Here is a 57671-nt window from a genome sequence, read left to right as displayed (position 1 = left end):
CTTTACCATTGAATAATTCACCTTCAAAACTTTTAACAAGCTGAACACCCCCGTTATTATACGACAACTCAGCAATAAGTAAATGTAAAACAACATTAATAAAATATGCCAATATTACCATCCAAACAACGTCTTTAAGACTGTTTTTAGTTGCTAAATAAGGTACAGCGATGATTCCCGTACCAATACTATGTCCAACAATCATACTAGTTGCTTCAAACACAGTAAACTTAGCTTCACTTTGTATTCTCATTTATATCCCCCCATTTGATTTTGAAAATTCTATATATGAGTGTTATTTATACTTATTTTATATTTTAACACAATTACCTCAATTTCCCTATTATTCTTTATATTTTTGATATTTTTCTCAAAATCAAATGGTCATAATTCTTCATATCTATCTTTGAAAATATTAAACGTATGCGATTAATAATTTGTCACATTTACTGTATTAAATACCATCACATCTTTACCTTTTAGTGAATGACTCATACCTAAATTAAATATGAAAGTTAACATATAATGATCTGTTTTGCCTTCTTTATCAGTTCCACCTAATATAATTTTATTAACCACACTCTCAAAAATCTTTTCATCTATGCTTCTTCTATTATTATTTTAGATATTTCTTCTATAGATTCTATTGGTTCTAATTTATCTTTTTTTATATTCTTTAGAAACACCATAAAAAAGATTGTTGTAAGTGCAAATGATAATATATCCGAAATGGGTTGTGCTAATAAAAATCCTGTAAAACCGAATAACTTAGGCATTAATATAAATAATGGAATTGCAAATATTCCTTGTCTTGTTAAAGATAGAATTAACGTAGGCAAACCTTTCCCCGCTGCCTGAAATGTAATAGACATAATTATTTGAGCACCTATAATAGGTAAACTTAAGCTCATATATCTTAGTATGCTAGAACCATAATAAACAGTATCTACATCTTTTATAAATATCCTAATTATTGAATTAGAATATAGCAAAAATATCACTGCTGATATACATGAAATTATTGAACATAGCATAATAGCTTTCTTTATTATTATTCTAAATCTATTATAATTTTCAGCCCCGTAATTATATCCAGCTAGTGGCTGATAACCAGCCGATACTCCAATTAAAATCATAAATACAACTGAAATTATTTTCATAACAATACCTTCTGCTGCAACTACTGAATCCCCAAATCTCACAGCTACAGCATTTAAAAATGCCATAAACAAACTCATCATAAACTGACTTAACGAAGCTGGAATTCCAATTTTAAAAATTTCCTTATATATTTTGGAATCAAATGAAAAATCCTTAAGATTAATATCTACAATACTTTTCTTTCTTAAATAGTAGGATAAATAATATATACATGATAATATTTTTCCGATTACGGTTGCAATAGCTGCTCCCACAACTCCCCAGTTAAGTAATATTATAAAAATAGGATCCATAATGATATTAGCAATAGTTCCTATCATTAAACCGTTCATTGATTCTTTAGTAGAACCTTCTGCCCTAAGTAGTCCACTAAAACAAGCATTTACCAAGGTGAATATATTAAATCCTACAATTATTTGACTATATTTCAAAGCATAACCTATAGTTTGTTCACTTGTACCACACATCATAAGGATAGGTTCTAAAAAAATATATACAATAATACTTATAACTATTGAAACAGTAAAACATGATACAAAAGTTATAACTGCAACTTTACTAGCTTTTTTATAGTTTTTACTTCCCAAAACCCTTGATAAGAGTGATGCTCCCCCTGTACTAAAAATAATACCAACTGCTGACAACAACGTAAATATTGGAAATGTTACTGCTATTGCGGCAACTTGTGAGCTATCATTTAGTTGTCCAATAAAAAATGTATCTGTTAAATTGTACACTGTATTGACTAACATTGCTATAACAGCGGGCAATGATAATATTAACAATGCCTTCATAGGCTTTTCTTTTTCCATCAAATACAATTTGTTTTCATTCATATATAGTTCTCCTTCAATTAAGTATTAGATTTATCCATTTAAGTTAAAAAGAATTATTTAATATTGAGTTGGGTCTAGACTATTCGCTTTTATAATAGTAATCTACCAAAATTAAAGCGTATCATTTCGATAACGCTATCGAATTCGCCTGTGAAGAACGAAACTCCGATAAAAATCAAACCTACAATTGCCAAAACCGCTGCTGCAATTGCAGCTATCTTAAAAAACTTTTTCATTTCGCACCTTCTTTCTTATCAACAATCCATTCGTAGATTGCTCTCAATTGATAGTTAAAACCGGGAAAAGCACAACGTACAATAAAGATTGTTGCAATCAAACACAACAGCGAGATGGCCAGTGCCAGCATACTGCTTCCAATCAATCCGACCCCTGTAAATGCTTCGGTGGCAAAATATCCGATACTGCTTGCAAAAGCATATATAGAGGCTCCTACAAAGAGAATTGCTGAGGCCCCACAAAATATTGTTGCTCCACCTAAGGATATAAAGCCTACGCCTACGATTCCCGCTGTAAAAATGATTGGCAAAATCAAAGAACAGCACAGTAGTGCCCTGTATATCTTTTTGGCAAAATCACTTTCTTCGTTTTTTTTCTGATTCATTGTAGCTTCAGGCGCTTCTGTTTCGGCATGGTACGCATAGCTATAAGAAGTTTTATCAACTTCTATGTTTTTCGTTTCTTCCATAGCAAACATCCTTTCGTTTTAGTTTTTTTAAAGATAGATAGGTCCTCATTGCACTGTATCTTTCCAGAAATGCCTCCCGTTAATTTATTCCGCTAAATTATCATCCACAAATCGAGCACACAAACGGTTTATAAAACAGGAAGAACAGTTTTGATTAAGCCTTTTTTTCAAGACCCAGTTTTTAAGCTTCTTGCCCCAAATACAGCTTGTGCCATTTATTGAAATACCTACAAACATAACACTGTTGTAAATCATCACGTTTTGCATTTGGTCAGGTGTAGCATAATCTTCAATATGAATAAGGGTAATCATGATGATGGTCAGATACACGGCCGTGTAAATCAGGCGAAATATTTTTCGGGTAAAATATAGAACGTTCCTTAAATCCACGTTCCTGCGAAAGAACAGAAGAACAATAATCTCTGTTACGAAAACCACGATATACGCGTTCAAAAAAGCATAGATGACACGGTACATATCCGAATGTTCTTGATTTCGTAGGTACAACAGAATAAAACTGTTCAATCCGATAATGCAGATGATTAGGATATCCCACAGAGCCAAAAGAACGCTCCAAAGCCACTTTGATTTTATTATTGCCATTTGTATTTGGTGTGAAACTCCTTACCCAAAACAAAACCGATCACAGCCAATCCACCAAAACCTAAACCAACCCATTTAAAGACTTTCATTTGCAGTACCTCCTTTCTAGAATGTGTCCATTGTTTTATTGAACATACTTATTATCCAATTGTGGTGTTTTTGCGGTTTTAAACTAATGTTAAAGATATGTTAAAGCGACCAACTCCTTTCAGTATAGTGTACTGAGAAAAATCTCCTTTGACTTTACTTCAAAGGAGATTTTTCTCATGTTCTGGATGCTTTGACGAAAACTGCATTTATTTGTTCTTCTTGTTTTTCACAGCAAGGAAAGAACCGCCGACCACACAAACAGCAGCAATAATGATAACTTTAAGCATTTCAGGAATCCTCCATTCTTAGATATTGTTTAGATCATATGGGTTTGTCCCATCTGATGTATATATTTTACAAATGGAATGTTTGTGAGATACTAAACTTTTGTTAAAGAAATGTTAAAGCGAAAATTGTGTAAAAAACCTCCTTCAGCATCAAAGCCAAAGGAGGTAAAGGTCTATTGATTCATTAAATTTTCAGACGAACTGTAAATTGGGTTCCTTTACCCAAGCGGCTTTCTACGGATATATCGCCGCTTACTACATCAATAACTTTTTTAACCAGCGCAAGGCCAAGTCCATTCCCTTCCCTGGAATGGGATGTATCACCCTGATAAAACTTATCGAAGATATGAGCACCGTTTTTCTCGTTCATACCGCAGCCTGTGTCCTTAACAGTTACGATAGCATAGCTGACACCAGCCTTCAGGGAAACTTCAATGGTTCCGCCTTCATCAGTAAATTTGATTGCATTTGAAATCAGATTGTTCCAAACAAGCTCCAACAGGTTTTCATCATAACACACGGATACATCATCAATATCTGCACGAAAATCTATGTTTTTCTTTTCCCATAATTCTTCAAATGAAAGTGAACAGTAACGCAGTTGTTCTCCAAGTTCATAGGGGTCCGAAGCTGGAAATATTTCTTGATTCTCAAGCTTGTTCAGTTTAAGAATGTTTGATACCAAATCAGATAGTTTTCGAGAAGCTGTTACTATGGTCTCAGAGTATTCTCGGCGCACATCTGTGGGCAGATTATCGTTTTGCAACGCCATGGCATAGCTTTGAATTACGGAAAGTGGAGATTTTATTTCATGAGATACATTTGCAATAAAGTCACCTTTCATGGTTTCAATGCTGGACAGTTCATCTGCCATCTTGTTGAAGTCCTCAATCATGACTTCAATCTCGTCTTTTTTCCCGTCCTTACGCAAAGGTTCGATCCTCACGTAGAAATCACCCTCTGCGATTCTTCGGGCCGCATCCCCAATGTGCTTCATAGGTCTGCCGAAATAGTATTTCCGAAAGAAGGCGAATATGATGCATACCGCGAAACAGGTGAAAATCAGATTACCAAACATGGCTGCCGCAACAATAAGATTATTGTTCGCCTCGCCGGCTTCCCGATATAAAAAATAAACACTGTTGTAGCTGCAGCACACGACCAGTAGAATCACAAAGAATATCACATATTCTTTGAAAGATAAAAAACTGGCATTGATTCGTTTATCTTTTGTGGGCGTCATTTTACCACCGCCTTATAACCTAGTCCGTGGACAGTAACGATTTCAAAATCCTTGCAGGCAGAGAATTTGTCCCTTAGCTTTGTAATATAAACATCCACTGTTCGAAGCCCCGATTCACTCTCCAATCCCCAAAACTCGTTAATCAATTGGCTTCGAGTGAAAGTGTGCTTGGAATATGACAGCAGCTTGTAAAGGATGTTGAATTCTCTCACAGTCAGGGGGACTTCCTCGTCGCCTACATAAGCAGTCATTTCGTCAGCATTCATGAGAAGTCTGCCAATGGTCAACTTCTTTTCGTTGGCAATATTCGCCCGACGCAGCAATGCGCCCACGCGCAGAACCATTTCGTCCATGTCTAATGGCTTGACCATATAGTCATCGATGCCAATTCGAAAACCCTTTTGCTTAGAAGAAATATCATCACGGGCGGTGATAAATAGAATGGGAATCCTCTTATTCAGTTCCCTAACAGTCTTCGCAAATTCAAACCCGTCAATTTCCGGCATCATAATGTCCGATATAATCAAATCATAGACCGAAGTGAACATTAGGTCATAGGCCACTGTGGGATTTTCACAGCCCGTTGCACAGTAGCCGTTATTGTTCAAATATGTGCAGACGATCTGGTTAAGTTTCAAATCGTCTTCAACAACAAGTATGTTTATCATGATATCAACTCCTTGGTTATTCTATAAGTAGTTTGTTGAACGCATAAAAACTTTTTATTCTATATTGTAAATTACTTTTGTTAAAGTAATGTTAAACTAATAATCGTTTATATAAAAATATAAATTCTAATTCCATCAAACTCAACCTCATAAAATCATTTCTTTACCTCTCTTTCTATGGATATTATCAAATTATCCATACCTTCTAAATGCATGACTGGATACCCTAAAAATTCATTAATCCTTTAGTCAAAACAGACTTTCCTGCTCTAGGCATCCTATTATTAATATTCTCATTGAATTATTCTCTTTATACATAAATTAGCTTTTATTTAGCTAATAAACTAAATATTAACATATTACCATAATTAACCGTTCAACTCAAATAGTTGCTATTTCACTGCCAACTTGTTCAATAAAACCTGGGACACATGGAGAATAGTAATCATTTCCCCATATCAATGAAATAACTATTATAATAATATAGCCTATTAAAACTCCTCGTGGAAACCCAGATCCTGCACGCTTAAAAAAGATAAATTAGATTTTAATGAGTTACAAAGTTTACTTCGAGAAAAAATATATTCTTCAATTGAAATTTCGGTTTAAATTTATTTTTTATGCAAAATTTATACATAGAGGTGATTGTTTTGAAAACTTTCTTAATTACAGGCTGTGGTTCTGGACTCGGTTATGCAGCTGCTTTTGCTCTAGCTAAAAGAGGACATTTTGTGTATGCAACAACCCACACTTATGAACAAGCTGAAAATATAAATAGACTTAATAAAGTGTGGAGTCTACCTTTGCATAGTTTTAAATTAGATATATTACATACTGAAGATAGACTCTTAATAAAAGACTTACATATAGATGTTTTGATTAACAATGCGGCTATTGGGGATTCCGGGTCTGTTTGTGAACTTCCTATAGATAAATTTAGAGAAACCTTTGAAACAAATGTATTTTCAACATTAGAACTTACTCAACTTGCTCTTCAGAATATGATTTTAAAAAAATCCGGAAGAATTATATTCATCTCCTCTTTATCTGGTATATCTCCAGTTCCTTTTTTATCACCTTATAGTTCTACAAAGTTTGCCTTAGAGTGCATAGCCTCATGTTTGAACAAAGAACTTAAAATATTAAAAAAAGTGAATATACCTATTGTCTTAATTGAACCTGGTGCATATGCTACTGGATTTAATCAGAAGAATATTAGTAAGCAATTTGTCTGGATGGATAAATCTTCATACTTCAAGAAAAAAGTACGGTTAATAAAGTTTAGACAATTCTCATATTTTAAATTAGTAGAATCATCAAATTTTGATTCAATTATTAACAAGTACATTAGCGCTGTTGAAGATGTTAATCCTAAAGATAGATATAGTACTCCAATGTTACAAAACAAATACATAAGACTTAAAAATACGCTTCTTAAGTGAGTTTGTTAATAAAGTTACAATTATATTGTTTTTCACTCTGTTTTCTGTCTTAAGAATTTTAGGCGTCGAAAAAGCCCAAGGTCAAGGAACAAGAAGAGCGAGCAGCAGGGTGTACAAGTAGTACTCGCGCAGCACAGCGATTCTTAGTGACGATGAAATTGGGCTTTTTCAACAGCCTGACGACTCTAATTTAAATTAAAGTCGTTAAACTTATTTATTTTGACCTCTAACAAAGTTTGAAACAACTGTTGTAAGTGGAACTGGATCTACCTTAAATAAACCATCATTATTTATAGTTATTAAAGTTCCACCTCTTTGGGTATATTTTTTACCAATACCTGAATATCCTAAAAAGTCAATTGACATACCATATGTCATCATGATGTCCTTATAAGTTAGTGAAAAAGTATTTAAATGATCATGACCACAGAAAATCCCTTTAATTATCCCACTTTCTACTGCCTTTTCAAAGAAGTCAGGTTTATATTTTGATATTCCAAAATAATCATTACTTTCTCCAATACTCCCAAAATTATATTCAACACTTTTATCTCCAAGTTTCATTTTCTCATAAGCTTGCTTGAATTCTGGTAAGGGCATATGAAAAAAAGCTAGAGCTTTTTAAATCATGATTTTGTTTTTTGAGCTTGGATATTTCTTCCGTACACCATGCTGTTTGTTCTTCACGAATGCAATCAAATCCACTGTAGAACCATCCATCCCTGTACATATTTGAATCTAACATAACAAGTGCCATTAGTAATTGCTCTTTGCAATCATGTAACTTTATTATGTAATTACCTAGACCGGTGAGGTTTTTATCACCTTTAGCAAAAATACTATATTGACCATCTGAAATTATCTCTGAAATTTGATTTTTATCACCTTTGGATCCCATTTCAATATCATGATTACCAAATAAAAAGGCATAAGGAATCTTAAAGCAATCCATAAATTCAACTAGTTTTTTAGCCTGTTTGATATTGTTTCTTGTGCCTGCTTTTAATATGAAAGGAAAGATACTATCTCCTGTTAGAATAATTAAATCGGGTTTTGTTTCTTTTACTAATTTTGTTACAGCATCCATCCCTAATTTATCTTGCTTTTGGATAGCATTCCATACATTTCAGTATTTGTATTTTTTTAGCGACACCATAAACCCTTAATTTACTTTTTTACTAAGTTATTGACACTATATATTTAATTTGTCGTATACATATATTCTTGAACTATGTGGGAAAATAAGTCTAATAACAAAGGAGGTTTAATATGTCTGAAGTAACTCCAAATAAAAACTCTTTAAATGAAAAATTCAAGTTAACTCCTTGTTTGAAAGATAACATTGACTTATTTAAATATATATTCAAAAATGACAACACTGTTATATATAGATATTTTGAAAATAAAACATCCACAATAAATTATTGTCTAATTTTCATTAATGGCATGGTTAGTAGAGATGTTATTAATGAAAATGTTATATTGCCTTTAATTAATTATGATATTAAATCAAAGTTAGAAAATACCAATACTATTGATATTTTAATGAAAAAAGTGTTGCTTGTAGATGAACTTATAAAACTATCTGATATTGATGAAATAATAACCAAATTAGTATACGGTGATTCACTACTTTTGGTTGAAGGATACAGTGAAGCTTTGATTTTGAACACAAAAGGCTGGGAAAAAAAATCAATATTTGAGCCAAAATCTGAAGCAGTAGTTAGAGGACCTAGAGAAGCATTTACTGAATCCATAATAACAAATATATCTCTCATAAGAAGACGAATCAAATCACATGAGTTAAAGGTAAAGTTTAGAGAAATAGGATATACAACTAAAACTAGCGTTTGTATATGCTATGTAGAAGGAATTGCTCAAGATAATATAATAAATGAACTTGAAAAAAGATTGGATGAAATAGATATTGATGGTGTATTGGACTCTGGGTATATTGAAGAATTTGTAAGTGATGAACCCTTTTCACCTTTTAAAACTATTGGATCAACTGAAAGACCTGATACTGCTGCTGGTAAACTTTTAGAAGGTAGAATAGTAATAATATGTGATGGAACCCCAATCGTTTTGACTCTTCCTTTTTTATTTGTTGAATATTTTCAGATAAATGAAGATTATTATAATAATTTTATATATGCTTCATTTAATAGATTAATTAGAATTATAGGTTTTTTTCTAGCTACAAGTGTTCCTGCCATATATGTAGCTCTAACCACATATCACCAAGAATTAATTCCAACTCCACTTTTATTAAGTATTTATAACTCAAGAGAAGGGGTCCCTTTTCCTACTTTTTTAGAAGCCTTATTAATGCTATTAACTTTCGAAATACTAAGAGAAGCAGGTATTAGATTACCCAAACATATAGGTCAGGCAGTAAGTATTGTAGGAGCATTGGTATTAGGTGAAGCAGCAGTAGCTGCAAGTCTTATTAGCGCTCCTATGGTAATAGTAACAGCAATAACAGGAATATCGAGCTTTTTACTACCTAAAATGCTTGGAGGATTGATAATTGTCAGAGTAATCTTTTTATTTCTATCCTCATTTTTAGGGTTATACGGCTATATCTTTGGTCTCATTGGTCTTTTTATTCATTTATTGTCCATGAAGTCTTTTGGAGTATATTATATGTTATATTTAGATTCATTTACAAAAGAGAATATTCAAGATATTGGAATTAGAGTACCCTGGTGGTATATGAAATACAGAACAAAGATAGTAGCAAAAAATCCATTTCGCTCTACAAAGAATTATGACATTAGTAAAAGAATAAAAACTAAGGAATAATGAAAATGTTAAATATGAATAAAATAAAAGCAACAAGTTTAATAACAATTTTTATACTAATAAGTTTTTTATTAACCTCCTGTTGGAGTTATAAAGAAGTAAATGATGTTGATATTGTTATGGGAGCAGGTATAGATTGGGATAATTTTAAAAATGAGTATATTATTACATTTGAACTCTTCTCCTCATCAATAGGAGAAAAAGGTGAAAAAACTGCGAAATTGCTTCAACATAAAGGAAAGACATTATTTAAAGCCATAAGAAATATTGTTGAGAAAAATGGTAAACCAGCTTATTGGCCACATACAAAAGTAATTATTATAGGAAAAGATATGGCTGAACATGGTATTATTCCATTAATTGATTATACTATGAGAGATGCTGAATTCAGACCAGATATGAAAATACTGGTGTCTGATGAAAGTACTGCTGAAGATATTTTTTTAAAGAAAAACGATAGCAAAGAAATAATAAGTACTAAGCTTGAAGAAAGTTTAAATTATCAAGGTAAAGTAGGAACCTACAAAAGAGTATTCTTCTGGGATTTAACTCAAAAAATGTATCAAGAAGGTTATGAATCAATAATTCCCTTAGTTTATAACGATAACACTGATAAGTCGTCTATCACCAGAATTTCTGGTCTTGCAGTATTCAAAAAAGATAAATTAATAGGTACCCTTAATAATCATGAAGCTATGTATTATTTATTTATCGATAATGATATTACAAATCAAGCGTTTGTTGTTGAACAAGAAGTTGATGATGAAACCTTCAATATATGCTTAGAAATTTTAAAAAGCAAAACTAAGATAACTCCAATAAAAAAAGATAACAATATAACTATAAAAATTGATATTAAAACAGAATTTTCTATAGTGGAAATTGATGGAACAATAGATGTAATTAAAGAAAATGCAAGAAAGAAACTAGAAAGACATACCGAAAAAAAAATTGAAGAAAATATTAAGGATTTAATAAGCAAAGTTCAAACAAATTATAATAGCGATATCTTTGGTTTTGGTAATAGCATAAAAAAAGATATGCCTTATGAATGGGAAAAAATAGGCAAGGACTGGGATAAAAATTTTCCAAATTTAGATGTTGAAGTAAATTCACACGTTAAGATTACCAAAAGTTCTTTACTGTCTAAACCACATAAAATAGCAGAATAATCAAAAGGATATGAGTGTATGTTTATAATTGTTATGATTTTATTTATTTATTTAATAATTGGTGTAATTGAAATTACACCTTTATATAAAAATAAGGAGAAAAGAAAACTAGTTCTATACTCCATATTTTTTTCAATTGCCTTTGTAATAAGTTTATTGCTTAGTATGGGAGTAAAAATTCCTAATCCAACAGATGGATTTAAATTTATTGTTGAATCTATAATACAAAAATAGAGGTATACTAATATTTGCTTCTTAGTGTACCTCTACTTATTAGTTAAACTTCTTTTTTTCTTTATTTCAACACCAATCCATATTATAACTGGGAAAATTATTTCAAAAACAAGTGCATAATATCTCCAAATTTTAAAAGCCCACTCTCCTATTTCCATTATGCTATCATGTACTATAAAAGCATAGCAAAGCATCATTATTGCCACTGGAGTTACAATAAAACTATAATCATCAAAATTAAACATTTTAACAACACCTTTACAAGTTCCAAAAAGACATACACATATTTTTATGAATCCACTTCCTAGAAAAGTGATAGCAACTAGTATTTCCATCCTCTGAATTGCATCTCCTATACTTATCCTACTAGCCATTATGTGTGCTGGAAAATAATGTGCAACATACCCAAATTCACCCAAAATTAAAATTTCACTAAAGATTAAGGAGAATAGCACAAAACCGCCTATTAATAATCCCATTTTATAGATTTTATATGGAGATTTATTCGTTTTTAAATTTGAGAAAACAAGACAAAATATAACTGTTTCAGCAAAAGGAAAAGAAAAAACAGAAAAAGCTCCTCCAAGAACTGGTTTCATTCCTTTATAAAAAACAGGCTTAATGTTGTTCAGCTGCATATTTGGTATGGATAATATTATTGTAAAAAAAACGAAAAATATAATTGCTATTACACCCAGTTCTGCCCATCTACCTAACAATTTGCATCCTTTTTTCACAGCCCAAACACACAAAAATATCATAGCTGACATAAATACAACCATTGGAGTTTCAATTGCTGAAACAGTAGTAATAAATTCACCAAAATCTCTTATAATCAATGAGCCTAGGTGAAAAGGAAACCATATATACAGTATAGACATTATTTTTCCAAATAACTTACCAAAAACTATTTCAAGTATATCAAATAAATCATTTCCTCTATAAAGGGAAAGAATCCTTGCATAAATAATAATCATCGGCAAAGAAAAAACTAATCCTAAAATAACAGCAAAATAAGAATCTCTTCCCGCTTCTGTTCCTATCCCTATTACAAGAGTACTTCCCAGTATGAACAATGTTACTAAACTAATACCTTGTTTATCTGAAATAACTTCATTAGACATTCTTTACCTCCAAGGATAAAATAAACAACTTATGATTATTATTAGGATAAACTGAGTTTTTAATACTACTACATGAATATGAATATAAGGCAAGCGAGTCCAACAAATCCCGTCCTAACCAAAGTGATAGTCACCAGTAGAAAATGAAAAAACTCCCCACAACTTAATGTAGGAAGTTCCTTATTTTTATTCTATTAGTTAATTTTCAACTGCTTCGTCAATCTTAAATATATTCATCTTCTCTTGTAAATCCATAGAATCTCCTTGTACATTTTCAGCCATTCTCAACACTTCCTCAGTAGATGCCAACATTTCTTCTGAAGATGCTGATATTTGCTCTGCTGAAGCTGATACTTCTTGCGCTACAGATGTTACGTTTTCAACTTTATTTAATATAACATCTTTTATTTCCACTACTTGATTAACTGAAGAACTTGTTTCTTTCATACTCTGTGGAATTTTATTTACAGAAGATAATATATCTTTAAATGCTGTCATACTTATCTCTGCTACACTTTGCTGCTCTTCCATTAGTTCATTTACACTATTAGTATTTTCATTCACTTTTTTTGTATCTTCTATAATAGCTTTTATTAAAGACATTATTCTCTCAGAAGATTTTTTTGACTCCTCAGCAAGCTTTCTTACTTCTTCAGCAACAACAGAGAAACCTTTCCCATTTTCTCCTGCTCTTGCGGCTTCTATAGCGGCATTTAAAGCTAACATATTGGTTTGTTCAGAAATGTCATTTATAGTATCTGTAATCTTTTCAATTTGAGATATCGCTAAAGATAAATCATTAATTTTAACCATAGTAATATCAAATTTTTCTTTAATATTGTTGATAGAGACAATTAATTCATTTATCTTATGTGTTCCATTTTGTGCTTTATCTTCTGTATCCTTTGAATTTTCAGTTACATTAATTATTTGGTGTTCTACCTTTTTTATTTCTTCATCAAAGTTAGATATAAGATTGACAATTTCCATAAGTTCTTCTGCTTGAGAATATGCTCCTTTTGCAACTTCCTGTATTGAATTTGCAACCTCTTCAGAAGTCTGCACCATTTGATCTGATGTACATTTTAATGTATCTGATGAATTTGCAACACTTTTAGATGTGTTTTTAACTTTACCTATGGATTCTTTTATTTTATTTAATGTACTATTTATACCTTTTGACATAATACCTATTTCATCATTACTTCCCTCTTCAATTTTAATAGTAAAATCACCCTCTGCAACCTTTTCCATTTTTGTTGATATCTTTTCTAAAGGTGTTGATATTCTTCTTGCAATAATCACTGAAGTAATACATGCTGCTACAGCAATTAATATAGTACTTAAAGCTAATATCTTTGTTATTAAATTACCTACTGCCTTTGTTTCACTAGTAGGTATACTGGCTGTAATTACCCATCCTAAATTTTCATTATATGTATAAACTGATTCATACTTAATATTTTCATAAGTATAGCTTGAAGTACCTAGTTTATCAGTAAATGAAATGTTACTCTCATTAATTTGCACCATATTATCCTTTTGTAGTATCTGTTTTTTGTTAGGACTAGCTATTATAGTTCCATCCTTTTCTGCTATATAAACATAGCCTTCACTACCAATTTTAATATTTTCTATATATTCTTGAGAAAGCTTCTCAAGGTTTATAACTTGTACATATGCTCCTAAAAATTGATTTTCTTTTGACATTATAGGTTCTGCTATGTATATTACTGGATTCCCGCTAAAAGAATACTTTTGAGCATTAGATTTATATGTAACTTTATTTTCTTTAATGTTAATAAAATAATCTGCATTTCCAAATTCCTCATTATCTCCTTGGCCATTAGCAGTCATTATTACTTTACCATTCTTATCTAAGATCATAATTTCTTCATGATATTTACTCTCATGGAACATTGATTCTAATTTATACTTAAACATTTCTGTGAAGTTTTGATAATTCCCTTGTTGCACTGATGGTAAATTATTATTAAGTAAAACTTTATCATTTAACTTCTTTTCTGTATTATTAACTTGATTTACCTTTCCATTAGGTGTATTAATAACAGGATCATAAACTTCAAATAGTTTATTTATTATTCCTTCATGCGCAACCTGATATCCCTCCTTCTGTATAAATTCAATTGCCTGGACTATTGATATTTCCGCTGCTTTTTGCTGATTTTCTAGGTTTTCATAGCTACTGTTTAATGTAAGCTTTGACGATTGTACATAAACCAAAGTCCCTACTGTAATAGTTGGAATTATGGCAAAAGATATGAAAAGTGCTATTAGTTTATATTTTAGTTTCATTTTGATACCCAGCCTCCTGTTATTGAACTAGAATTAATAATTTGCATACTATCAAGGTTAATATTAATTTCATACTTAGTTAATATGAACTATTATTGTTATAAATTATATGATACATTTTTTATGTTACAGTTTGATGTCAAATTTAATAATATTTGGGGAAATAATTAATTAAACTAAGAATTTTAATTTTTGCTTGTTATATTTACCATTAAAGCAAAAAGATATTTATATCTTAATTAATATTTAAGATTGTACTTTAATTTTACGATATACAATTCATAAAACACAAAAAGACTATGAAGTTTTTGAGCCATAGCTTTCTTCATAGTCTTTCTCTACTTTATGTTAAATTTTGAATAACGTATTCCCTGTGTAAATTGCCTTAAATAAATTCAATTATATCCTTTTGAAGTTTGTTTATTCTTGCTAATGAATATACATCATATCCCTTTTCATCTAACATTTTTCTACCTGGTTGAAATGACTTTTCTATTACAATTCCAATCCCTCCAACAGTAGCTCCTGCTTCTTCCACTAGTCTTATAGCTCCTAAGGCAGCTTCACCATTTGCTAGAAAATCATCAATAATAAGAATTTTATCATCCTTTGAAATGTAATCCTTAGATAAGGTAAGTTCATAATCTAACCCCTTAGTAAATGAATGTACTGTTGTTTGGTAAACTCCACCATTTAAGATTTTAGATTTTTGCTTTTTTAATGTAACCATGTTTAAATCCATTTGCATTGCAGTCATTACCGCCGGAGCAATTCCCGAACTTTCTATAGTGAATATTTTTGTAATTCCATGTTTTTCGAAATATTTTTTAAAATATTCACCCATATCATACATTAATTTAGGGTCAACACCATGATTTAAAAATGAATCAACCTTTAATACAGTTTCATTTAAAGCTTTTCCTTCTTTTAATATACGTTCTTTTAAACTTTCCATTATATAGCCTCTCCTAATTCCTTAATATTTTCTTCTGTTTTTATGTTCTTTTCTTTTAATACTAAGTTTAAAACTAAAGCTGTTATTGTTCCCGTTGATATTCCTGATGCAAATATCATTTTTAGTCCTTCCGGTAGTTGTGCAATTACATCTGGTCTAAATGTTACACCTAATCCTAATCCTATAGATGTAGCAATTATCAAAAGATTTCTTTCTGTTAATTTTACTCTACTTAATGTTTTGATACCTGCTGCTGCTACGGTTCCAAACATTACTATACCTACTCCCCCTAATACTGGTTGAGGAATTCCACTTATTAAAGCTGCAAGCTTAGGCAAAAAACCTAATGTAACCATTAATATACCTGCCATTACAGCTACATGACGACTTGCAACCTTTGTTAATGAGATAACACCTACATTTTGACTAAATGAAGTATTTGGAAATGCACCAACTGCTCCTCCTATTATACTACCAACTCCGTCTGCAAGTACACCTGATCCTATCCTTTTATCATCCATGTTAGTATGAGAAGCTTCTCCTACCGCCTTCAAACATCCAACTGTTTCAATCGTTGTTACAAAGTATGCTGGAATAAAAGCTAAAAGAGCCTTAAAATCAAATACTACACCATATTCAAATATGTTTGGAACAGATAGCCAACTTGCTTCTTGTACCGCCGTAAAATCAACTAATCCCAAAGGTATACATACTATATATCCTACTATCATTCCAATTAATATTGAAGCACTACTTACCATACCTTTTCCATAGTTATTTAATACTAAGGTTAAAATTAAAACTAACATTGTAATTGAAATATTCTTCATACTTCCATAATCAGCTGCACCATAACCACCTGCTGCCCAATCTATAGAAACTGGTAATAAGGTAAGTCCTATTAAACATACAACTGTTCCGGTAACTATTGGTGGAAACACTTTCATTAAGGGTCTTATAAAATAACTCAAAACAATTTCAAAAATTGCCCCTAAAATTGTGGCCCCGATTATTCCTGGTAATCCTAAAACGGAACCTACTGATATAGCTGGGGATACAAAAGTAAAGTCTGTCCCCATTATACATGCTGTCTTAGAACCCACAGGTCCAACACCTCTAGCTTGTACTATAGTGGCTAAACCCGCTGCCAATATTGATGCACTTATAACTGCAGTAGTAGTTTTTCCATCAAACCCCAAAGCACTTGATAATACAAGTGGTACAACTACTATTCCTCCAAAAGCAGCAAAAATATGCTGAAATCCAAACAATATCTTTTTAAACAATGATGGATTATCTTCTACTTCATAAGTTAAGTTAATTTCGCTTTGGCACATTTCTTCTTTTTTCATGTCCTTAATCTCCTTCTGTCATAATTTCTTTATTAATAAAGAATAAAAAACAGCAACACCTCAAAAAAGTTCGAGGTGTTGCTGTAAAAAATATACCATAAAGTCTGGTTAATACTCTCCAATACTCTATAAAGTAAATTTTTAGTATCTATGATACTAACAACTCCTCGTAGTCCGCTATTTTACGGTAGCGGGTAGAAACGCTTGGACCAATTACCAAGTATATACGAGTTTAAATTATATTAATATTTGACTATTATAACACTACTACTCTGATATTTAAAGTATTTTCTTGTCGATTTTTATTATTAATGATTAAAGAGATGAACTATTCTTGAATTCGCAAATTTTTCTTTAACATTATTAATATCAGAAAGAGTTATAATTCATAAATCCTAGAAAACATAGTACATCTATCTATTGTGTAGCATCCTTCGCATAAAGATCGCAAAGGGTATTTTCAAAGTGATCGGAATGTCCTTTTACCCACTGAAACTCAATGTATTTTCCGTCTGTAAGCTTATCGAATTTAACCCAGTTATCTACGTCCTTAACCTTTTCACCATTAGCAGTAAGCCATCCATTTATCTTCCAGCACATAATCCACTCCGTTAGCCCTTTTCTAACATATTGACTATCAGTAACTATTCTAATCTTTTCAACCTCTTTAAGTAACTCTAATCCCTTCATAGCTGCCATAAGCTCCGTTTGACTGCTACCACTTCCAAAAACCTTCTCAGAATGAATTTTATAATTTCCTTCTAAATCCTCTATTATAAGAGCAAAGGCTCCTTTATTCTGTTTCTCTAAAAAACTACCATCAGTATAGATTTTATAAATCGTATCTTCTCCCTTATCCATAACATAGCTATCTACCTCATACCCTCTTTTATCTAAAACCACTATCTTAGTCCTATCATTAAAACCAGCTACATCCTTTTTATCCCTAAAGGAAAAAATCAGTTTAAATCCTACATAGTAGCTTCTAGGTCTTTTATTATGGAGTAACTTTCTAAATTGATACTCGTTTTCCTTTAAATAATCTGTTAAAGAATTTTCCTCTAAAAATCTAAGTTCCTTACTCCTAGGAGAAAACTCAACATAAGTTTTTTTGTTATTAATTCCTATATTGGATTGGACATATCCTTGTATATTTTCTTCATCTTTATGCTCTATTCTTATCTTGTAAACTTCACCATGCTGCTCTACTATCTCCATAGAGAAAATAACCATTTTCATGTACTCATCCCCTTAATCTAAAACAAAATACAAAATTTAGATATATTCATTATCTCAAATTCATACCACTTTTCTATAATTTGTTTACATACTCTTTATACATATTTCCTCTAACCTCAAAATCCTTAAATTGATCCCAAGAAGCACATGCAGGACTTAGAAGAACAACATAACCTTCACTAGACGAACTGTAAGCTATCTCTGTAGCATCTTCTAATGAATCAACAACTTTACAAGGAATACCATACTCCATAGCGAAATCGTTTATCCTAAATTTTGATTCACCATATGCTACAATTAGTTTTACATTTATTAAATAATCCTTCAACTCAGCAAAGCTGTGTCCTCTGTCTAAACCGCCTAACAATAATATTGTTGGTTTTGCAAATGAGGATAAAGCTTTTTGGGTTGACGTTATATTAGTTGCTTTAGAATCATTATAAAAATCAATATTGTTTATGGTTTTAACATATTCTATTCGATGTTCTACCCCACCAAAGGTTTTTAAAACACTAACGATAACATTATTATCTACACCTAGTTCTTTAACAACTGCAATAGCTGCCATAGCATTTTCATAGTTATGCCTTCCTTTAATTTTCACTTCATCCAAAGCTATTATTTTATCGTTATTATAACAAATATATCCATCGATTATAGAACAGCTTAATTTATTTGAGGAACTAGATGAAAAATATTTTTTAGTAGATTCTATATTATCTGTCAAGCTAAGCAATTCTTTATCATCTAAATTAAGAATTGCTATATCACTTTTAGTGTGATGATTGAAAATCCTCTTTTTCATGTTTTTGTATATATCGTATGAACCATGAAAATCAAGGTGGGCTTCAGATAAATTGGTTAAAACAGATATATTTGTTTTAAAGTCTATTACGTTACATAGCTGATGATCTGACACTTCCATAACAGCAATATCTTTATCTTTTAATTGAGACACAAAAGAACATACTGGATATCCGATATTACCCATAAAAAAAACACTCTTTGATGCCTTTTTTAAAATGTCATAAATTATTGATGTAGTAGTTGTTTTACCGTTACTTCCTGTAACTCCAATAATTGTGACCCCTATGGGAAAATAGCGAAAAGCTAATTCCATTTCATTGATAACAGGCACATTAAATTCACGAGCCTTTTCCACATACTTGTGATTATTTGAAATACCTGGATTTTTAACTATCATCTCAAAAGTATTATCAAATAAATCATCAGGGTGACTTCCTAAAACAATTTTGATACCTAACGATTGTAACTCTTTCACTTGTTCTACGTTTTGTTCAGTCTTAGCATCATTGACAATAACATTATAGCCTTTGCTAGCCAGTAACTTTGCTGCCTCGTAACCACTTCTAGCCATACCTAAAACAAAGACTTTCTTAGTATCACTCATTTTATCAACTCCTTTTTCATACCTATTATACTATCTAATGAATAATTCAAGTAATTGCATATTGTGCTTATATAATTAAATATCTATATCTTAACCGTCATAATACTCAAACATAATTCTTTCTCTTAATACGTAGGGCACTCCATCTCTCCCCTCATTGGGTCTTTATAAAGTGACTCACAAATGGCCATACATCCACCACATACTTTTTTGTATTTACATGTATTACACAAACTGTCTATGTGATATGTTTTACTCTTTAGAGACTGTATAAACTTGCTTTTTGTATAATATTCATAAATCGAATTAGCTTTTTCTTTCACTTTAAGATGACTACATGGTTTAAAAGATCCATCGGAAGAAATTGCTATAAAACTTTTACCTGCCATACAACCCGCTCGTTCTTTATTAACACGACCATTATTAAGGTAAATAAGCAGATTAGAATAGGCTGAATCCACTTTGATCTTAATTCCTTTAACTTGCTTTATCCATTTGGCTAATTGATAAAACTCTTCACTAGATAGCACATAATCTCTATAATTTTCTGTAGGCGATGGTTTGTACCGTAAAATATTTATATTTTTTGCACCCTTTTTTTTAGCATACTCAACTGTTTCTAGGAAAGTACTTAGGCTATCTTTACGAATAACTATATTAATACCAAAAGATAAATCTGTATTACTTAGAATTTTAATTGCATGAATAGCATCATGAAACCCATCTCTAGACCTTTCATTTACTATTTTAATAATTGAATTAAGAGACACCTGCATATGGTTTAATCCTGCTTTAATAAGTTTATCTAATAGTTTCTGTGTTAATCCATAACCACTTGTCGTCATTGTAACGGACATTTCTGTCTTTGAAACATACTCCACAAAGTCTACAATTTGAGAATGAACTAATGGTTCCCCACCCCCAATTGCAATTTGAAAAAGCTTAAGCCTCTGTGCTTCATCAATATACGACCTAAAAACTTGTATTGGCATCTGAATTGAATTAGTATCCTCTTTATAACATTGTGGACAGTTTAATGGACATGTGTTTGTTATATCAATATGCAGGGCATCAAGACGTAAATAATCCTTATCTTCCTCTACTACTTTTATAATATCATTTAAGCCAAAGTTTTTTGAAAGTACACCAAGGCAATATAATCGGTCTATAAACGGCGTTATAATACCATCTTTTGCATACTTAACTAATAATTCTTTTTCCTTAAAAGAAAATATCCCAGTCATACCTGTTCTTTTTTCAAATGAGTACAGTTTTTTATTATATTGTTTAACTTGCATATAATCTGTCATCTCCAATCATAAATCAAGTATCCGTTCCACATACGACCTAATCTTTTGTGGTACAAGAAGCTTTAACTGAATACCGTTATTTTTTCTAATAAAATATATTTCCCCATAATTAAAAGAATCTGAATTAGGCTTAAATATTTTTAGTTCTATTGATGTACACCTATGAAACTCTTTATCAGTAACAAACCCTAATGGTGCAATTTGTTTAGCAAATTCAATATGACCTCTTAACGTCCTATCATGATATTTTTCACATAATCCCATCAAACATTCTAATTCGGTGTCAATCTCACCTAAAACCTTCGGCTCTTTCTCTTTATATGAGATTGACTCATAACGAAATTGATGATACTTTTCTTTATCATTACAATGATAGACATTTATAAATGGATTTTCATAATTTGTTTCAACGCCTTCAAGATTGAGTATACGATTAATTGTCGTGTATAAATCTTTTGATGAAAAATCAATTTGTTCATATAAAAAATTTTCACCATGTATCTCATACCACGATATATTAGAAATATTAGCTTCTGCATCAATTTCTAATTCTGGGAAAGCCATTGACATCTTCTTTAAGGCATAATATTTTAAAATATTAGGGCCTCCTAAAGAACAATAAACATCTATAAACCTGATATTATTATTTTGTTGTTTCTCACAATAATCATCACCACAAATTTCATTAAAATATGTATACCTTTTTTTAGCAATATCTGGCTCTAAAAAAAGTTCCATATATCCTTGCGTATACTCATTTGGCAATAAAACAGGCTGAACCAAATTTTCTTCTTTTAAGTCAAAATTCTTTACAATACTTTTTATCAGATCTCGCTTTACTTCTGGATAGAGATTATATGGGTTAACATATTCATAAGAAATCTCAAAGGACTTAATAGACGAACTAAATACATCTTCCCACATCAAATCCAATTCATATTTATAATAAGATTTTTTATAAAATTCTCCTTTTTGCTCTGTGTTAACTCGTGTTATTTGAATGGGCACATCTTTTCTTATTATTTTTAAATTCAAATAATAATTAACAACTTCTTTTAACTTCTCTATTTCTGGTGTTAAAATGTTATAACTTGTATCTGACCCATCTATTTCATACCCTTCATAATATTCAAACATAACTAGTCTCCTTCTATACAAAAAACTTCATTTCCCTCTTTCTGTTTAATAGTTATATTTTACTAGATTTAAGGTTTGAATACAATTTGGAGATACAAGCGATTTCTATATCCATTCTGAGTCAAAATTTGTTTGTGTTCTTCAGTATTTTTTTGTATCATAGGAGTAAAGGCTATGACGCCTATACTTACTAAAGAATATTTAAAAAGGAGCAACTAAATGCAGTATTATTTAGCACCAATGCACGGAATTACAGGATACATCTATAGGAATTCTTATGAAAAGATTTTTCATAATATTGATAAGTACTTTGCACCGTTTATTGTTCCAAATAAAAGTAGGAATTTAAAAACCAAAGATTTTTTAGATGTTCTTCCACAAAATAATAGAGGGGTTACTATAATTCCACAAATCCTTACTAATGATTCAAATGGTTTTATTGCTACTTCTAGAAAACTACAAAAATTAGGGTATCATGAGATTAATTTAAATTTAGGTTGTCCTTCTAGAATTGTTGTTTCAAAATATAAAGGATCAGGCTTTCTAGCAAAAAGAGAAGAACTTGATAGGTTTTTAGATGAAATATTTAAAATAGATGATATGAAAATTTCTATAAAAACTAGAATAGGAAAAGATAGTCCAAAAGAATTTTACGAGCTAATAAAAATTTTTAATAAATATCCTATAGAAGAATTAATTATCCATCCTAGAACACAAAAAGATTTTTACGGGGACAAGCCTAATCTAGAGGTATTTAAAGATGCATTATCTTTAAGTATTAATCCAATATGTTATAATGGTGATATTTTTACTGGTGAGGATCATAATAAATTAACAAAAGATTTTCCAGAAGTAAAAACAGTAATGCTAGGAAGAGGAATACTAGCTAATCCAGGATTATTAAATGAGATAAAAAATAATACTGTTATAGATAAGAAAATATTTAAAGATTTTCATGATGAAATTCTAAGGCAGTATATAGAATTATGTGATGAAGATATGCATGTACTAATTAAAATGAAAGAACTGTGGGGGTATATGCGTTACGTATTTTCAAACAATAAAGAGTATCTTAAAATAATAAAAAAATCACAAAACATAAGTGATTACAATGAAGCAGTCTTAAGTTTGTTTAATGAACAGGAAATTGTGGAAGGCGCTGGATTATTTACACAGGGTAACTGGGGTGTGTAATAACTTTAGTCACTTCGTTCCTTCAGGACGGATTATCATAGATTGCAAGTTTCTATTCCAATTTTTGTATAGGGGTCGGACCCCCATACAAAAACTGGAACAACATTTTAAAATTGCTGTTATCTCTCTATTCCCTCTCTAGATTCTACCCCTTTTACATAGTAATGCTTTATTTCTTTCATTTCAGTAACTAAATCAGCAATCTCTATAAGCTCCTCTGGCGCATATCTTCCTGTTATAACTACTTCCACCTCGGGATTTCTTTCTTTCACTACTTGTATAAGCTCTTCTACTGTAAATAGCTTGAAATATAGTGCAATTGTAGCTTCATCTAAAATAACAAGATCATATGACCCCTCTTTTAATATTAATTCACATTTTAAAAGAGCCTCTTCAGCTGCTTTAACATCTTCATCATTAGGTTTCTCAGTTAAAAAACACCCACGACCAAATTGTTCAATCTTAATACCTTCTAAATCTTTTTCTATTTTAGTTTCATTATATTTCATACTTTTAACAAATTGTCCTATATACACTTTTTTACCTGAATAAACTGCTCTTAAAGCTAATCCAAAAGCTGCTGTTGTTTTACCTTTTCCGTTTCCTGTATATACATGAATGTAACCCTTTTCCATAAGATCCACCACCATAAAATATTTTAACTTTGCTCCTTGATAAATCTCGTTCGTAAATTATATAACTTAAAGAAGCACCTGTACCCCTATAGTATATAAAATTAAATCTTCTATATCAAGTGCTCTAAAATCACCCCAGTAGCTTATTTTTACATAGTTTGTCCAAAGTCATATGTTTTATTCACACACTGTAACCCTTTCTTAACTTTATAATTAATCAAGTATTATATACTAAAAATGATAATAAATTACATAACAAGAGGAGATCAAAATGAAGAAAATACTATCTAAAAACACACTTATATTGTTGATCATTGCTCTAGCTATTGAATCTTTTATGTTTATAGGGTGCGAAAAACAAATAGAAGAAAAAAATAAAAACATTACATCTAATGCAACGACGAATGAAGATACTTCTAATGTAGATACTGATAATACACAATCAAATGTCCTAACTTCACATGAACCCACTAAGAAAAAAAATTGTATTTATCTAGATAATCAAGAAATAACCAAAACTAAAGTTCTTGAAGTAATGAGAGAAAATGATCCATCACCAAATGTGAATAATTCTTATATAAGTGACAACGGTATATTATCTTTAAAGAATTATGATGAAGATTACCTATTTCCTTTCAGCAAGCTCATAAATAATAATTTCAAATGGGGATATAGAGATAAAAATGGCAAAGAAGTAATACCTCCAACTTATGATGAAGCTTATTTGGTTGATGAGAATAGATACAGCAAAATTCTTTTAGATGGTAAATATGGTATTCTAAACACTAAAACAAAGAAAATTCATAATCATATTTTTAAAGAACTTTTATATCATAATAAAGATTGTGCTGTTGGCTTTGATACTACTGGTTGCGGAATTTTTGTTAATGATAATAAGATTTCTACTTATGATAACGTAAGTAAAATCAGCCAAGATAATGGGGCATTTATCTTTTACCTAAAAAATGATAATTACCTAATTTTAAATAACTCTGGTAAGAAAATAGTAGAATTCAATGGACATCATAATATTTTTGTTATTCAGGATAAATTTGTTTTAATTTCTAAATTCATTTACAATGAAAAATCTGATTCATCTATCACCGAAACTAAACTCTTTGATATCAATGGAAAGAAAATCGGTGAAATTAAAAATCTTTGCTCCTACGACATTTACAGTTCGTGGAATAATACTAGTGACAACGATGTATTTTACCAATTAGGAGATGGCTATTTATCCAATATAAGAGGCATTAAGGACAGCAACAACAATCATATTATAGAATGTGACTCTTTTACATATTTAGGTAATCATATAGGTTTTGATTATATCAAAGAATACTCTGATGGATATTTAAATTCTTTTATAAACCTGAAAACCAAAGAACACTCTGAAAAAAAATACTACAATGCTGTTAGAGTATCTCCAAATAAATTACTTGGTGTAAGTTCATACGGTTTAGAATTCTTAAATAATGATTTTGAAGTTCTTAAAACTTTAAGAGTTAATTACTACTCAAATTATGAAGTACGAAATGGTCTATTGGTTGGATGGAATGACAATGGTTGCTGTATATTTATTACCTTGGATGGTGAAGTTCTATGGGAAGAAAATATGGACAAACAAGTTCAGCATATTGGATCACTAGATGTACTTAACAAGCACCTAGGTGAAGATCCGTTCTCTTTAAGAGAATATCCTTGCATCTTAACGAAAGGGTATGATGAACTAAATGCTTTTATGGATGATATAACAAAAATAAAAATTAATGAAGATGACAGACTAACAGACATAGGAAGAACTCGTTCTATCGCTACTGGAAAGCTTGTGAAAGTAAATGATGTTTTAAAACTTTCTGTATTTCGCGCTTTTCGTTTTTTCAGCTGTAGTGGTCACGGGACATGTAGAAATCATTTTTACTTTGACTTGGATGGCCGAAAAATTCCAATGGATAATATTTTTATAGGAGACTATTCCAGGGTATTAACAGAAAAAATTAATGATATTATGGATAAAGATGAGCATACAGACTACAACTATTCAGATTTTGAATTCAATCCCCAAAGCAATAATTTAAATTTTACAGAGGATGAGCTTATAATAAGACTTTATTCATCTTCTCTTTCTAGAAATTATGACTACTTCAGCATAAAATATGAGGATATTAAAGATGTATTAAACGAAAATCATCCTTTGATTAAAGGTATATTAGGAAAGCCATCATACTAATGATGGCTTTCGGTACATGAAAATAAATAACAAGTCAAAGATGCGACATTTCTAGAACATTCACCCCATCAATGGTCATTCCCTCTAATTACAATTCTCTATTTTTATATTAACTAAAATTATACCCTGATAAATTGCTCCTTAAAGTATACTATTCTCACATTATTATATTTTTAAAATTTGTTTGTGTTCTTCAGTAATTTTTTGTATCATAAGTGTACAGGCTATGAGGCATATGAAAATAAATAACAAGTCAAAGATGCGACAGATATTTATTTAAATATGCCTAATGCCGATATTTACTAAAGAATAATTACAAAAGAGTTACTAAATACAGTATTATTTTAATTAAACATAAGTGAGAGGGAAAAAAAATGAAAATACGAGTACCAGATTATTTTAAAGACTTTAAATGTATAGCTTCAGAGTGCGAGGATACCTGTTGTGCAGGTTGGGAAGTTTTAATCGATGATGAAACATATAAGAAATATCAGAAGGTAGAAGGAAAATTTGGACAAAAACTAAGAAGTGAGATAGTAGAGGATGATGGAGAATATATATTCACATTAAAAGGTAATAATTGTCCATTCTTAAATGAAGGTAAACTGTGTGATATATATAATGAAATAGGAGAAGAAGGACTTTGTCATACATGCAAACAGTATCCAAGATATAAAGAAGAATTTGGAAATTTGCGTGAAATCGGCTTATCATTATCATGTCCAGAAGCGGCGCGAATAATATTAAGCGACAGTAAAAAAATGAAGCTTGAAATAAGTGAAAATCTAGAGGAAGTTGCTTCATATAATGATATAAATGGTATGCTTTTTATGAATCTTTTGAAATGTAGAAAGGTATTTATTGATATTCTTCAAAATCGTGATATTAATTTAAATGATAGAGCTTCTTTACTTCTTAAATTTGCTGATGAGATTCAAGAGAAAATAGATGCGGATGATATAGATGATATTGAAGGGATTAGAGAAAAATACTTAGATGATAGCTTTATAAATGAAGTTATTAGTAGCTTAGATAAGTACAAAGGTGAAGAGGATGTCAAATACCGTAACATATATAAATTTATTAAAGTATTTAAGGAATTAAAGCATATACACTCTAATGACCCCTTAGATCTGGAAGAGTTAGTGAACTGTTTTTGGCAAAGGGATGATGAAGAATTTTATATAGGTAAGCATGAAGCTTTCAATATATATTATGAAGAGAAGATGTATAAGTTTGAGAAGCTATTAGTTTACTTTATATTTAGATATTTTATGAAGGGTGTTTTTGATTATGATGTATCTGCAAAAGTAGTACTAGCAGTAGTTAGTTATTTAATGATTAAGGAATTATTTGTGGTAAGATGGATGAAGAATGGTGAATTCACTGACGCTGATGCAGTAGATATAATGCATATGTATTCTAAAGATATTGAACATTTAGAGGAAAATTTAGAGTCTTTGGCGGATAGTTTTAACAGAAATGAGATATTTAAAGTAGAGGAGCTTTTAATTATGTTGTAAACAATAAAAATTGTTCCAGTTTTTGTATGGGGGGGCCGCCCCCCCCATTACAATCTTTGGAAGATTTCCATACGAACTTAAACAGTAAAGTGGACAAGTTTAGCCCGTCCACTTTAGTTATAGTCATTTATCAACATTGATTTAATTAATAATATATATAGAGTAAAAGTAAGGTAAGTAATACTAGATATTATTTACCTTACTTTTATATCTAAGATTATATATAAATAATAGATAGTAACTAAAGATTAAATAAAGTTAGTATAGTTTTATAAAATAGAGAGAAGAAAAAAATAAGAGTAATGTCTCAAAAACAAACCTTCACAGAGACTTCTAAAGATAGGGTAATAGAGTCACTTAAATGAAGAGTAAAGTCATTAGAGGAAGATAATAAAAAACTTAAAAATGATAATTCCATTCTTTTGGGGAAACTTGCTTTGAAATAAAAACAGGACGTCAATATTGGCGTCCCTACTTCACAGTAATTTAAGGTTGTTCGTAGAATCTACTCGATAAATTGTATTTTTCATTAATTTCAATCTTCATTTAGTTAATATATGACATATCGCTCATTCTCTTAAGTACTCTTTTTCCATTAGCTAATTCATACATAAAACTAACACCACCAGCATAACCAAATAATTCACATGTATTTAGCATTGAAACATCCATAGATAACCACATTGCATTAAATACACTAAGTAAATCTCCATGTGAAACAATAATTATATTTTCATGCTCATTGTTGATTATCTCATTGAAAAATGGTAATAATCTATTCCATTCATCTCTTCTGCTTTCTGCATCAGAAAACATCTTATCGTCAATAGATTTTTCTTTCACTTCCATATTACCTTTCATCCATTGTACAGATTTTCCAACACACTTTCCAAGGTTTCTTTCTCTTAACTCTGTAACTAAAATTGGAGTTATTCCTATATGTTCTCCTACAATTTCAGCTGTATGTTTAGCTCTCAATAAATCAGACGAATACATTATGTAGTTTTTATCCTTTAACTGATTCATTAAATTTTTCCCAATATTATTTGCTTGTATTATACCCTGTTCTGATAAATCCCAATCTGTCCATGACCCAACCATTCCGTTAGTGTGATGGATAGACTGTGTATGTTGTATAGTTATAATGTTTTTCATGCAATCCCCCCTTTTTAATTTCGCAAAATAATACAATTGCATTATATTACTTGAAATATTTTATCATATTTTGGAAAATAAATAAAACCTTTTATTACTTATAATAAAAATAATAGATATCTAATATTACTTAGTAATATTAGATATCTATTTGTATTTTCAACATTTTAACTTACGTATCTACTTTTAAATTTTTAAACATAGCCTAATTAAAATATCTTTGGAAACATTACATCATCAGACAATCTACTTATAATATTATCAGCTGTTTCCTCAATATAAGTTAATATTTTATTATTTGAAATATAGACAGGTTCTGAAACTTCCTGTTCCTGACTAAAGTATTTTTCTATTACCCAATTTATTCCTAGGTTTGATTCCTTCTCAGTAATGTAGCCATGAACACAATGTGGTTTCACAATTTTTATTAAATTGCATATATCTTTCATTTCACTATTATCTTTTACAAGCATAAAATCATGACAATCTAAGTCATGGAAAATATTGTCACGAAATAATATATCAGTTGGTACTATGCCTAATTTGTCCATTTCCTTTACAAAGTTAGGTCTAACTTTAAGCAAAAACATTTCATCTGAAAGTAGATGCACCACATATCCTCTATATAAATCAATTAAACTATTATCTTTAGATATATTATCATTTATAAAACTAGTGACCCTATTATGAAACGTTGTAAGGTTCTCTCTCTTACTAAAATCCATATCTGCAATATCATCTCTCATATGAGAGTGTTTTTTATCTTCTCTTACGTAGCCTTCTCTACAATGTATCGCATCTGGAGCTATTGAACCTGCATAAAATAGCCCTTTATTTGTAATTATTCCATTAGGTAATGTATTTACTATTCTATTGGCAATTGCCAAATGTGTTATAGGACCTGGCATATTATCCCTCCGTTCAAATGATTTTTTATTAACTATTATAGATAGAAATTTTCTTTGGCACTTCTTGATTTAGAAAATAATGAATGCTTCAACATTTTTTCTAAATCAAGGTGTAAATATTAATTTCTATCTATATATCTTTAAAAGACTAAAAATTAATCTATATGCAGCTTATAAATATGTTCTTCATAGACTACATTTAACTTAGGCTGTTTAAAGCTACCTTTACCGTCTAATTGCATTCCACATTTTTCTAAAACCCTCCCAGATGCAGTATTTTCTATAGCACAACCTGCAACAAAATCTGTAATCCCTAAACTATGTCCAAATTTAATAACTGCTTTTACAATTTCAGTAGCATAGCCTTTTCCCCAGCATTCTTGCTTAATTGAATAACCGAAACCCCACTCATCCGTTTTATTTGTAGAACCGAAACAACAAGTTCCGATAACTTCACCAGTATCTTTTAAAGTTGCAACTGTTAAGTTGTTATTACTATTATTATTCTGACATATAGATACAACCTCTTCAAGTGATTCAACAGGGTCACTCATATATTTTTCATTCTCACTATTACTCCAGATCTCCCAAACATCTTTAGCATGATCTTGTACCATGTTACGAAGAATTAATCTTTCTGTAATAATATTATTTGATAGCATATTAATTATCCTCCTTAATATATCTTATTTCTACTAATCGACAATATAATTGTTTTCTTTTTCGTACATCTATTTTACCATATATTTAAAATTTAGTAACATTTTTGCTATATTTTTTTACATCAAATCCCTTTCCAAAACATAACCATCTCTTTTATCACTATCATAATGAATACATATCATCGTTCATACCATTTAGCTTGAGATTCTAATAAATGATAATACTTGCCCTTTAAATCAATTAGCTCTTGATTTGTGCCTTCTTCTACTATCTCCCCATTCTCCATTACAACAATTTTATCCGCGATTTGAGTTGACCCCAATCTATGAGTAACAAAAATGCAGGTCTTATCATCACTCAATTTCTTAAAAGTACTGAAAACATTAGCCTCTTCAATAGGATCGATAGCCGCAGTAGGTTCATCCAAAACAATCAAATCATGTGGACGATATAAGCCACGTGCAATTGCTATACGCTGCCATTCACCTCCTGAGAGTTCTTGTCCACCAAACTCTCTTGATAAAATAGTTTCATTATTAATTTTTAAATCATTAAAACTTAGATTAATCCCTGAAGAAGCATTTTCAATTGAATCTTGGGACGAAATATTACTAATCTTTATGTTATCTTCGGCAGGTAGTTTATACTTTATAAAATTTTGGAACACTGCACTAATATTACTGAATTTGGATGAGTTAGAGTAATTTATAATATTTTTATCACCATACTGCACCACACCTTGTGATGGATTATACAACCCCATAATTATTTTTGTTAATGTGCTTTTTCCAGAACCATTTTCCCCAACGATTGCTAATGATGTACCTTTCTTTATCCTTAGGTTTATATTTGACAAAGACTTTTCCTTTGCATTTGGATATTTAAAAGAAACATCTCTTAATTCAATGTCATCTGCCTTAGAAAGTTCCTCTTCTCGTTCAATTTCTTTTTCCTCATTTAAAAATCTAATAAGAAAAGATGTACTTGAAATCCCCACCAAAGCTTCACCAATATCTTCAATAAGTCCCTTTAACATAGACGTAATTTTCTCTATAGAATAATAAATAGCTCCAAATTGACTTACTGAAATGGAACCATTATATAAATAGTAAACTAATAAAGCCAGTACGCAAAGGTATCCTAAGGTATTTATAATCCGCATAACTATAGCAACTTTTAGAAGCTTGTTTTTAACATGAACATAGGCTTTACTAAATTCTTTGTTAGAATCTACAAATAGACTATAGAAATAGTTAAAGGCTCCATTAATTAAGGTTTCTTTGAAATTTTCCTTTGAAACAATACAGCTTTCAAAGTATTCAGTCTTTCTTCTTCTATTTGCAATTTTATCTTCAAAATCATAATTATTGCTCATTTTAATTAATTCAGAAATTAAAACAGGAATAAATATTAATACTATGGCAAATACCAACATAGGTTTTATAGAAATCATATATAATGATGTTATTAATATGAAAGGTATGTATAAAAACAATATTTGGACAATAACACGGATTCCGTTTGGTGCTTCTCCGTTTCCTAAGCTTGCCTTCTTAAAGTCATCAAAATTTTCAACATCTTCATAATCAATTAAATCCATTCTATTAATGCGATCATGATATAGTGATTGCATGTACCCATTACCACGTCTCCAAAAGTAGCCTTGTGCTAAAAACTCTAACCATTCCCCCACTGGATTAAGGATTAAGATAATTAATATAGCTAATATGGGCTTAATCATGATATCATATGGAGATCCCTTAACAACCTCCAATATATTGGAAAATAGTGATTGTAATACTACTATCTCTGAGTAACGTAAAACACTAAATAGTAGTGATGCGACTATAAGTGCCGAAAAAGTAAGTGGACTTGCACGCCAAGTGTATTTGATTAATTTTAAAAAGATCTTACTATTAGACATTCTTCTTCCTTTACTCATAATACATCTCCTTTTGCGTGTTAAACAATTTGGCATATATATTATCTTTCATCATCAATTCTTCATGTGAACCCTGCTCAGCAATTTTTCCACTATCAAGTACTATTATTTCATCTGATATTTTTGTTGAACCTAACCTGTGACTAATCATCAATAGAGTTTTATCCTTAGCTATTTTTGAAAAATTACTATAAACTTTACTTTCAGCAGTTGGACTCAAACTGGATGTTGGTTCATCTAAAATGACAAATGGTCCATTTTTATAAAGAGCACGAGCTATAGCGATCCTTTGCCACTGTCCTCCAGAAATATCTATTCCATTATCATACATTTTACCTAAATAGCTGTTTTCCCCCTCTGGTAAATCACGAATCAGATCACCCAATTCTAGCTTTTCTATAACTGAACTAAGACCCCCTTCAGGATTATCAAAGGCTATATTATCTTTCAGAGAAACATAATATCTGGCATAGTCTTGAGAAACAACAGAAAACATGCTTCGAAGTTGATTGAAGGTGTAAAGCTTTATATCCTTACCATTAACTAAAATTTCTCCTTCAAAATCTCTATATAAACCGACTAATATTTTAATCAAAGTTGTTTTCCCTGCCCCATTTAAGCCCACTAATGAGTAAGATTTACCTTTTTCTAGATATAAATTTATACCTTTGATAATATAATCTTTAGAGTCTTTATATTTAAAGTACAAATTCTTAATATGTAAGCTTTCGAATTTCAAATTTTCACATCTATCATCAAATACTTCTTTGTTTTCTTCTAGCTGGATAAACTCTTTGAAGTCCTTTACATATTCATTATGTGAGGAAAATTCAAAGAAAAGCTCTGATAATTGAAGTGAAATAACTTTTGTTAAATTTATCATACTACCTACTATGGCTGTAAATAAACCAACACTTAATAGGTTATTGTATACCTGTCTAGATAATGTAACAATTATTATAATGGTAAATATGTTTATTACTATATTACATAATTTGATTCTTAAAGTTTCACGTGCTAATGTCTTTGTGTTAAAATTCGATCTATAAAGATGGGCATCTTTAAATCTTTTATTGAGTGTATACGAGTAATTAAATAGTGTTCTTTCAGCACTGGCTTCTCTATTTGACAAAATATCAGATAGGTAATTCATCTGTCTTGTTATGAAACCAACCTTTTTCTCTGACTCATAGATTGCTTTACCACCTTTAAATGTTAAGAAAATCATTGGAATTATAATGAAAATAAATATGATGACTATCCACCAATTATATTTATACAACGCATATAAAATACCAACTACTTGTACAGCTATTGTGATTATCAAATTAGTTGATTTAAGAATTTTTATAAATTTCTTTTCTATGTCCTTAGTTACTCTTAATAGTAAATCCTGTGTTTGTGTTGATTCAAATAATAAATAATCCATAGAAAATTGCTTTTTTATGATCTCTGGCTTTAATTTATTTCTCAATGTATCTTCCAACAGTTCATAAAAGTACAATTTTAATTCTTGACTAAGCTGAGTATACAAATATCCCAAACCCATAAACATGGCATTTTTTATCATTATATAAGTTTGTGGATCATTTGAGGTTAATGTTATTACAGAATCAATAAAATTTGCAACAACCACCAGCATCAAAGGTACTAGTAAACCATCCATCACTGTTAAAGCGAGACACATGGCAAAAAGCTTTGGTGAATATTTAGCACATAATTTAACAATGCTTAAAACTGAAATATTTTTCTTTTGTAAATCTAACATTATATAGCCCCCTCTAATAAAGTTTTGTTAGAAATTTATCTATATTTTTTTCATTATTATGCTACTATCTCTACTCTAATCTTATCAATTTATACTTACAAAAAAAAGCTCAAGAATGATTAGTAATCGAACTTGAGCCAAAATATAATAAATGTTGTGATATTTATCAGAAAAATCAATTTATTTCCCATTGACAATTTGATACTTCTTAGCTGTCAATGCCATAGAATCACTTAAACGAGGAATTTCTTTATTAATCTTAGTGTTTAAAGAACTACAATAACTTATTACTAGGGTTGGTAAAGTTTGCCCATGTTACATTGTGGTCAATATGTCTAACCATTCGGTAAGATACTGACTTAAATCCACACTTAGGCCAAAATGTTGAGGAAGTAAGGTTCGCTATTCTCCAATCTGCTAACATATAATTATGTTTCTTTTCTTTAATTATTCTATAAGCTTCATTCATTAATTTTTTACCAACACCACTACCCATTTGGGAATAGTAAGTTCCTGCTATAGATAACTCTACTCCATCATCAGGTGCCATCAAATCTGGAGTAATAGGCTCATATACTTGAAATCCTAATTCCTTCTTATCTTTTTCTGCAATAAGAACCAGTGAATCATCTTCCTCAACCAGGCTTTTATACCCAGAATTTATTCTCGCTACAACTTCATCAGGAAATGGCGGTATAAAAGCTGGTGCTGAATTTTGATATGAATGAATTATACTGGACATATTACCCATTATTGCACTATCCATTTTGTTAGCTAATCTAATCTCAGCATCAGATACATTTTCAAAAGACTTGTAATCCTTCATATTCATTACCCCATGTACTTGTTCAATAAAAAAGCTTAATCCTTGGAAAGCTTCATAGTACTCCTGGTTTCCTAGAGGTATCATGGTATAGTGACTAAAGCAGCCTTGTTCAAGCCACTTAACTGAAACCTTTGCATAAAGATTCCTTATAAGTTCAGGGGATTGTTCCATTTTGATTGCTATTCCCTCATAGGGTACCCATACATGTTTACCTCTTAAATTGTGAATACTTATTTCTCCCATTATATAACCTACTAGTTCATCATTAAGAAATGCTCCCATCCCAATGACTTCACTATTAACAAACAACTCTTCAAACATATCTGTAATATATTTTGCATTAAGACAACTATTATTCAGAAACGGAAACACTTTACTCTCATTTTTTTGTCTCTGCATTAGCAAATTAGTCATTGCAGACATATCATCAATAGTAATTGATCTGAATTCATATTTTTTCATTTCTATTCCTCCATATTTAATTTATATTAGGCGATTTGAAATAAACAACTAGTCATTTTCAAATTGTCTTTATTTTAATAAATTAATAACATTTGCAACCACACCAGCATCAGCGGCATTAGCAAGCTGTTCATCACTGCTCTGCTCTACTCTAATCTTATCATTTTTCACTTACTAAAAAAGCTCAAAAACAATTCATAACTATTTTTGAGCAACAATAAGATATCCTCTCACAAAAATTATACCTTTTGTGAGGGGACTATGTTAAATATATGATGTACCTTTCACCCTTTCAGGGTGAATGCCAGTGAGCACTGCTTGCTTCAAATAAAAACCATCATGATTTTTTCATGATGGTTTAGTGTGCTTCATTTATTTTTAACCGTAATTGTATGGAAGTCACCCATCTTCTAAAAGTGGGTGATGCATAATACTATTTTCAGAAGGGTTCGATATCCTTCTGAAAATACTATAGCTTACAAGTATAAAATCATCAGAAAATGTATACACTATACGTATAAATGTTCTATGATAACTAGATATATAAGGTTGTGATGGGTATACGAATATAGCGAAAACCAAGCTTAGCCTCCATCACGTAAAATATCTAAGGCAACTTAGAATACCGCAAAACGGTAACTACCCTAGGTCCTAGGGAAAGTCAAGCCTGTGGAGAATGCATAAGACCTGTATGGCGATATTCTAGGAAACAGGAAAAATTCTAGTACACGATACTAGAAGCCCCCAGTTCTGCGTGAGCAACTGGTGGGAGGGTTCACTTTTCTATCCTTCTATTTCCTCAGTCAATCTTACAATCTCGTCGATTATATTACCAATATGCTCTATAGTATCAAGTAACGGTTTGTCTGTTGTTATATGAACTCCTGCCATTTTTGAAAGTTCCACTGGAGTCTTAGTTCCCCCTGCTTTTAGAACTTCTCTCCAGTCATTTATGGCTGGCTGTCCTTCTTTTATAATTCTCTTACTTACCTCTGTTGCTACAGTAAGTCCTGCACTATAAGTATAAGGGTAAAGTCCCATGTAATAATGAGGTTGTCTCATCCAAGTAAGCTCTGCACCTTCATTTATCTTTACATCTTCTCCCCAGAACTTTTCAAGCACACCTTTCTTTAATTCATTAAGAGTATTAGCCTGAACACTTCCACCATTATCTATTATATTGTAAACCTCTCTTTGATAAGCAGCTTCTAAAAGGTGGGTTACAAAGTTATGATAATAAGTACGTCCAATCATAGAAGATAATACCCATCTCTTAAATCTTGGCTCATCATTAACTTTCATAAGATGATTTGCCATTAACATTTCATTCATTGTAGATGGTGCTTCTATAAAATACAAAGATGGTCTTGTATCAAAAATATTTTGGTTTTGTCCACACAAATGGAAATGACCAGCATGACCAAGTTCATGAGCTAATACAAATACTTCTCTCATTTTCTCAGTCCATGATATTAAAATAAACGGGTGTACTCCATATGGTGATGCACAAAATGCTCCTGTAGATTTTCCTTTATTTTGTACAAAATCAATCCATCTCTCATCATAAGCTCTTTTAATCATCTCTAAATAATCTTCACCTAATACACCTAAGGCTTCCTCTATATATTTCTTAGATTCTTCTACTGTTATATTCGGCTCATAATTTGGATCAACTACAAGCTTTAAATCCATAAAAGTCATTTCATCTATTTTATGAATTTTCTGAAGAAGTTTAGCGTACTTTCTCATATGTGGAGCTAATTTTTCCATTATTAAATCTATTTGTCTATTGTATAATTCTCTATCTACCTTCTGTGGAAATAACAGACTATCTATAACAGAATCAAATCCTCTAAGAGTCGCTAATGTTTTTTCCTTTTGCACTTGCGTTTGATATGCAGCAGCTACAGTATTCTGATATTCTCTTAATTTAGACGAAAAAGCCTCAAAGGCAACTCTACGTACTTTTGTATTATTTTCAAATTCCCATTCACCCTCAAAAAGTCCAAAACTAAGAGGATGCTCTTCTCCATCTACAATAAAGTTTTTAAAGTTCATATCTGTAAGTTTAGTTTTTCCGTATATAGTATAAGGAGCATCTAGTGTTGATGATAATGCTGCTAATACCCTTTCTGCCTCAGGATGAAGAGCGTGTTTCTTATTTCTCTTTATATTTTCCAAATAGTTAGCATTTTCTTTTGACTTAGATATAGCCTCATCTATTACTGCTTCATCTGCTTGTATTAGTTCACTATCTATAAAGCTAAGTCTACTAAATAAATCAGATAAAATATTTGAAAATTTCATTGATCTTTCTTGATTTTCAATATTCCCATAATCTACTGAAACTGATAGATTTGAATAACTTCCTGTCTTGTATGCTATTTCATTTAACTTTTTCAGCTTATCCAAACACTCATTGATATTTTCTGCTATGTTAAGATTTCCCTTATACGTTTCTTCAATTTCTGAAGTAAGTCTTTTACACATCTCTACATCTGCCTTATAGTCTTCTTCTTTTGCATAAATAGCAGATAAATCCCATGTGAGTGACTGGTCTACATCCTGTCTTGCTTTTACAACTTTGCTCATTTTATAACCCCCCTTGTTTACTTAGGAACGGTCAAAAAATAACTTTGTATACTTTCACGTCCCTTTACTATATTAATTTATATATTTTTATATTGTTTACACCTCTTAATTATAGTATATAGTACCATTATTTACAAAATTAAATTTATTGAAAAAAAATTGAAATCCATATTTTCCACCTTACTATCTCTTAACTCTATTATTGAAGCTTTTTCAATATTTTCTACTGTACCTATATCGCTATAATAAACCTCTTCTTTTCCTTTTTGTATGCCTCGTTCCTTTATTTTCGGATCATAAAAACTCTTAACCATTACTTTTACCTCTTCTCGATATTAGGCATATTCATAGCCTGTCACTATTATTCCATATCAAAAAAATCAGCCGGATTTTTAACCAATATATCTTCAAGTACCTTTGGTGCCAGTCCCATTTCTTCACAATAAGGAATAAAATCAGTGAACAAATCGGTACAAGGCTGATTTTCCGGTGAGTTTACCATTTCTTCATAAAAATCATAGTCCTGGGATAAAAGTATACGGTCTTGATATCCTTTTTCAAAGGCCTCCTTCACTAAAGTACAATATTTTTGAAGACTGTCTTTTTTTACATCGTCAAAACCCAGCCACATCCCTTTGGATAAAGCCCTTGCCATTGTCTCTTTATTCGCATCAGCGCTTGCATGAGCCCATAAAAACTTGTTGAAATTACAATCCACCCTTTCCAATAAATCTATAACTTCTTCGGCAGTCCCGGTTTCTAATATATGGCAATGTATAGGCATCCCCGTTTCCCGGCTAGCAATGACAGTTGCTTTTATTATCTTTTTATACGCTTCCGATAGCTTACCTCGGTTTGTAAAAATTTTTATTTGAGAAGGGCGAATAGTGACACCATTTATCGTATCCAGCCCCTTTTCAAAGTCCTCAATCCAACGCTTTGCCAGCTCCATTTCATCCGCGTGCTTATGAATATCATAGATATGGGTAGAAAAAGCCATTCCAGTATTGGGCAATATGTTTATACCTGAAGCCCTTGAAAGCATCTGCATCAATTTCAGATTCTGACTGCCCTCCGGCGGCGACGTTTCAACAACGGTTCTGCAGCCCGTTTGATACAACTTCTTGAATAGTGGCAAAAGGACATGGTATACCTGTACCGTTTTTTCTTCCTCGTACTTTTTTTCAAAATACATGGACTCAACATCAAAGCCACCCCAATAAAGATGCTCATGGGATAATGTTATCCCTAATTCTTCTTTTTTTATAGCACCTCTTACAGTATATATCATATGATTAATACCCCCCCTATTTCCTTTTCTGATTTTCATTATACCTACAAATCACTGACAGCACTATGTCAGTCTTTTTCTTTAGATATTATAAAAATAAACTTTCAGATTTTATAAAATCCAAAAGTTTAGATATTAATATTATTTCGCAACATGTGAAAACTAATTAATTTGAGAGTTGTAGCAAATGTATGTTTTTTACCACGGTTAAAATATCCTTGGAAACATTACACCATCAGACAATCTACTTATAATATTATCAGCTGTTTCCTCAATATAAGTTAATATTTTATTATTTGAAATATAGATAGGTTCAGAAACTTCATGTTCCTGACTAAAATATTTTTCTACTACCCAATTTATTCCTAGGTTTAATTCCTTCTCAGTAATGTACCCATGAACACAATGTGGTTCCTCATTTTTGATTAAATTACATATATCTTTCATTTCACTATTATCTTTTACAAGCATAAAATCATGACAATCTAAGTCATAGAAAATCTTGTCACGAAATAATATATCAGTTGGCACTATGCCTAATTTATCCATTTCCATTACAAAGTTAGGTCTAACATTAAGCAGAAACATTTCATCTGAAAGAATATGTACCACATATCCTCTATATAAATCAATTATATTGTTCTCTTTAGATATATTATCATTTATAAAACTAGTGACCCTATTATAAAACATTGTAAGGTTCTCTCTCTTACTAAAATCTACATCTGCAATGTTATCTCTCATGTGTGAGTGTTTTTTATCTGCTCTCACAACGCCTTCTCTCATACGAATTAAATCTGGAGCTATTGAACCTGCATAAAACAATCCTTTATTTGTAATTATTCCATCAGGTAATGTATTTATTATTCTATTGGCAATTTCCAAATGTGTTATAATTCCTGCCATATTACCCCTCCATTATCATATATAGTATTGAGTGTATTTTAACATATAAATACATAAATTAACAAACTAAATAAGAATCTTATGCTAAGGGGTCAAGTCCAAGACCAACAAATGTAAATCCCTACCTAGTTTTATTAACTTCTTTGTAAAAAAATATAACCATCGTAATTTCTAATACTACGATGGCATAATATATCTAATGATTATTATATAAATTTTTGACATAAATATTGTAAATCAATTAGCCTCAATTTTCTTCTTCCTCTGCCTTTACTTTAATATGACCTTCTATAACTGGAAATGTAGTAGATAGTTTTTACTTGCTAACTGTTCTTTTACTAAAAGTTCTATTTACTATGCAAAAGTTGTTTTTCCACTTGCCACTGAACCAACTATATATATTTTCATAAATGTTTTCCCTTCACATCATCACTTGTATCTGCTTGCATAATAAACACATTTTGTCAAATGCATAGTGTACATCGTTGAATGATTGTTAAATTTATTCTAAAGCATAAATAACTTTGCATTGCTTTAACATGTCGATTTTCCTACCATTTCTCTAATAACATCTATAACATAAGTGGGTTTTTCATCCATGATGCAATGATCACTTCCTTTAGCAATTATTTGTTTAGATTTACATGAAAAAGATAAAAGGCATCTTTGAAGTTCAGATGATATTTCCTCAAAAACTATTGCTTCTTTTTCTGGTAGATCATAGTTTACAAAATTCTCAATCGATTTTTCTGGTTCTCTTGAAAGCACTATTAACTCAATATTAAGTTGTTTATATTTTGATTCTATTTCCTTGCTTGATTTTTTGTAACACAGCATTTCATCTGAAACGGTTTTGTACAGTCTTTGATTTTTCATAAAACTCATCATCTTCTCGTGCAAGTCATCAGGTAAGAGCTCGTCTTTATTTTCTGATTCTCCTATGCTCTTTGAAAATTCTTCAGAATTCAATCTATAAGTAGACATCCAACTATCTGTCAAAGCTTTTACCGAAAACAGACTATTAAATTTCGGTGTTCTATCATCTATCAACTTTTCATAATCTTTGGAAGTAGAATCCAATAAAATAAGACCTTTAAGTCTTTCTGGATTATTCAAGGCATAATACTGTGCTACCATTCCTCCAAAAGAAAAACCTAGTAGTACGAATTTTTCATCAATCCCTATATGATCTAATAGCTCATCCAACTCACTCGAAATGTTTGCCACTGTTCTTTCACTTTTATAATCTTCACTATTCCCATATCCCTTTCTATGATATAGAAGAATACGCACTTCATTCTTTAAAGCCTCGACAACCTTATACCAAAGATAAATGGAGTTCCCAAGACCGTTCTCTATCACTATCAATGGACCTTTATCTCCATAAATTGCATATTCTATACTTGATGCATTATTTTTCATTATCTTCATCTCCAATATTAATAATATTAAAGTATCTATTAACACCTATTCTAAAAAAAGAAAAAGAGGTATCTTTTATGCCCCTTAGTAAATACTTTTTAATAATATATGCCATTCTACTATAAAAAACATTCCAAAACTACACTACTAACTACTGGGCGTATAAGCTGCATTTTTTTAACTTCTTCGTACTCAACACCTGCAATGCCATTTTGAAGTAGTGATACTCCATATCCCATTTCTTTTGCCCCATTATAAGAAAACAGAACGCAATACTCAGCAGCAAATCCACTTATAACCACGAATTCAACTCCAAGTTCTTGTAATTTGTTATTAAGTTCGGTCTTAAAAAATGCATTATTATACTCCTTATGAATTATAATATCATTTTCATCAGTAATAATAGAATCAACAAACTCAAATTCTTTAGAACCTGGCCCTTCATCTACTCCAAGATCTAATACTCTAACAACTGGTAATCCATTTTTTCTAAATAACTTAGCTGCCTCATTTATGTATTCCACTGCACCATCAAATTCTCTTTGGCACTTACAAAATTCACGACACCCCTTTTGCATGTCAATAATTAAAAAAGCTGACTTCATATTTACACACTCCTCTTATAATCTAATAATTTTGTTGTTTTATACTATTTTAACTTTTATATAAATTTCTTTGTTAAATGGACATTTCCTTTATATTTTCTATATTTTATTTAATTTCTTCATTATCTACTTTTATCATACTTTCAACAAACTTCTTATATAACTTTCTTTATTATCATCTTTGAAATAACTATGATTTATTTTCTTTTATAATTATAATCAAATACTTTTATTGTAAACAAAATAGCTATCAAAGTGCTTTGATTATCACCACTTTGATAGCTTATCATTGATACTTCTTATTATTTTAATTTACATTATCAAAATCAACAATAGCTTTTATTCTCCTAACACCTGAAGAAGAACTTTGCTCTTTAATTATTTTGAAATACCCAAGTTCAGATGTATTAGAAACATGTGGTCCACCACAGATTTCAAGTGAATATCCAGGTATTTCATAGACCTTTACAATATTACCATATTTCGAATCAAATACTCCTATAGCGCCACTATTTTTAGCATAATCTAAGTTCATTTCTACACATTTTACATCAATCTTATGATGTATTGCCCTGTTAACAATACTTTCAACCTGTGTTATCTCTTCTTCAGTCAATTTTCTATCAAAGGAGAAATCAAATCTTAATCGCTCTGAATTAATATGACTACCTCTTTGAAAAACCTGATCGCCTAATACCTGTCGCAATGCGCCATTAAGTAAATGAGTAGCAGTATGCAGCTTAATACTATTATTGTTATGCTCTGTTAATCCACCTTTGAATTTTCCAACGGACCCAGTTCTGGATTTTTTCTGGTGCTCTTCAAACTTTGCTTTAAATCCATCTACGTCAACAAGAATTTCTTTTTCCTCTGCAAGTTCTAATGTGAATTCAATAGGGAAACCATAGGTATCATATAATTTAAAAGCTTGTTCACTGTTCAAACATTCACCAGCTTTTAATTTCCCAAAATATTTGTTTGCCATTTTCAATCCACTTTGAAGAGTTTTATTGAATTTATCATATTCCTTTCTTAACTCTTCAATGATAGTTTCGCTGCATGACTTAACCTCTGGATATGCTTCTCCATACATTTTAATAACTTCTTCAGCTAATTCAGGTAATATACTCTTTTTAACACCTAACTTATGAATCATACGAATAGTACGTCGAATAAGTCGTCTAAGTATATAACCTTGTTCTGAATTTGATGGGACAATCTTCTTTGGATCAGCAAGAATAAATACAGCAGCCCTAGTATGTTCACATATGACTCTATAAGTCTTTTCATTGCTTTTATCATATGATACCCCACTTATTTCTTCCAATTTATTGATTAATGGAACAAATAAATCTGTTTCATATACATTTTGCAGATTGTTAGCTAGAATTAGTAATCTTTCAAATCCTAATCCCACATCAACGTTCTTTTGCTTTAGTTCAGTAAGATTTCCATCTTTATCTTTGTTATATGTCATAAAAACATTATTTCCTAATTCAACATACTTTCCACAACTACAGGCTGGTCCACACTCCTCACAACAATCAGGTAAATCATTTACATAGAACATTTCTGAATCAGGACCACATGGACCTGTTTCTCCAGCCGGTCCCCACCAATTTTCATCCTCTCCATAATAAAAAATCTGTTCTTTACTTAATCCTAGCTCTAACCATGTCTCAGTAGCTTCAGCATCATATGGCACTTTATCATTTCCTTTGTGAACAGTTACTGCAAGTTTAGAAACAGGTATATTAAGTTGCTCTGTAAGAAAGCCAAAACTCATGGTAATTGCCTCTTTTTTAAAATAATCACCTAAAGACCAGTTTCCTAGCATTTCAAAGACAGTTAAGTGATAATCATCACCTACTTCCTCTATATCTCCCGTTCTTACACACCTTTGTACATTGACAAGACGTTTTCCCAATGGATGTTCTTGTCCAAGTAGATAAGGAATAAGAGGTTGCATGCCAGCAGTAGTATATAATACACTAGCATCATTTTCTGGAACTAAAGATGCGGCAGCAGCTACTTCATGTCTCCTTTCTTTATAATATGATACATAGAGTTTTCTTAATTCATTTGCTGTCATAGTCATAATTCTTCTTCCTTTCTAAAAATTTGTATTAAAAAAGCCCTAAGCATTAATTGCTTAGGGCGAATTCTTTATCCGTGGTACCACCTAAATTCAGAGATAAACTCTGCTCTCATCAAGTACTGGCAATTCATATTACCGATACTCTATCCTATGATAACGGTGGAACTCCGTTGAAGCCTACTAATCATTTCGGTTCAAAGCTCCGAGACTGCTTCAATATACCTATTGTGAAGATTCGCACCAACCATCTTCTCTCTGAACAATACAAGTATATTTACTACTTCTCTTCTTCGCTTTATTATTAATTTCTGTAATATTATCATTAAATCTTGTTTTTGTCAAATGTATAACTTAGGCATATTCAAAAAATAAACTAGTCATCTTACTCGTCCTTTTGATTCTTTTCGTCGTTATTCAATCGTTTACATACAGTGAGTATGCGCACGATTAAGTGCCTAGAAAATAATCAAAATTACTTCGCAATCTGACTTCTTTATTTTTTTCATATACCTTAAATCAAATCATCCAAGCCATTAACTGAAGCCTGTTCATCCTCTTCAATAGGAATAACTATGCATTTTTGACCCTCAATTATTTGAGATGTAATCTTAGATATTTTTTCTGGCTTTACTTGAAGTATAACATCATAGTTAGTAGTATGACTATTATCCTCTGAATTAGTAGATAGAGTTTCTTCTAACTTATCTTCTAAATTGTCGTTTGAAGCGTCATCTAAAGCCTCATTATCCTCATCATCCTTTTTAGAAATTTCAGCTTCTTTATCCACAGCTTCCTCTTGCTTTATTTGTTCAAGTTTCTGTTCTAGAATTTCCACTTGCTTTTCAAGTTGTTCTTCCTTTTTCCTTTGAGCATTTTCCTTAAGTGCTTTTGAGTCAATTAAATTATCTGCTACAGGAAGGTCTTCACCAAAGCATTCTACATAGGATTCTTCGATCTTAGCAGTAGCTTCTTCTGGAACTCCACTTTCTATTAACAGATTTTGCATAACCTTTTGTGTTAAAGTTATAGGTTCATAATCTGTATCATCATATATTTCGTTGTGTTCATCTATCATAGTATTAAGGTTTTCTTGTATTTCCATAAAAATTTTCTCAGCTTTTTTTTCATTAGTGCTGACAGAATCTTTAATAATCGATTGGAAGGTTTCTTTTTGGATAGTTGCAGTTTGTCTTGAAAAACACCCTAAAGTCTCTTCCATTAATTCTGGATGAGGGTCCTTTGGCTTTTTAGTGTAGTACATAATAGAGTTAACATCTGTACTACGATTAATAAAAGCAGGGAACACAAATCCAATGGTTGGAGATTCCACTACCCAGTCTCTAATACGTGCCTTTATTTTCTTTTCTTCTTCAAAGTATCTAAGACCAGGCTCAGAAAGTGAAACTGGACATATAGCACATAAAATATACTCATATACTTCTTCAGATTCATCTATTTTATTATTATCTGTAGTTTTAGTAATGACATCATAAGCATCATGAAAAACTAGTATCAAAAAATTACCAGCATAATCATAGCTGTCTATAATGGATGTATAAAAATCTTCAAGCAGAGCATCATCCTTTAATTGACTTTTTTTTAGCTGCATAAGCGAAAGCTGTTTTTCACTTACATGATTTTCATTAGTTAGAAAGTTAAGTTCTAAAATTTTATTACCAATAGTTCCAGATAAGACTTTTTTAGCAATTTCCAAGTACTTAAAATACTCATCTTCATCTAAATTCAAAAAGCTTTCTCTGAAATTTAAAATTATATTTTTTTCACCATTAACATAGCAGCCACACATTTTAGTGAAGGTACAATGGTCTTTCTTTAAACGTTTTCTCAACTCAAGTATATCTTTTTTTTGCATATATAAACACCTCAATCTTGTTTTTTTCTATTTGTAGATATCAATTAATTTATTACTATACTAAGTATAATATTTTTTTTATATTAATTAAATATTTTATTAGATAAACTTAAAGCAAATGATATGTAAACAAAAAATATTGTAGCACAGTTGAAATTTCAAATACTTTTCAACATAGATATATTCTGATTTTCTTCATCTCTTATTTTGTATTCTAAACTTTATATAAGGAAAAAGCAGGTTTATTATATTTAAAAACCTTAAGTAATATTTCATTAAAACTCTTTTCTTTTACTTCTTTTTCAAGCAAAAGTAAAGTCTGATTTCCATAATCTTGTTTACGGAACTTTTCAAGTATTAAGAAATCACAAATAAACGCTATATCTTCATTATACTTTTGATACCATATAAATCCTACACCCTGATTGTCGCTATTTACAACCACATAAATATAATTATCCTTTGTGTACTTTCCTTGTGGAAGTAATTCATTAAAACTTTTTTTGCATTCATATAATTGTTAATTAATTTAATAGTAGGAATTTTAAATGAACGGTGTCCTTTTGATTGCGATAGATGCTGCTATTTTATGTGCTTGTGTTGCTATCTACAGCGAAAGTAAGAAGAAGAATTAAAATTCAGTTTGTAGTGAATCATGAGAATAATGTGTATTTATATTTAAACTCTTAAAGTTATATAAATAATGATTAAAGTACCGCCTAATGTAAACAAAACAGCTATCAAAGTGCTCTAATTATGACCACTTTGATAGCTTCTCATTGATATTTCTTCTTATTAAAGTTTGCATTTTCATGTTATTAATCTGATCACATTATAAAAACAAGAAACGTAGAGACAGTTTTTACTTGCTAATCTCATGTATATCAATTATTTCTTTTATACTCTCAAAATCTCCAACACATAGTCCACTATCTGAATATTCTGCTTCTCCCACCTGATTATCATATGAATCTATTCTGAAGAATCTAAGTCGTTGTATTTTATATGATTTTCATAAGTATATTCAACTAAAAATTCATCCTCACTTTCAGCAGTTTTTTTAAAATATACAGTTCTTTGGCTTCTTTCTTCTGGTGCAATAAAATTCTTTTCTGCAACAGTAGATAGTATTTTAATATTTTAAATTTGGACTGCTGGTTTTGGAATAGGAATATGTACTCTAAGTTCTTCTGCTTTGTTAAAATCTCCATACATAACACATTTTTGAACATCTTCTGGTAATTTCAATACTACGGTGGCTGTAATATATAATTCTTCATATTGATTATTACTAATTTAGTATTTAATATTATTCGGCACCAGGCCAATTATTTTGTTTATATAGCTCTGTTAGTCCTTCTTTAACCTCTTCAAATAACTTTTCATCTTCAGTTTTTTTATGATGATCAGAAGGTCTCATATAATCAGCAGGCTCATAAGGAGTATACCGTATCATGTCCATTGTCGTTTTATCACTAACTTCTTTTGGGATTTTAAATGGTGCTAAATTAGTGCAGCCATCAAAAGCACATGCTCCAATATTCTTCACACCATCTGGAATAGTTACCGATGTTAAACTAGTGCAGCCTTGAAATGCCAAGGTATCAATCACTGTCACACCATCTGGAATGGTTACCGATGTTAAGCTAGAGCAATGTCTAAATGTCGCTGTATCAATATTCTTAACACCATCTGGAATGGTTACCGTCAGTAAACTAGTACATCTGTTAAATGCCGAATAACCAATCTTCTTGACGCTCTTTGGAATAGTTACCGACGTTAAGCTAGTACATTCATAAAATGCAAAATTACCAATCTTTTTCACGCTCTTTGGAATGGTTACCGACTCTAAGCTAGTACAACCGTTAAATGCATCATCCTGAATCTCCGTCACACCATCAGGAATGATTACCGATGTTAAACTAGTGCAATCGTTAAATGCCGAATTACCAATCTCTATCATGCTCTTTGGAATGGTTACCGACTCTAAGCTAGTACAACCGTTAAATGCATCATCCTGAATCCAGATTACACCATCTTGAATGGTTACCGATGTTAAACTAGTGCAGTCGTTATATGCCGAATTACCAATCGCTGTAACGCTCTTTGGAATTGTTACCGAATCTAAGCTTGTACAGCCTTTAAATGCATCATCCTCAATCAATGTTACACCCTCTGAAATTCTTACCGTTGTTAAGTTAGTGCAGCCTTCAAATGTCGACGCTCGAATTTTATTCAAACCTTCTGGAATGGTTACCGACTCTAAGCTAGTGCAGCCTTCAAATGATTCCATCCCAATATTCTTTACACTATCTGGAATAGTTACAGACAGTAAATTAGTACAGTCTTTAAATGCCCTATTACCAATCTCTGTAACACCATCTAAAATTGTTACCGACGTTAAGTTAGTACAATTTTCAAAAGCCCTATTACCAATCTCTGTAACGCTCTTTGGAATAGTTACCGATGTTAAATCAGTACAATTTGCGAAAGCCCTATTAGCAATTTTCGTTACACTATTAGGTATTTCAATATGACCAGATGCTACCTTCTTATCCTTCATACCTATTAAAGTTTCATCAGAAATTTCAAATTTTGAAAAAATGTTCGTGAATAGTACCGCCAACATAGCAATAGCTATAGTAATAGCTATTAAAATAAATACCTTTTTTATTTTCATACTCCAATCTCCTTCTTTTTTTAATAATCATTCAAAAACCGCCTTAACTATTTTATCATCATTTATGTTATTTAGGAATATATTGTTGATAAAACAGATTTTTCTACGTTTTTTAATAAACTATTTTGTGCTTAATGCTTAGTAGCAAGCAGAAACTTCCAGTTTCTGCTAAGGTGTCAGGTCCATGATCAATAAATGTAAATCCCTGCCTAGTTTTACGTACTTGTATGTAAAAAAATATAACCACCGTAATTTCAATAATACGGTGCCTATACTATATAATTCTTCATATTGTTCATTACAAATTTTCCATTATTTACACCACTTTGGTGCTTGGCGGACTATAAATAAGCAGTTCTAAGTACTGAAATTCGTTGCCATTTGTTGCATAACACTATAAAATCAATATATATATTGAATCGAGGTGAGATGATGAAAATTGAAAGATTGTTAGGAATATTATTTTATTTAATAAATAGAAATAATGTTAGTGCAAATAGTTTAGCTGAACATTTTAATGTTTCTCGAAGAACAATTATTCGTGATATAGATACATTGACATTAGCAGGTGTTCCAATTTATTCACAAATAGGATCTAAAGGTGGTTATTCAATTAATCCTGAATATAAGTTAAATGAAAAAATAATTGATAATGCCAACTCTGAATATATTCTTCTTGCTCTACAAAGCTTGAAAAGTGTTTATGGTGATAAAAAGGTTCATGAAACCTATGAAAAAGTAAAACATATATATTCTGATCAAAATAATAATCATGGACTAAATATTGATTTTTCTGTAGTAAATGAGAACAAAAGTATAATTTCCTATATTTCTATGTTAAAAGAAGCTGTTCAGCATAATAAAAAAGTCTTATTTCAATACACTAACCTCAATAGTGATACTCGAATAGTTAAATGCAATACCATACATGTTTTCTATAAATGGTACTCTTGGTACGCTTTTGGTTATGATTTAGAGAAAAGTGATTTTCGCATGTTTAAGATAGTAAGAATGAAAAATTTAGAAATAAGTGAGGAGAATTTTCATAATGATTATGATGTAGCAAAGTTACTTGCTGATTATGAAAAAAAAAGAGATACGCACAATATATATGTTACTATTGAATATTCTAAAGAAATTCAGGTTTTGATTAATGAATATTTTGATGGTGATGTTATCAATGTGTCGGAAACATCTATCGTTAAAAAGATTACTATAAAAGAAAATGACTTTATTATGTTTTCTATCATTTTAGGTTTTGGAGAAAAAATTAAAGTTCTTTCACCTTTATCCTACCAGCAAAAAATTAAAGAACATTTGAAAAATACTTTAATAAAAAATTATGAGAACAGTGACATATAGGTGTCACTATTCTTGTGCTATACTGTTCTTAAATTAGTTTTAGGAGGAAGAGAATGAACAAAATTATATATCTTTACATTTTAGAATCTATGGCTGAATGGGAAGTTGGCTATATTCTACAAGCGATTAGTATGGAATCTATGCTGAAAAAACAAAATAGAGAATTTGTAATTAAAACTGTTAGCACTAGTAAGAATCCAATACAAACAATTGGTGGATTAACTATTACTCCAGATTGTTTATTAGATGAAATAGATGAACATAATATTGTTGCTTTGCTTTTGCCTGGTGCAGAATCATGGAACAGTGAAGAAAACAATCAGATTTTAGAAAAAGCCTTATCATATATAGATAAGGGTATTCTTGTAGGGGCTATATGTGGAGCGACACTTGCTTTGGCTAATTTAAAAGTTTTAGATAAATTCAAGCATACAAGCAATTCTTTAGATTACCTAACATTATTCTCAAAACAATATAGTGGTAAAGAGTTATATGTTAATTCTCCAGCTGTTGTAGATTGTAACTTGATAACAGCTAGTTCAGCAGGAGGTTTGTTGTGGGCGAAACACATTATACAATATTTGAATGTATTCCCTTGTGAGATTATTGAATCGTGGTACAACTATTATTCTACCGGTGACCCTAAATATTATAAAGAGCTTATTTCACAGAGTATTTAACCTAAGTATGCTCCCCCTTAGTATTACTTTTTAATGTTTTGGTTTACATTATTTTAGTTAACATAATATCATATATGTAACTATCCGTCGTATTCCTAGGAATTAACTATGGTGTTGCGCTATAATCTTTCTATGATATAACCATAAATGGAAAACTTATGCTATAATTGTATGGTTAGTTATTACATATTTTGAGTAGTATTGTGTCATATATGCAAGAAAAATTGAGCAAGTAACATTGTAACTTTCTAGAGATAATTGACATCCATTTAGTGAATTAAAATAAAGATGGAGGATTAATAGAAAAATGATTATTAATGAAGAAATTACTACTACCGTTAATTCATTGGTAGGAGAATTTGAAATTATTAAAGACCATAGGAATAGTAGTAACAGAACAGGAGTATTAGAAATTATAACTAATAATAGAAGAATGTTTATTAAAATTTATAACAGATTAAGCCGGTGGAGTCCTGAAGTTTACGCATATAAAAATTGGACTCAAATATTTAGTGAGTATGCCCCAAAACTTATTCATTCTTTTAATCAAGATAATTCATATGGAATAATTACTACCCCAATTTATGGGAAGACAATAAATGAATATCAAATAAATGACGAGAATATATTGAAACCAGTTTATTATAAAGCAGGAGAATTACTTAAGGAATTGCATAATAATTTTAAGGGAACATATTTTGGAGTTCCAGCGGCTGATGGATCCCCGCTTGATAGTAACGTAAAAACAAATCCTGTTGATTATATTAATTGTGCATTAGAAAGTATTTTAAAATCAGGATATGATAAAGAATTACTTAATAATAGTGATAAGAAATTAGTTGAATGGTGTATGAAGCATAGTGATGTTTTTGTAAATAGCAAGCCAGTTCCAACTAACTGGGACTTTTCACAAAATAATTGGATGGTAGATAAGAATGGTAAGTTTACAGGATTTATTGACTTTGAAAATATGCTTTGGGGAATTGACGTTGATAGTTTTGGAGTAGTAATTGAAAGATATACCCAAAATAGACCTAAGTTAAGAAAAGCTTTATTTGAAGGATATGGATTGAATAATAGTGAAAAGAAACAACTTCAACTTAAAATTGTAAGTATTAAAATGGCTATAGCAGATATAACATATGGAGCAAGTATTGGTGATAAGAGAATCTTTTCATTAGGGCGAAATTTGATTGATAGCTTAAAATAGTATATAACATCAATTCAGACCATTTTTTGTTGGTTAAGTATCCTGAATTAAGTACTATTCATTTTTTAATTGGAAATATTTGAGCAGATTGTGGAATACCTAATGAAGATTATAGTAAATTTATTCCACCTAAAAAATTTCTCATTGGTATAATATAAGTGTGAGATATGAACGATTTTTTTTATTTAGGTTACTATACTCACTTACTCACAGACATTGAGTGGAGAAATCTATATAGAAGAATAGAAAAATGTGCGGATAGGGCGACCGTTAAGGTATATTATAGGTTCGCCCGAACCACTTAGCTTATACTTATTTTTTAACTTTTCCATCATTTATATTTTTCTTGAAGTTGTAATTAGCTTCTTCAAATACCTTTCTAATAGGAACACTATTTTTTTCTGCTAGCATTCTACACTCTTCATACTCTGGCGCATATTTGATTATTTCTGAATTGTTATAACATATTTTTATAGTTACATCTCCATAAATAGTGCTCACTTTTTGAAATTTACTTTTTAGTTTTACTTTATCTACTTTTGTCTTTCTTAGACCTAATGTTGTTGTTTCTTCAAATAATAGCTTTTCAAAGATTTCACTTTTATCTTCATCACAAAGTAAGTTAATTTTTATACCTGGTCTATTCTTTTTCATAACAATATTAGTTAGGAAAATATCCTTAGCACCTTTTTCTAATGCCTTTGGTATAAGGTAAGAATATATTTCTGGATTCATATCATCAATATTACATTCTAACATAATTAATGATTCATCTAGTTTTCTTTTTAGTATTACTCCTCTTAGTAAGTTGGCTATTTCTAAATCTCTATCCCCTAGTCCATAACCTATTTTATCAATTATCATATTATCAACATATTTAAATTCATCCACTAAAACCTTGACAATTGCAGCTCCTGTTGGAGTTACTAATTCACTTCTTATTCCCTTTGAATATACTGGGATTCCCTTAAGTATTTCAAGCGTTGCTGGTGCTGGTACTGGTATTTTTCCATGTTGGCACTTTACAAAGCCAGTACCTATATGTATAGGTGACGAAATAATTTTGTCCACTTTTAACATATCTATTAATATAGCTGTACCCACGATATCTACAATAGAATCTACTGCTCCAACTTCATGAAAATGAACTTTATCTATATCCTCATTATGTACCGTTGCTTCTGCTTTAGCTACCTCATTAAATATTTTCTTACTTAATGTTTTTACTTCTTTATTTAACTTACTTTCATCTATAATTTTAAATATTTCTTTTATTCCTCGGCAGTGTTCATGATTATGTGTATGTTGATGTTCATAAATCTGCTCTGCCTCATCTTCATTATTATATGTATGTGATTCATTTAGTATTACGTTGAAGTTAGTCCCTGTTATTCCATTTTTCTGTCCTTTTTCAATATTAATTTTATACTCTGATATATTAAGCTTATTTAAATCCTCTATAAACTTATCTTTATCAAGACCTAAATCAAGCAACATACCAATTGTCATATCTCCACTTATACCTGATAGACAATCTACATATAGAACTCTCTCTTCCATAGCTCCAATTTACCCTCTTTCTTTTGTTTTATTATTGTACTAGCTAAATAAGCTGTTCCAAATCCATTCTCTATATTTACAACTCCTACCCCACTTGAACAACAATTAAACATTGATAAAAGTGGTGAGCTCCATATCCCACAAATGAGGATTAGGAATTATAGAAATCATCATAATTCCTACATCCTCTTGCATAATAAAACCACATTATCATAAAGGTGTGTCCATTTTAACTATCTTACTTAGTTACCCCTCTTGCTACATTATTTATAAAGTCTTGAGCATTTGTAACTAAAGTCTTAACCTCTAATGTTCCCCTATCAGATAATTTGTTAACAGAAAACTCTTGTATATCTATAGAATATATATATACTGGTCTGACAACTCCATCTTTTACAGTATAAGAAGGTGTCATATTACCTGAAGCTATAGTATAGAGTACTGAGGATACACATATAAGCATAGTTGCTTTTCTAGTATGCTTTCTCATAGCATCTTGTGCCTCATATACATTATCAAATACATTAGGTAATAGGAATCTATCTCTTATAGTACCTGCAAGTACTACTGGAACATCATTCTCTACACAAGCTTTTAATATTCCATCTTTGACTTTTCCTGAAGCTACAAGTTCTTCTATTGAACCTGCTCTTCTAGCTTCATTTATAGTTTCCATATATTCGTAGTGCTCATTATCGTATACTTCATAATTCTCTTGACCTAAATTTGTTCCCATCATTCCTTTTTCTAAGTCAAAGGCTGCAAGAGTATTTCCTGTTATAATAGCCTGTGCATATCCTTGCTCTATAAGAGACGTTAATGAATTTCTTGCATCATCATCTAATCCAAGTGATTGCCCTAATACCCAAACTATTTTTCCATTATTTTCTTTTTCATATTTCATAATCTCATATAACTCATCATAATCCTTAGAAAAAGCCGTTTCTCTTGATCTACCGGATCTAAATGCAAAGGTGTCTTCAACACCTTGTCCAACCTTAAATCCTCCAGTATATACATATATACCTTGGCTAGCATCTTCTGCTCTCCCTATTACTACCTTGTCCCCAATTTTTAAATTTCTAAACTCAACTACTTCAATATTATCATCTGGTGTAACAACAGCAACAGTATCCATCCTACTCTCGTTAGCTATTACCCATTTTCCCTCTATCTTAAAATATTCTGGATAAATCGACATTGCATGATAATTTTTTGGTGAAACTCCCTCTTTAACTACCTCTACTGTTTTGCAGTTTGGAGCATCAACAAGAAAGTCTTGTGTAAAATCCGGTGGCGTAAACTTTGGTAATTGAAAACTCATGAAAAACTCCTCCTCATAATCTTTTCTCTCTCTGTTTCACTAGGCTAAGTTTCGTTGAAGATTAACAACAAAATCTTGAACATTGGTAACTATTGTTTTAACACCTACAAACTCTCTAGAAATAGCTACTTTATTTACCGCATATTCTGCAATATCTACTGAGTACATATATAATGGTCTTACTTCATCATTCTGCACTCTATATGTAGAAGCTAAATGTGCAGTTGCTACTGAGTGAAGAACTGTAGCAAGACAGATTATTACTGTTGCCTTATTTGTTTGTTCTTTCATAGCATCAAGAGCACTTGTTCCTTCTTTATAGACTTCTGGAAGAGGACCATCATCTCTTATAGAACCTGCAAGAACTATAGGAATATTTTTCTCTACACATGTTTTTATAAATCCATCTTTTACATTTCCTTCAGCCAATAGGTTTTCTGTAGAACCCGCACGTCTTGCTTCATTTAAAAGGTCTAAGTGGTTATAATGTCCTAGTAATACTGATTCCTGAGTATAAATATTTTGCCCTAAGGCTGTTTGTAGTAATCCGCCCTCTAAGTCATGGGTTGCCATAGCATTACCCGCCAATAGTCCATTTACATAGCCATTTTCCGCAAGTTTTGATAATGCAACTCTAGTGTCATGATCAAAAATAACAGCAGGACCTAAAACCCAAACTATATGTCCATTATTTTCTTTTTCATATTTTAACAATTCATATAATTCATTGTAGTCTTTAGTAAAAGACGACTCAACTGATCTTCTTCTTTTCACTTTTGGTAAGCTATGAAAACCATTAATATGTTTATGTATACCTTCATTTATATCTGCAGTTCTTCCTAAAACAACTCTATCTCCAACCCTAAGATTTCTAAATTCAACCACTTCCACAGTGTTGTCATCTCTAACTACAGCAGCGCAATCCATAGAATTTTGAGTTGGAAGAATCCATTTTCCTTTAATTTTAAAATATTCAGGATGTATAGAAGTCATAAAAAAATTTTTAGGTGCAACTCCTTCTTTTTCAACTTCACCAATTTTAACATTTGGCGCTTTAACAAATATTTCTTCTGTAAAATCAGGTGGTGTGAATTTTGGTAATTTAAAACTCATTTAACACTTCCTCCTTTAAATTGTAAGTTATATTTAAAATATTTTGCATTTTACGACATTTTTATTCTAACATAATTTTCTATATATTCAATAACTTATTTTGTAAATGTATTAAAATTTTATTAAGACTTCAAGAAGATACACTTGGATTTTACACTATATAATTAGCTACCACTTGATCTTCCTTAAATATCTCTTTTTCATTTTAAATTTACAATTGGTAAAGGTTCTTTAATGTAATTCCTTTTTCCGTATTTTTTATGATCTTCTTCAAGAATTTTCTTCATCACTTCCGGATTATTTTTCATCTGGTTTACAAGTTCTTGGTTTACTCCTTGTGAAAATGGGCAACTTGACATACAAATACCACAGTCCGTTTTTACTTTCATCCACATTTTCATACATTTCACTTCATCATGAAGCCAGTAAGTTTTACCTTCTTCCGTTACCAATTTATCTTTTGATATTGCCCCTGAAGGACAATTTTGAGCACATTTACCACACAGTTTACAAAACTCATTTAATCCAAAGTCTATGGGTTCATCAGCTTCCAGAGGTATATTTGTAAGAACTGCTCCCATTTTCATTCGATTCCCATGAACCGGATTTACAACCATATTGCTTCTCCCTAGTTGTCCAACCCCTGCCTGTACTGCAAGAGGTACTATAGGCGAATAATATTTAAGAAAATCATCTCCTAGTGCATCATATCCTAATTCCTTAATATACATCACTACCTGAGAAGCAATTGTAGTAGTTTCTGCATAACCTCTCATAGTAGCAATCATCTCTTCTTGATGTGGTGCACGATTAATATAATCTTTGATTAAAGGAGATGCAATTACAATTGCATACTTATAGTCTAAATGAATATCTTCACCATAATTACCTTGTATCCCCATAAGCGTTCCTCTATGTGAATAGTTGAACTCTGGTGTAATTTTTGCAATACCAACAATATCAATTCCTAGTAGTCTTATTAATTCTTTAATTTCTTCTGACATTTTTTTAGGTTCAATTTGTACTTTTCGCTTTGCTACCTTAGTTTTTGAAGATTTTTCATGCATAGTAGATGCTTTTCTCATGATTTGACTTGTAATTTGAGAAATAGCAATCTGTGAATCTGATCTATTCCCTCCCATGGAAGGCATTTTGCTACCAATCATAAAATTCTTCTTACCAGGTATTAAATTTGAAATTTTCATCATAAACATCATTTTTCTCATCATCTTTGCAACGTCTTCCGGCTTTTTATCCATTTTTTTTGCCATCATATCTTGCATTGTTTTCCTTGCCTCATCATCTACTTCCTTTTTTTCTGGATGCTCCTTATAATACTGAACATAACGTTTAGTGCCTGCAATCAGTCCCATTCGTGAAAACATTATATCTCGTTCATCAAATTGCTTCATATATTTACCTCCTTTCTATTGCATCAATTTTATCAGTAACTTTACTGACTAGCGTAGTATAATGGAATTAATTGCACCGCTCATTCTAAACATACAATCTTTTAAAACTTCTATTGGACAAGCTACATTAATTCGTTCAAATCCTC

51 protein-coding genes, 1 pseudogene, 1 riboswitch and 1 other annotated feature (2 of these 54 cut by a window edge) are annotated in these 57671 nt (G+C 30.8%); of the genes and pseudogenes, 10 read left to right on the top strand and 42 right to left on the bottom strand.

Going from position 1 to position 57671, the window contains the following annotated elements; translation table 11 throughout:
- From KDK92_RS16985 to KDK92_RS16950, 8 genes are all read right to left on the bottom strand, one after another.
- Positions 1-253, bottom strand: the beginning of a protein-coding gene (locus KDK92_RS16985; RefSeq protein ID WP_250860535.1) for an aromatic amino acid transport family protein. It extends 902 nt beyond the left edge of the window; only the first 253 of its 1155 coding nucleotides appear in the window; it begins with the start codon at positions 251-253; the stop codon falls past the left edge of the window.
- 176 nt (positions 254-429) lie between these two features.
- On the bottom strand, positions 430-579 hold the full coding sequence (locus tag KDK92_RS16980; RefSeq protein WP_250860534.1) for a hypothetical protein: 150 nt from the start codon (positions 577-579) through the stop codon (positions 430-432).
- A gap of 20 nt (positions 580-599) precedes the next feature.
- Positions 600-1997: an MATE family efflux transporter gene (locus KDK92_RS16975; protein ID WP_250860533.1), complete on the bottom strand. Its 1398-nt coding sequence runs from the start codon at positions 1995-1997 to the stop codon at positions 600-602.
- Positions 1998-2086: 89 nt separating this feature from the next.
- A complete protein-coding gene (locus tag KDK92_RS16970; RefSeq protein WP_250860532.1) occupies positions 2087-2233 on the bottom strand; it encodes a hypothetical protein in 147 nt (48 codons plus the stop codon).
- Positions 2230-2703 carry a DUF2721 domain-containing protein gene (locus KDK92_RS16965; protein WP_250860531.1) on the bottom strand — a complete coding sequence of 158 codons (474 nt, stop codon included), beginning with the start codon at positions 2701-2703 and terminating at the stop codon, positions 2230-2232. Before KDK92_RS16965 ends, KDK92_RS16970 begins: the two co-directional genes overlap by 4 nt.
- A gap of 84 nt (positions 2704-2787) precedes the next feature.
- A complete protein-coding gene (locus KDK92_RS16960; protein WP_250860530.1) occupies positions 2788-3306 on the bottom strand; it encodes a hypothetical protein in 519 nt (172 codons plus the stop codon).
- 561 nt (positions 3307-3867) lie between these two features.
- Positions 3868-4926, bottom strand: a complete 1059-nt coding sequence (locus tag KDK92_RS16955) for a HAMP domain-containing sensor histidine kinase (protein WP_250860529.1) — start codon at positions 4924-4926, stop codon at positions 3868-3870.
- The gene (locus KDK92_RS16950; protein ID WP_250860528.1) at positions 4923-5594 is read right to left on the bottom strand and encodes a response regulator transcription factor; all 672 of its coding nucleotides are present in this window, start codon (positions 5592-5594) and stop codon (positions 4923-4925) included. Before KDK92_RS16950 ends, KDK92_RS16955 begins: the two co-directional genes overlap by 4 nt.
- Before the next feature lie 650 nt (positions 5595-6244).
- Here KDK92_RS16950 and KDK92_RS16945 point away from each other — a divergent pair.
- Positions 6245-7036 (top strand): SDR family NAD(P)-dependent oxidoreductase, encoded by a 792-nt coding sequence (locus KDK92_RS16945; protein ID WP_276576017.1) that lies wholly within the window; start codon positions 6245-6247, stop codon positions 7034-7036.
- Between the two features lie 210 nt (positions 7037-7246).
- Here the strand turns inward: KDK92_RS16945 and KDK92_RS16940 are convergent, their stop codons facing one another.
- Both KDK92_RS16940 and KDK92_RS16935 read right to left on the bottom strand, forming a co-directional pair.
- Entirely contained in the window at positions 7247-7636 is a 390-nt protein-coding gene (locus tag KDK92_RS16940; protein WP_250860527.1) for a metallophosphoesterase family protein, read from the bottom strand.
- Entirely contained in the window at positions 7605-8123 is a 519-nt protein-coding gene (locus KDK92_RS16935; RefSeq protein ID WP_250860526.1) for a metallophosphoesterase family protein, read from the bottom strand. The genes KDK92_RS16940 and KDK92_RS16935 overlap by 32 nt, the downstream gene beginning before the upstream one ends.
- A 182-nt stretch (positions 8124-8305) precedes the next feature.
- Here KDK92_RS16935 and KDK92_RS16930 point away from each other — a divergent pair, with 182 nt between their 5' ends.
- From KDK92_RS16930 to KDK92_RS16920, 3 genes are read left to right on the top strand one after another with little or no spacing between them, the layout of a single operon-like run.
- A complete protein-coding gene (locus KDK92_RS16930) occupies positions 8306-9841 on the top strand; it encodes a spore germination protein (protein ID WP_250860525.1) in 1536 nt (511 codons plus the stop codon).
- A gap of 14 nt (positions 9842-9855) precedes the next feature.
- Positions 9856-11013: a Ger(x)C family spore germination protein gene (locus tag KDK92_RS16925; protein ID WP_250860524.1), complete on the top strand. Its 1158-nt coding sequence runs from the start codon at positions 9856-9858 to the stop codon at positions 11011-11013.
- 18 nt (positions 11014-11031) lie between these two features.
- Positions 11032-11247, top strand: a complete 216-nt coding sequence (locus KDK92_RS16920) for a hypothetical protein (protein WP_250860523.1) — start codon at positions 11032-11034, stop codon at positions 11245-11247.
- Positions 11248-11279: 32 nt separating this feature from the next.
- Here the strand turns inward: KDK92_RS16920 and KDK92_RS16915 are convergent, their stop codons facing one another.
- The 8 genes from KDK92_RS16915 to KDK92_RS16880 all read right to left on the bottom strand — a co-directional run bounded on the left by KDK92_RS16915 (position 11280) and on the right by KDK92_RS16880 (position 22091).
- The gene (locus KDK92_RS16915) at positions 11280-12371 is read right to left on the bottom strand and encodes a GerAB/ArcD/ProY family transporter (RefSeq protein ID WP_250860522.1); all 1092 of its coding nucleotides are present in this window, start codon (positions 12369-12371) and stop codon (positions 11280-11282) included.
- A 198-nt stretch (positions 12372-12569) separates the two neighbouring features.
- Complete coding sequence (locus tag KDK92_RS16910) at positions 12570-14687, bottom strand: methyl-accepting chemotaxis protein (protein WP_250860521.1); 2118 nt, start codon at positions 14685-14687, stop codon at positions 12570-12572.
- A 385-nt stretch (positions 14688-15072) separates the two neighbouring features.
- A complete protein-coding gene (locus KDK92_RS16905; RefSeq protein WP_250860520.1) occupies positions 15073-15642 on the bottom strand; it encodes a xanthine phosphoribosyltransferase in 570 nt (189 codons plus the stop codon).
- On the bottom strand, positions 15642-16994 hold the full coding sequence (locus KDK92_RS16900) for a uracil-xanthine permease family protein (RefSeq protein ID WP_250860519.1): 1353 nt from the start codon (positions 16992-16994) through the stop codon (positions 15642-15644). Before KDK92_RS16900 ends, KDK92_RS16905 begins: the two co-directional genes overlap by 1 nt.
- A gap of 150 nt (positions 16995-17144) precedes the next feature.
- Positions 17145-17244: riboswitch (purine riboswitch) on the bottom strand.
- Between the two features lie 167 nt (positions 17245-17411).
- A complete protein-coding gene (locus tag KDK92_RS16895) occupies positions 17412-18233 on the bottom strand; it encodes a ribonuclease H family protein (protein ID WP_250860518.1) in 822 nt (273 codons plus the stop codon).
- 73 nt (positions 18234-18306) lie between these two features.
- Positions 18307-19644 carry a UDP-N-acetylmuramoyl-L-alanine--D-glutamate ligase gene (gene murD, locus KDK92_RS16890; protein WP_250860517.1) on the bottom strand — a complete coding sequence of 446 codons (1338 nt, stop codon included), beginning with the start codon at positions 19642-19644 and terminating at the stop codon, positions 18307-18309.
- A gap of 125 nt (positions 19645-19769) precedes the next feature.
- Positions 19770-20942, bottom strand: a complete 1173-nt coding sequence (locus tag KDK92_RS16885; RefSeq protein WP_250860516.1) for a radical SAM/SPASM domain-containing protein — start codon at positions 20940-20942, stop codon at positions 19770-19772.
- 18 nt (positions 20943-20960) lie between these two features.
- Positions 20961-22091 carry a hypothetical protein gene (locus KDK92_RS16880; RefSeq protein ID WP_250860515.1) on the bottom strand — a complete coding sequence of 377 codons (1131 nt, stop codon included), beginning with the start codon at positions 22089-22091 and terminating at the stop codon, positions 20961-20963.
- Between the two features lie 219 nt (positions 22092-22310).
- Here KDK92_RS16880 and KDK92_RS16875 point away from each other — a divergent pair, with 219 nt between their 5' ends.
- Positions 22311-23285: a tRNA dihydrouridine synthase gene (locus KDK92_RS16875; protein WP_250860514.1), complete on the top strand. Its 975-nt coding sequence runs from the start codon at positions 22311-22313 to the stop codon at positions 23283-23285.
- Positions 23286-23404: 119 nt separating this feature from the next.
- On the opposite strand, the gene cobO is transcribed toward KDK92_RS16875, so the two are convergent.
- On the bottom strand, positions 23405-23920 hold the full coding sequence (gene cobO, locus KDK92_RS16870) for a cob(I)yrinic acid a,c-diamide adenosyltransferase (RefSeq protein ID WP_250860513.1): 516 nt from the start codon (positions 23918-23920) through the stop codon (positions 23405-23407).
- 271 nt (positions 23921-24191) lie between these two features.
- Between cobO and KDK92_RS16865 the strand changes: the two genes are divergently transcribed.
- Both KDK92_RS16865 and fliB read left to right on the top strand, forming a co-directional pair.
- Positions 24192-26150 (top strand): WG repeat-containing protein, encoded by a 1959-nt coding sequence (locus KDK92_RS16865; RefSeq protein WP_250860512.1) that lies wholly within the window; start codon positions 24192-24194, stop codon positions 26148-26150.
- A 374-nt stretch (positions 26151-26524) separates the two neighbouring features.
- Entirely contained in the window at positions 26525-27673 is a 1149-nt protein-coding gene (gene fliB, locus KDK92_RS16860; RefSeq protein ID WP_250860511.1) for a flagellin lysine-N-methylase, read from the top strand.
- Between the two features lie 546 nt (positions 27674-28219).
- Here fliB and KDK92_RS16855 read toward each other — a convergent pair.
- The 17 genes and pseudogenes from KDK92_RS16855 to KDK92_RS16780 form a co-directional block, all read right to left on the bottom strand.
- Positions 28220-28828, bottom strand: a complete 609-nt coding sequence (locus tag KDK92_RS16855; RefSeq protein WP_250860510.1) for a histidine phosphatase family protein — start codon at positions 28826-28828, stop codon at positions 28220-28222.
- Between the two features lie 209 nt (positions 28829-29037).
- Positions 29038-29736, bottom strand: coding sequence for a zinc dependent phospholipase C family protein (locus tag KDK92_RS16850; RefSeq protein ID WP_250860509.1), 699 nt, complete (start codon positions 29734-29736; stop codon positions 29038-29040).
- Positions 29737-29891: 155 nt separating this feature from the next.
- The gene (locus tag KDK92_RS16845) at positions 29892-30398 is read right to left on the bottom strand and encodes a GNAT family N-acetyltransferase (RefSeq protein WP_250860508.1); all 507 of its coding nucleotides are present in this window, start codon (positions 30396-30398) and stop codon (positions 29892-29894) included.
- 179 nt (positions 30399-30577) lie between these two features.
- Positions 30578-32341 carry an ATP-binding cassette domain-containing protein gene (locus tag KDK92_RS16840; RefSeq protein ID WP_250860507.1) on the bottom strand — a complete coding sequence of 588 codons (1764 nt, stop codon included), beginning with the start codon at positions 32339-32341 and terminating at the stop codon, positions 30578-30580.
- Complete coding sequence (locus KDK92_RS16835) at positions 32334-34109, bottom strand: ATP-binding cassette domain-containing protein (protein ID WP_250860506.1); 1776 nt, start codon at positions 34107-34109, stop codon at positions 32334-32336. Before KDK92_RS16835 ends, KDK92_RS16840 begins: the two co-directional genes overlap by 8 nt.
- A gap of 274 nt (positions 34110-34383) precedes the next feature.
- Positions 34384-35397, bottom strand: coding sequence for a GNAT family N-acetyltransferase (locus KDK92_RS16830; protein ID WP_250860505.1), 1014 nt, complete (start codon positions 35395-35397; stop codon positions 34384-34386).
- A gap of 783 nt (positions 35398-36180) precedes the next feature.
- Positions 36181-37989, bottom strand: coding sequence for an oligoendopeptidase F (gene pepF, locus KDK92_RS16825; RefSeq protein ID WP_250860504.1), 1809 nt, complete (start codon positions 37987-37989; stop codon positions 36181-36183).
- A gap of 131 nt (positions 37990-38120) precedes the next feature.
- Positions 38121-38303 carry a hypothetical protein gene (locus KDK92_RS16820; RefSeq protein ID WP_250860503.1) on the bottom strand — a complete coding sequence of 61 codons (183 nt, stop codon included), beginning with the start codon at positions 38301-38303 and terminating at the stop codon, positions 38121-38123.
- Between the two features lie 47 nt (positions 38304-38350).
- Positions 38351-39280 carry a phosphotriesterase family protein gene (locus KDK92_RS16815; RefSeq protein ID WP_250860502.1) on the bottom strand — a complete coding sequence of 310 codons (930 nt, stop codon included), beginning with the start codon at positions 39278-39280 and terminating at the stop codon, positions 38351-38353.
- A gap of 207 nt (positions 39281-39487) precedes the next feature.
- Positions 39488-40186, bottom strand: coding sequence for a zinc dependent phospholipase C family protein (locus KDK92_RS16810; RefSeq protein ID WP_250860501.1), 699 nt, complete (start codon positions 40184-40186; stop codon positions 39488-39490).
- A gap of 534 nt (positions 40187-40720) precedes the next feature.
- Entirely contained in the window at positions 40721-41608 is an 888-nt protein-coding gene (locus KDK92_RS16805) for an alpha/beta fold hydrolase (RefSeq protein WP_250860500.1), read from the bottom strand.
- Positions 41598-41723 carry a hypothetical protein gene (locus tag KDK92_RS24635; protein ID WP_276576016.1) on the bottom strand — a complete coding sequence of 42 codons (126 nt, stop codon included), beginning with the start codon at positions 41721-41723 and terminating at the stop codon, positions 41598-41600. The genes KDK92_RS16805 and KDK92_RS24635 overlap by 11 nt, the downstream gene beginning before the upstream one ends.
- A gap of 4 nt (positions 41724-41727) precedes the next feature.
- The gene (locus KDK92_RS16800; protein ID WP_250860499.1) at positions 41728-42213 is read right to left on the bottom strand and encodes a cysteine hydrolase family protein; all 486 of its coding nucleotides are present in this window, start codon (positions 42211-42213) and stop codon (positions 41728-41730) included.
- Between the two features lie 307 nt (positions 42214-42520).
- The gene (locus KDK92_RS16795; protein WP_250860498.1) at positions 42521-44311 is read right to left on the bottom strand and encodes an alanine--tRNA ligase; all 1791 of its coding nucleotides are present in this window, start codon (positions 44309-44311) and stop codon (positions 42521-42523) included.
- Positions 44312-44363: 52 nt separating this feature from the next.
- Positions 44364-44611 (bottom strand) — a binding site (T-box leader).
- Positions 44612-44822: 211 nt separating this feature from the next.
- Positions 44823-46184 (bottom strand): DUF4317 domain-containing protein, encoded by a 1362-nt coding sequence (locus tag KDK92_RS16790; protein WP_250860497.1) that lies wholly within the window; start codon positions 46182-46184, stop codon positions 44823-44825.
- Positions 46185-46398: 214 nt separating this feature from the next.
- Positions 46399-46638, bottom strand: a pseudogene (locus tag KDK92_RS16785) (GNAT family N-acetyltransferase); the annotation flags it as partial.
- Positions 46639-47493: 855 nt separating this feature from the next.
- A complete protein-coding gene (locus KDK92_RS16780; protein WP_250860495.1) occupies positions 47494-48864 on the bottom strand; it encodes a leucine-rich repeat domain-containing protein in 1371 nt (456 codons plus the stop codon).
- A 432-nt stretch (positions 48865-49296) separates the two neighbouring features.
- Here KDK92_RS16780 and KDK92_RS16775 point away from each other — a divergent pair, with 432 nt between their 5' ends.
- The 3 genes from KDK92_RS16775 to KDK92_RS16765 all read left to right on the top strand — a co-directional run bounded on the left by KDK92_RS16775 (position 49297) and on the right by KDK92_RS16765 (position 52116).
- Positions 49297-50226 (top strand): helix-turn-helix transcriptional regulator, encoded by a 930-nt coding sequence (locus KDK92_RS16775; protein WP_250860494.1) that lies wholly within the window; start codon positions 49297-49299, stop codon positions 50224-50226.
- Between the two features lie 53 nt (positions 50227-50279).
- On the top strand, positions 50280-50906 hold the full coding sequence (locus KDK92_RS16770; protein WP_250860493.1) for a DJ-1/PfpI family protein: 627 nt from the start codon (positions 50280-50282) through the stop codon (positions 50904-50906).
- 307 nt (positions 50907-51213) lie between these two features.
- Entirely contained in the window at positions 51214-52116 is a 903-nt protein-coding gene (locus KDK92_RS16765) for an aminoglycoside phosphotransferase family protein (protein WP_250860492.1), read from the top strand.
- A gap of 312 nt (positions 52117-52428) precedes the next feature.
- On the opposite strand, the gene larC is transcribed toward KDK92_RS16765, so the two are convergent.
- The 6 genes from larC to KDK92_RS16735 all read right to left on the bottom strand — a co-directional run.
- Positions 52429-53676 (bottom strand): nickel pincer cofactor biosynthesis protein LarC, encoded by a 1248-nt coding sequence (gene larC / locus KDK92_RS16760; RefSeq protein ID WP_250860491.1) that lies wholly within the window; start codon positions 53674-53676, stop codon positions 52429-52431.
- A complete protein-coding gene (locus KDK92_RS16755; RefSeq protein ID WP_250860490.1) occupies positions 53652-53789 on the bottom strand; it encodes a hypothetical protein in 138 nt (45 codons plus the stop codon). The genes larC and KDK92_RS16755 overlap by 25 nt, the downstream gene beginning before the upstream one ends.
- A gap of 125 nt (positions 53790-53914) precedes the next feature.
- On the bottom strand, positions 53915-55000 hold the full coding sequence (locus KDK92_RS16750; RefSeq protein WP_250860489.1) for a putative NPN-dependent ornithine cyclodeaminase: 1086 nt from the start codon (positions 54998-55000) through the stop codon (positions 53915-53917).
- Between the two features lie 39 nt (positions 55001-55039).
- Positions 55040-56113 (bottom strand): putative NPN-dependent ornithine cyclodeaminase, encoded by a 1074-nt coding sequence (locus KDK92_RS16745; protein ID WP_250860488.1) that lies wholly within the window; start codon positions 56111-56113, stop codon positions 55040-55042.
- Positions 56114-56313: 200 nt separating this feature from the next.
- The gene (locus KDK92_RS16740; protein WP_250860487.1) at positions 56314-57525 is read right to left on the bottom strand and encodes a 4Fe-4S dicluster domain-containing protein; all 1212 of its coding nucleotides are present in this window, start codon (positions 57523-57525) and stop codon (positions 56314-56316) included.
- Positions 57526-57573: 48 nt separating this feature from the next.
- On the bottom strand, positions 57574-57671 hold the 3' end of the coding sequence (locus KDK92_RS16735) for a MalY/PatB family protein (RefSeq protein WP_250860486.1). 1093 nt of this gene lie beyond the right edge of the window; the window shows 98 of its 1191 coding nt (coding positions 1094-1191); its start codon lies beyond the right edge, outside the window; the stop codon is at positions 57574-57576.

Source organism: Oceanirhabdus seepicola, from assembly GCF_023684385.1.
GTDB lineage: Bacteria > Bacillota > Clostridia > Clostridiales > Clostridiaceae > Oceanirhabdus > Oceanirhabdus seepicola.
This window is presented reverse-complemented; position numbering and strand designations above follow the sequence as displayed.

Coding starts and splice junctions, on each gene's coding strand:
- KDK92_RS16775 (WP_250860494.1), top strand. CDS start 49,297: ATGAAAATTGAAAGATTGTTAGGAATATTATTTTATTTAATAAATAGA.
- KDK92_RS16780 (WP_250860495.1), bottom strand. CDS start 48,864: ATGAAAATAAAAAAGGTATTTATTTTAATAGCTATTACTATAGCTATT.
- KDK92_RS16790 (WP_250860497.1), bottom strand. CDS start 46,184: ATGCAAAAAAAAGATATACTTGAGTTGAGAAAACGTTTAAAGAAAGAC.
- KDK92_RS16950 (WP_250860528.1), bottom strand. CDS start 5,594: ATGATAAACATACTTGTTGTTGAAGACGATTTGAAACTTAACCAGATC.
- KDK92_RS16895 (WP_250860518.1), bottom strand. CDS start 18,233: ATGAAAATGGTTATTTTCTCTATGGAGATAGTAGAGCAGCATGGTGAA.
- pepF (WP_250860504.1), bottom strand. CDS start 37,989: ATGAGCAAAGTTGTAAAAGCAAGACAGGATGTAGACCAGTCACTCACA.
- KDK92_RS16765 (WP_250860492.1), top strand. CDS start 51,214: ATGATTATTAATGAAGAAATTACTACTACCGTTAATTCATTGGTAGGA.
- KDK92_RS16770 (WP_250860493.1), top strand. CDS start 50,280: ATGAACAAAATTATATATCTTTACATTTTAGAATCTATGGCTGAATGG.
- KDK92_RS16815 (WP_250860502.1), bottom strand. CDS start 39,280: ATGATATATACTGTAAGAGGTGCTATAAAAAAAGAAGAATTAGGGATA.
- KDK92_RS16800 (WP_250860499.1), bottom strand. CDS start 42,213: ATGAAGTCAGCTTTTTTAATTATTGACATGCAAAAGGGGTGTCGTGAA.
- KDK92_RS16960 (WP_250860530.1), bottom strand. CDS start 3,306: ATGGCAATAATAAAATCAAAGTGGCTTTGGAGCGTTCTTTTGGCTCTG.
- KDK92_RS16850 (WP_250860509.1), bottom strand. CDS start 29,736: ATGCCAGGTCCTATAACACATTTGGCAATTGCCAATAGAATAGTAAAT.
- KDK92_RS16845 (WP_250860508.1), bottom strand. CDS start 30,398: ATGCTATCAAATAATATTATTACAGAAAGATTAATTCTTCGTAACATG.
- KDK92_RS16740 (WP_250860487.1), bottom strand. CDS start 57,525: ATGAAGCAATTTGATGAACGAGATATAATGTTTTCACGAATGGGACTG.
- KDK92_RS16935 (WP_250860526.1), bottom strand. CDS start 8,123: ATGGATGCTGTAACAAAATTAGTAAAAGAAACAAAACCCGATTTAATT.
- KDK92_RS16865 (WP_250860512.1), top strand. CDS start 24,192: ATGAAGAAAATACTATCTAAAAACACACTTATATTGTTGATCATTGCT.
- KDK92_RS16940 (WP_250860527.1), bottom strand. CDS start 7,636: ATGCCCTTACCAGAATTCAAGCAAGCTTATGAGAAAATGAAACTTGGA.
- KDK92_RS16885 (WP_250860516.1), bottom strand. CDS start 20,942: ATGCAAGTTAAACAATATAATAAAAAACTGTACTCATTTGAAAAAAGA.
- KDK92_RS16855 (WP_250860510.1), bottom strand. CDS start 28,828: ATGAAAAACATTATAACTATACAACATACACAGTCTATCCATCACACT.
- KDK92_RS16835 (WP_250860506.1), bottom strand. CDS start 34,109: ATGTTAGATTTACAAAAGAAAAATATTTCAGTTTTAAGCATTGTTAAA.
- KDK92_RS16840 (WP_250860507.1), bottom strand. CDS start 32,341: ATGAGTAAAGGAAGAAGAATGTCTAATAGTAAGATCTTTTTAAAATTA.
- KDK92_RS16875 (WP_250860514.1), top strand. CDS start 22,311: ATGCAGTATTATTTAGCACCAATGCACGGAATTACAGGATACATCTAT.
- KDK92_RS16900 (WP_250860519.1), bottom strand. CDS start 16,994: ATGAAAAAAGAAGAAATGTGCCAAAGCGAAATTAACTTAACTTATGAA.
- fliB (WP_250860511.1), top strand. CDS start 26,525: ATGAAAATACGAGTACCAGATTATTTTAAAGACTTTAAATGTATAGCT.
- cobO (WP_250860513.1), bottom strand. CDS start 23,920: ATGGAAAAGGGTTACATTCATGTATATACAGGAAACGGAAAAGGTAAA.
- KDK92_RS16820 (WP_250860503.1), bottom strand. CDS start 38,303: ATGGTTAAGAGTTTTTATGATCCGAAAATAAAGGAACGAGGCATACAA.
- KDK92_RS16905 (WP_250860520.1), bottom strand. CDS start 15,642: ATGGAAAGTTTAAAAGAACGTATATTAAAAGAAGGAAAAGCTTTAAAT.
- KDK92_RS16810 (WP_250860501.1), bottom strand. CDS start 40,186: ATGGCAGGAATTATAACACATTTGGAAATTGCCAATAGAATAATAAAT.
- KDK92_RS16880 (WP_250860515.1), bottom strand. CDS start 22,091: ATGTTTGAATATTATGAAGGGTATGAAATAGATGGGTCAGATACAAGT.
- KDK92_RS16805 (WP_250860500.1), bottom strand. CDS start 41,608: ATGAAAAATAATGCATCAAGTATAGAATATGCAATTTATGGAGATAAA.
- larC (WP_250860491.1), bottom strand. CDS start 53,676: ATGGAAGAGAGAGTTCTATATGTAGATTGTCTATCAGGTATAAGTGGA.
- KDK92_RS16745 (WP_250860488.1), bottom strand. CDS start 56,113: ATGAGTTTTAAATTACCAAAATTCACACCACCTGATTTTACAGAAGAA.
- KDK92_RS16755 (WP_250860490.1), bottom strand. CDS start 53,789: ATGTTTAATTGTTGTTCAAGTGGGGTAGGAGTTGTAAATATAGAGAAT.
- KDK92_RS16920 (WP_250860523.1), top strand. CDS start 11,032: ATGTTTATAATTGTTATGATTTTATTTATTTATTTAATAATTGGTGTA.
- KDK92_RS16910 (WP_250860521.1), bottom strand. CDS start 14,687: ATGAAACTAAAATATAAACTAATAGCACTTTTCATATCTTTTGCCATA.
- KDK92_RS16930 (WP_250860525.1), top strand. CDS start 8,306: ATGTCTGAAGTAACTCCAAATAAAAACTCTTTAAATGAAAAATTCAAG.
- KDK92_RS16955 (WP_250860529.1), bottom strand. CDS start 4,926: ATGACGCCCACAAAAGATAAACGAATCAATGCCAGTTTTTTATCTTTC.
- KDK92_RS16830 (WP_250860505.1), bottom strand. CDS start 35,397: ATGAAAAAATATGAATTCAGATCAATTACTATTGATGATATGTCTGCA.
- KDK92_RS16970 (WP_250860532.1), bottom strand. CDS start 2,233: ATGAAAAAGTTTTTTAAGATAGCTGCAATTGCAGCAGCGGTTTTGGCA.
- murD (WP_250860517.1), bottom strand. CDS start 19,644: ATGAGTGATACTAAGAAAGTCTTTGTTTTAGGTATGGCTAGAAGTGGT.
- KDK92_RS16750 (WP_250860489.1), bottom strand. CDS start 55,000: ATGAGTTTTCAATTACCAAAGTTTACGCCACCGGATTTTACACAAGAC.
- KDK92_RS16975 (WP_250860533.1), bottom strand. CDS start 1,997: ATGAATGAAAACAAATTGTATTTGATGGAAAAAGAAAAGCCTATGAAG.
- KDK92_RS24635 (WP_276576016.1), bottom strand. CDS start 41,723: ATGGCATATATTATTAAAAAGTATTTACTAAGGGGCATAAAAGATACC.
- KDK92_RS16915 (WP_250860522.1), bottom strand. CDS start 12,371: ATGTCTAATGAAGTTATTTCAGATAAACAAGGTATTAGTTTAGTAACA.
- KDK92_RS16925 (WP_250860524.1), top strand. CDS start 9,856: ATGAATAAAATAAAAGCAACAAGTTTAATAACAATTTTTATACTAATA.
- KDK92_RS16795 (WP_250860498.1), bottom strand. CDS start 44,311: ATGACTATGACAGCAAATGAATTAAGAAAACTCTATGTATCATATTAT.
- KDK92_RS16965 (WP_250860531.1), bottom strand. CDS start 2,703: ATGGAAGAAACGAAAAACATAGAAGTTGATAAAACTTCTTATAGCTAT.